Genomic DNA, 57671 nt, shown 5'->3' with positions numbered 1-57671 from the left:
GGCAAGCGCATGAGCGGCGCGGTCGTTCACGGCAATACCGTCTATCTCGCCGGCCAGGTGGGTGAGGGCTCGACTGTCACCGAACAGTCGAAGTCGGCGCTTGCAGAAGTCGACCGCCTGCTGGCCGCTGCCGGTTCGGACAAGTCGAAGATCCTGCAGACGATCATCTATCTCTCCGACATGTCGACCTTCGCCGAGATGAACGCCGTCTGGGAAGGCTGGGTCGACCCGGCCAACCCGCCGGCCCGTGCCACCAGTGGCGCGCCGCTCGCGACGCCTGACTATCTGGTCGAGTTCATCGTCACGGCTGCTCTCTGATCTTCAGCGCAAATCATAATACGAAAAGGCCGGGAGCGATCCCGGCCTTTTCTCTTTGCAGTTCAATGGTCTGTCACGCCCTGTTGCGAATTTGAGTCAAGGTGCGCGTCGGCGTGATCGCTTCCGGATCAAGTTTGATCTCAATGATCGCAGGCTTTCCGCTCGCCCGGGCGCGCAGGAAGGCGGGGGCGAAGTCTTCCGTTTTCTCGACGGTTTCGCCGTGGCCGCCATAGGCCCTGGCAAGGGCCGCGAAGTCGGGATTGGTCAGGTCGGTGGCGCTGACCCGACCGGGATATTCACGCTCCTGGTGCATGCGGATCGTGCCATAGATGCCGTTGTTGATCACGAGCGTGATGATCGGCAGGTTGTAGCGCATGGCGGTCGCAAATTCCTGGCCATGCATCATGAAGCAGCCGTCACCGGCAAAGCAGACGACTTCGCGCTCGGGAAAGAGCTGCTTGGCAGCGACGGCCGCCGGCAGGCCGTAGCCCATCGAGCCTGAGGTGGGGGCGGCCTGGGTGTTGAAGGCCTGGAAGCGGTGGAAACGGTGCAGCCAGGTGGCATAGTTGCCAGCGCCATTGGTGAAGACTGTGTCCTTCGCCGTGTTGTCCTCGATCCACTCCATGATCTCGCCCATCTGCACCGTGCCAGGACTCGCCTTCGGCGGGGTCGACCAGGCGAGGTATGCGGCATGCATGGCCTCGGTGCGGTCGGCCCAGACCGGAGCCGTGGGCGCATCAAGGCTGGCGAGGGCTGAGACGAACTCGTCGGGTGCGGCACAGATGGCAAGATCGGCGCGGTAGACGCGGCCGAGTTCGGACGGGTCCGGGTGCACGTGAACGAGTTTTTGCGCCGGGTAGGGGATGTCCATCAGCGTGTAGGAGGAGGAGGGCATTTCGGAGAAGCGGCTGCCGAGCAGGATCAGCAGGTCGGCTTCCTTCACTTCTTTCGCCAGCGCCGGGTTGATGCCGATGCCGACATCGCCGGCATATGACGGATGCAGGTGGTCGAAGAGCATCTGGCGACGGAAGGAGCAGCCGACCGGCAGCTTGAACTTTTCCGCAAAGGCCTGGATGCCGGCGACGGAGGCCTCGCTCCAGCGGGTGCCGCCGAGCACGACCATGGGGCGCTTGGCGGTTTTCAGCATCTCGCCGAGGGCGGCGATCTGGCTGGGACCGGGATGCGCCTCGACCGGGGTGTAAGCCTTGGCCTGCGGGGCATCGACCTCGTCGAGCAGCATGTCCTCGGGCAGTGTCAGGACGACCGGGCCGGGGCGACCTGAGGTTGCGACGGCAAAGGCCCGGGTGACGAATTCCGGGATGCGGCGGGCATCATCGATCTCGCCGACCCATTTGGCGAATTCGGTAAAGGCACGGCGATACTCGACTTCCTGGAAGGCTTCTCGCTCCTTCATGTCACGACCGATCTGACCGATGAAGAGGATCATCGGGATCGAATCCTGTTTTGCGACATGCAGGCCGGCAGAAGCGTTGGTGGCGCCCGGACCGCGCGTCACCATACAGATCCCGGGCTTGCCGGTGAGGCGGCCCCAGGTGTCCGCCATCATTGCGGCGCCGCCTTCCTGGCGGCAGACCAGCGTCTCGATGCCGCTGTCTTTCAGCGCGTCGAGCACGGCGAGATAACTTTCGCCGGGAACGCAGGAAACGCGCTCGACGCCATTTGCCTTGAGTGCTTCGACGATCAGCGCTCCGCCGGTTCTCTTCATTGCGTCTTCCTTTCCAGCTCGGCCAGTTCGGCCAGGATTTCTTCGCCGTGCTCGCCGATACGCGGGCTCGGGCGCTCGTAGCGCAGGGGGGTCTCGGAGAGCACGATCGGCGTGCGCACGCTCGGGATCGCAGTGCCCTTGTCGTCGGCGAGGTCGATCTTTAGGCCGCGCGCCTGTATCTGAGGATCGGCGAACATTTCCTCGATCGAGTTGATCGGCCCGGCCGGCACCGCATTCGCCTCACAGGCGGTAAGCAAGTCGCGCTTCTGCCACTTTACTGTCTCGGCGGTGACGGTCGCGCGGACATCGACCTTGTGGGCGACGCGGGCCTTGTTGGTGGCAAAGCGCTCGTCTTCGGCGATCGCCGGGATGCCCAGAATCGTGCAGAGACGCCTGAACTGCCCGTCATTCCCGACGGCGAGGATCAGGTGACCGTCGGCGGTGGGGACCACTTCATAGGGGCTGATATTGGGATGGGCATTGCCGAGCCGCGTCGGCGGCTTGCCCGAGATCAGATAATTCATGTTCTGGTTGGCGAGTACGGCCGACATCACGTCGAGCAGCGCCATATCGACGAATTGGCCTTGGCCTGATTTCATCACGTGAATGATGGCGGCCTGGATCGCGGTTACGGCATAGATACCGGTGAAGATGTCGGCGATGGCAACGCCCGCCTTCATCGGTTCTCCGTCCTTTTCGCCCGTAATCGACATGAAGCCGGACATGCCCTGGACGATGTAGTCATAGCCGGCGAAATCGGCATAGGGGCCGTTCTGGCCGAAGCCTGTGATCGAGCAATAGACGAGCTTCGGGTTGACGGCTTTCAGGCTCTCGTAGTCGAGGCCATATTTCTCAAGACCGCCGCGCTTGAAGTTCTCGATGACGACATCAGCGGAAGCGCAGAGACGGCGGACGATGTCCTGGCCTTCCGGCGTTTTCAGATCGATGGCTATCGAGCGCTTGTTGCGGTTGGTCGAATGGTAATAAGCGGCCGAAAGGTTTTCGCCATCGTCGCCCGTCACGAAGGGGGGACCCCAGGCGCGGGTGTCATCGCCGCCGTCTGGGTTTTCCACCTTGATCACGTCGGCCCCGAGATCGGCCAGCATCTGGCCCGCCCAGGGGCCGGCGAGCACACGGGCGAGTTCGATCACGCGGATGCCGGCAAGCGGTGACGGGGCGGAGGGTTTGGCGGTCATGCGCGATCCTGTGAGCTGTCGTCAAGCCTGCGGATCCGACGCTCTCGGATCGTTTGCCATGACAAGAACTGCTGTCAGTTGAGCTATAGTGCCGGTTTTTAGTCTCCGCACCTGATATTCTCTCATGGCATCATTCCGTTTCGGCAAGAGATCGCCTGTCAGGGGGAGAGACTGCCGAGCCATGTCAGAAAATCGCCAACAGCTTTTTCACGGCCGATCTCGTTCAGCGTCTCGTGGCGCATGCCTTCATAGACAGTGGCATCGACATCCGTCATGCCGGCATCCAGCATGCGCTGGCCGAGCCAGCGGATCTCGCGGCCCTTGTTGGTCGCAGGATCCTCGGCGCCACCGACGAGATAGACCGGAAGCCGCTGTGGCAGTCGGGCAAGGCGTTCCGCGTCGGCTCCGGCAAAGGTGAAGCGGAAAATGTCGCGCCACATCGAGACACTGGCGTCGAAGCCGCAGAGGGGGTCGGCAATATAGGCGTCCACCTCTTTCGGATCATGCGACAGCCAGTCGAAGGCCGTGCGGTGACCCGGGATGGCGCGGCCCCAGGCAGCAAAGGTTGCCTTCGGCAGGACCAGCGACGGGACATCCGAGCCCTTCAGCATCTGTTCGAGATAAAGGACGCCCTGGGCGAAGCGCCCCGCAAGGCCGGGATTGAAATTGGAGTTCCAGATCGACAGCGCGTGGAAGGCCTGAGGGTTCTCAATCGCCACATTCAGCGCGATCAGGCCACCCATGGAATGGCCGAATAGTATGATCGGCAGCCCGGGATGCGCGCTGCTCGCGAGATCTCGCATCGCAACCACGTCGTCGATGGCCTTGGCATAGCCGTTCTTGCGCGCAAAAAGCCCAAGGCTTGCGTCCGCAGCCGTGGTCTCGCCATGGCCGCGATGGTCATGGGCGTAGACGTGATAGCCGTGCGCAGCCAGCGCTTCGGCAAATGCCCGGTAGCGGCGGGAATGTTCTGCAAGGCCATGACAGACGATGACGATGCCACGCGGGGCAGTCTCAGACTGTTGATGATGATAGGCGAGACGGGCGCCGGTCGGTGACTGGTGAAAATTCAGGTCTGAAAACATTCGGTTCTCCCTTGGCGCGATAGGAGGATATCTCGACCCCTTGTGCAAGACTGGTGTTCTCCGGCTTCCTCAAATGGTGGAGATGCATCTTGTTCGTTGCGCGTCGGTTGACTGAAGGTGCGGTCGATCCGTCAGAAGGGGGCAGAGGCCAGATCTCCGGTATTTTCCGTCGATTGCCGCCTCCCTGCATTGCTCCCTCGGCGCAATTCGCCTACATAGCGGCAAATTCCCATTTCCGCCGGAGCAAGACCCCATGGCACGCCAGTTCATCTATCACATGTCGGGACTCAGCAAGTCCTACGGCGCCAAGAAGATTCTCGAGAACATCCATCTCTCGTTCTATCCCGATGCCAAGATCGGCATTCTCGGCCCGAACGGGGCCGGTAAGTCCACCGTGCTGCGTATCATCGCCGGGCAGGACAAGGAATATACGGGCGAAGCCTGGCTCGCCGAAGGTGCGACTGTGGGTTACCTGGAGCAGGAACCTCATCTCGATCCGGCGAAGAATGCTTTCGAAAACGTCATGGAAGGTGTGGCCGACAAGCAGGCCGTGCTCGACCGCTACAACGAACTGATGATGAACTATTCCGACGAGACGGCGGAAGAGGGCTCCAAGCTCCAGGACATCATCGACAGCCAGAACCTCTGGGATCTGGAACAGCAGGTCGAAATGGCGATGGAAGCTCTGCGATGCCCGCCGAAGGATGCCGACGTCACGCTGCTGTCGGGTGGTGAACGCCGCCGTATCGCGCTCTGCCGCCTGCTGCTCTCGCAGCCGGACCTGCTGCTGCTCGACGAACCGACCAACCATCTGGATGCCGAGACGATCGCCTGGCTCGAAAAGCACCTGCGCGACTATCCCGGCGCCGTCATGATGATCACCCACGATCGCTACTTCCTCGACAACGTCACGGGCTGGATCCTCGAGCTCGACCGCGGCCGCGGCATTCCCTACGAGGGCAACTACTCGGCTTACCTGCAGGCGAAGGCCAAGCGCATGCAGCAGGAATCCCGAGAAGATGCCGGCCGCCAGAAGGCCATTTCACGCGAGCAGGAATGGATCGCCTCCAGCCCGAAGGCCCGCCAGGCAAAGTCCAAGGCGCGTATCAAGGCCTATGAACAGCTGGTGGATGCCGCCGAAGGCATCCGTCCGGGCGATGCGCAGATCATCATCCCGGTCTCCGAACGTCTCGGCCAGGTGGTCATCGAGCTCGACGGAATCACCAAGGGCTTTGAAGGCCGCACGCTGATCAACGATCTCTCGATCAAGCTGCCGCCGGGTGGCATCGTCGGCATCATCGGCCCGAACGGTGCCGGCAAGTCGACGCTGTTCAAAATGATCACCGGCCAGGAAAAGCCTGATGCCGGCTCGATCCGCGTTGGTGAGACTGTGCATCTCGGCTATGTCGACCAGAGTCGCGATGCGCTGGACGGTTCGAAGACCGTCTGGGAGGAAATCTCGGGCGGTGCCGAAGTCATCAAGCTTGGCAAGTTCGACATGAACTCCCGCGCCTATTGCGGCGCCTTCAACTTCAAGGGCGGCGACCAGCAACAGAAGGTCGGCAATCTCTCCGGTGGTCAGCGCAACCGCGTGCATTTGGCCAAGATGCTGAAGGCCGGCGGCAATGTGTTGCTGCTCGACGAACCGACCAACGACCTGGATACCGAAACGCTCGGCGCGCTCGAAACGGCGCTCGAGAATTTTGCCGGCTGCGCCATCATCATCAGCCATGATCGCATGTTCCTCGACCGTCTGGCGACGCATATCCTCGCCTTCGAAGGTGACGGCCATGTCGAATGGTTCGAGGGCAACTTCGAGGATTACGAGCAGGACAAGATCCGTCGGCTTGGCCCCGATGCGCTTAATCCGGGCAGCCAGTCCTACAAGCGCCTGACGCGCTGAGGCATAAGCTTCAATACCCAAAGAGGGCCGGGCCGAAAGGTGCCGGCCCTTTTTGCTGACCGCAATCCACGTTGCCGACAAGTTTTGACTTGCATCCGGCGCCAATGAGACATAAAGATATCTTTATGTCGTTATTGCGGTGGTGCTGATGAGATTGGGCGTTGATACTCTTGTGGATGTGCTGAAGGCGGCCGGGGAGCCGACGCGGCTTCGTTTGCTGATGCTTCTGTCGTCCGGCGATCTCACGGTGACCGATCTTACCGAAATTCTCGGGCAATCGCAGCCCCGAATCTCCCGGCACCTGAAACTGCTGGCTGAAGCGGATCTGATCGACCGCTATCAGGAAGGGGCCTGGGCCTATTTTCGCCTGAAGCAGGACGGCGCCGGGGCCGCACTCATACGCATCCTTCTCGACGCTGCCGAAGACAGCGATCCCGTCTTGCAGCGCGACCGTGACCGGCTTACCGCCGTCAAGCGGGCGAGAGCCGAAAAGGCGCAGGCCTATTTCAGCCGCAACGCCTCGGAATGGGACGAGCTGCGCCGTCTGCATGTGAACGACGCCGATGTCGAGGCCGCACTGTTGCAGATCGTCGGCACGGAACCGGTCGAAGCCATGCTGGATCTCGGCACGGGGACCGGCCGCATTCTACAGCTGTTGGCGCCGCGCTTTCGTCGAGCGATCGGTATTGATGCCAGCCGGGACATGCTGGCCGTCGCCCGCTCCAACCTCGACAAGGAAGGTATTCTGTCGGCGAGCGTCCGTCATGGCGACATCCTGAACCTGCCGCTCGATGCCGGGGATTATGATCTCGTCACCATCCACCAGGTATTGCACTTCCTTGAAGAACCGGAGCTGGCGCTTGCCGAAGCCGCGCGCATGCTCAAGGTCGGCGGCCGCCTCGCAATCATCGATCTCGCGGCCCATGTGCACGAATATCTGCGCGATGAACATGCCCATGTGCGTCTCGGCTTCTCGCATGCCGTCATGGCCGAGTGGCTCGGACGGCAGGGCCTGTCCGTCGAAAACGTGATCGACCTGCCGCCGGAGAGTGCTGCCGGACGCGGGCTGACCGTGACGATCTGGCTCGCCCGGCGCATGGCCGCCGTCGCAGACACACCCCAGGACCAACCACTTGCCTTGACCGGGAGCAGATAGATGACGAAGACCGAGCGGCCGATCGCCAAGACCTCTGACCTCAGGATCTCCTTCGAGTTCTTCCCGCCCAAATCTCCTGATATGGACGCGCAGCTCTGGCAGACGGTAGAAGCACTGCAGGCCTACCAGCCGGATTTCGTCTCCGTGACCTATGGGGCAGGCGGCACCACGCGGGAGCCGACGCTTGCGACCGTCAAGCGCCTCATTGCCGATACGCCGCTTTCCACCGCGTCGCACCTGACTTGCGTCGCTGCGACGCGCGAGGAAGTGCGGGCAGTCGTCGAGGAATTCCAGGCGGCCGGAGTTCGCCATTTCGTGGCGCTTCGCGGCGACCCGCAGGGCGGTGTCGGCAGTCGATATGCGCCGCATCCGGGAGGCTTCGCCAATGCCGCCGATCTCGTGGCAGGCCTTCGCGATATGGGCGACTTCGAGATTTCCGTCTCGGCCTATCCGGAACGGCATCCCGAGAGCGAGAATGATGTAGTCGATCTCGACATGCTGAAGCAGAAGGTCGATGCCGGGGCAACGCGTGCGCTGACGCAGTTTTTCTTCGACAACGACATTTTCGAACGCTACCTCGAACGGGTCCGCGCGGCCGGAATCACCATACCGATCGTGCCCGGCATCATGCCGATCCAGAACCTGACCCAGCTCAAGCGTTTTGCGGCGATGTGTGGTGCAAGCATTCCCTCCTTCCTGGATGCCCGCTTTGAGGGCTCGGACGGAGATCCGCGGGCACGGGCCGCAATTGCCGCCGACATTGCGGCCGAGCAGATCGCGGACCTTTCGCGGCGCGGCTTGCAGGACTTCCATATCTACACGATGAACAGGGCTCCGCTCACGATTGCGACCCTCGACCGTCTCGGCTTCTCGGCAAAGGCAGAAAACGTATCGGGCGCTGCCGCCTGAGCTGTGTTGTCGCTTCCTGCAGAAAAGGCGCATGACGGTAACCGTCATGCGCCTTTTGATGTTTTGAATTTATGAATTCTGGAGAGGCCTGGTTCGGCCAAGCCATGGGCGTTGGTTCATTCGACCTGTGTCAGATGAACAGCATCGTGGCTACGAAAACAAACGCTGCACCTACGATCAGGACATTGATAGAATTGGTCAGTCCCATGTGTGCCTCCTCGCGTTGACTGTTAGATATTATGTCTGATTTGTGTCTATGCAAGGGCTAATCGGTGTTGCGCTGCGGAAAGCGACGAGTATCTGAATATGAGACTAGTTTGATAAGCATTCTGGATCAAATGTTTGGCGTCGATCTCGGGGTGTTAATGAAGTTTAATATCCGTGAGGCTTCGGGGCTGTGCAAAAGTGATCTTGCCGGGTGTCTTTCGCGTGTCGCGCTCGCTACCGCCAAAGAAAAGGCCGGGGCAGCAGTGCCACCCCGGCCAAAAACCATGCTGACCCTGTGATTCAGAGTGCGTTGAGGAGTGCCGGCGTCGGCCAGCCGTCGGCGGGAATGCCAACCCGCTGCTGCTCCTTTTGCACCGCGACCCGGGTTCCGGCTCCGAGGATGCCGTCGATCTTTCCCACGTCGTGGCCGAGCCCCTGCAGCTTCGTCTGCAATGCTGCCATCTGATCGACGTCGAGGCCCGGTTCAGGGTTGCCCTTCTGATAGGCCGGCGCACCGCCGAAGCGGGTGGCAAAATAGGCGGCCGAGGTCGTGTAGATGAAGGATTGGTTCCATTCGAGGTAGATGTTGAAGTTCGGATAGGTGATGAAGGCCGGACCCTTGCGGCCTTGCGGCAGCACCAGCGACGCGGGGAGGGCGGAGAAGCCGGTGTCGCCGTCGCGTGGCTGAACGCCCAGTGCAAACCATTCACCTGCGGTCATCGCGCCGCCGAGGCCGGATTTATCGAAGGGAAGGGTCTCCGGGATCGTAACTTCCTGGATCCAGGGCTCGCCGCGCTTGAAGCCGAGATGCTGAATGAACTTGGCGGCCGTCAGGATCGCGTCTGGGCTGCTCTGCTTGACGTTCACGTGGCCGTCGCCATCGCCATCTATGCCGAATTCGATGATGTCCTTGGGCAGCATCTGCACCTGGCCGATCTCACCGGCCCAGGCACCGGTATTGCTGGCGGGGTCAAGGTCGCCGTGCTCGACCATCTTGATCAGGGAGAGGAGCTGCGGCCGGAAGAGTTCTGGCCGGCGGCAGTCATGGGCGAGAGTGACGAGGGCATTGCGGGTGTTGAAATCACCCTGGACGGCGCCAAAGTCGGTCTCCATGGCCCAGAAGGCCGCGATCACTCCAGCCGGGACGCCGTATTCCTGTTCGGCGCGGGCGAAAACATCGGCAAACTGCTTGATCTTCTGACGACCGATGTCGAGCCGGGCCTGGCTGACAGTGCGACCGGAGAATTCGAGAAAGGTCTGGCGGAAGACGCCCTGCGAGCGGTCGCGGGAGAGAACCTTCTGGTCGATGGCGGCGCCGGCCAGTGCTCTTGCGGCAATCTCCGGCGGGGTGCCCGCTGCGATCGCTTCCGTCTGGACGCCTTCCAGAAAAGTCGCGAGGTCACCGCCGCATTGCTGCTGGGCCTGCACGAGGCCGGTCGAAGCGAGCAGGAGGGCGAGGGGGAGCGTATGACGCAGGGCTTTATTCATCAATCGGTCCTTCGAGGGTTTGCGCGCGCCGGCCTTTCAGCCCCGCGCCGTCATGCCGGCCACGGATGGCAGGTTCTGCGGAGCCTCTACAGATCGTTTGCGATCATTTCGAGACGGTTGCGACCCAATTCTGCCAGTTCTTCTGGCTTCCCGCAAAGACGTTGATATCGGTTCCGCCGCGAATGCCCGGAACGACGCCGGTCGAGGTGTATTGCCAGAAGGCCCAGCGGCGGTCGGGATAGATCTCGGTCGGATGCTGGGCGACGGCCCGGACCCAGAAATGGTGATCCTTGAAGGCGCCTTCGAGATTTTCCCGGTGGAAGTCGACCGAGGTGTAGATGATGGGGCGCTTGCCGTAATGCGCTTCGATGCGCTGCATGAAGCGCTGCATTTCGCTGCGCACGGTGGCGGCATCCGGCCGCAGGCGGCATGTCGGGGAACTCGGGTTCCATTCGACATCCAGCACGGGCGGCAGCAGATTCGCTTCGCGCGGCACATTGCGGATGAACCAGTCCGCTTGGTCGTCAGCCGTGGAGCAGAAATAATAAAAATGGTAGGGCGCATGCGGAATACCGGCGGCACGAGCGCCCTGCCAGTAGTCGTGGAAGCGCGGATCGAGCCTGTCACCGCCCTCCGTCGCCTTGATGAAGACGAAGGAAACGCCAGACTTCTTGACCTGCCGCCAGTCGATGTCGCCGTTCCACTTCGACACGTCGATGCCGTGCACTTCGTGGCGGTGCGGTGTCTTGCCATCAAAATGCTGGGGATCGGTGTCGTGGAAGCGCGGGGAGACGGACGCCGTCTCCATCAGGTCATAGGACCCTGAGGTACAGGCCGTGACAGCCATGCAGAGGGGAAGAAGAAGTGCAGAGAGCCACCGCATGCAGGGTCCGTCGGCTGAGAATTGAAATTACATGCCCCCAGGCGGTGCAACGAAGACGAGACGTGGGAGATCGTCCACCACCCTGCGTCCATCATGGTTAATATCGCGTTATATGCAATCTTGCGCGTGCAGGGAAACTTCAGCGCTTCAAGACGGCGCGCCAGGCATAACCGCGCCAAAGGGGCTCGAAGCTGAGCTGCAGGCCATGAGCGGCCGCGCGCTGTTCCAGGACATCCCGAAGGTTCGGGCGTGGCGTCACGTGAAAGCGGGTGAGCCAAGCCTGCAGCGTCGTGCGGAACCATCCGGGCAGCCGTTCCTGCTGGCCGAAGTCGACAATGTGCAGCGACCCATCCGGGGCCAGCGCCTCGATCGCGCGATCGATGGCTGCCTGCCAGTCGGGGATCATCGACAGGGCATAGGAGATGATCACACGGTCGAAACCGTCGCGCCGGAAGTCGCTGGCGCAGAAGGCCGTGGCATCGGCGACCTGCAATTCTGGTGGATGGATATCGGCTGAGAATTTCGCTCTGGCGGTCGCCAGCATCTCTGCCGAGATGTCGAGGCCGAAGAGCAGGGCAGTCGGGTAATGGTGCCGCGCAAGCACGAGATTGCGGCCCGTGCCGCAGCCGATTTCAAGCAGTGAAGCCTTGGGCGGCATGTCGAGGCCGGCAATCATGCGGTCGCGACCGAGCAGGTAGTACTTGCGGGTCAGGTCGTAGATGTGCCGTTGGTAACGGTACAACCGGTCCATGCTTTCTGCATGCTCCCGCGATCCGGCCTGGTTGAGAACTACAGGTCCGTCGTTCATGCCGGGCGCTTCTCGTAGAGATGGAAGCCGCCATAGATCGCGGAACGATCCTGCCGGTTAAGCGCCTGCGAGCGGTCAGCCTGATAGTTCCACTGGTCGAGGAGGGCTGGTGCGAGCTTGCCGGTCAGGATGGAGTCTTCGGCGGCCGTGCGGAAGATCACACGGGCGCCGTCCGAGGCCGTTCGGGTGATCTCCGTCCAAAGTGCGTTCAGTTGTTGCTCGGTCATCCAGTCCTGGGCATCCAGCAGGACATAGCGATCGACACTGCCTGCCGGCTTGTTCGCCAGCAATTCGGTGAAGTTCGCATGATGGACCGTCACACGATCAACCGATTGGCGGATCGCCGGATAGTGGCTCTCGTGCAAATAGGTCGGGAGAATGCCTTCCTCCGGCTTCGGATAGCGGCGCATGAAGGCTTGCCAGGCAAAATAATTGTCGCGGAGCAGGAAGTGGCAACACAGCTTTTCGAGGCGATGGCGCAAGACGGGCGCGATCGTGCCGTCGTCTGCCAGCGAGGCAAGCTCGTCATATTGCTGTGGCGGGATCCCGAGGCCGAAGAGCGAGCTCTTGCGGCGGGTCAGCCAGCGGATCAACGTCTTGTCGAAGAGGGGTGCGATGCGGCTGTCGAAGAACAGGCGCTGTTCGCGCAGCGAACGGGTCTCTGCCAGCTCTTCCAGACGCACGCCATGGATGCGGGCGATCAGGTGGCCAATGGCAATGAATCGGCCGAGCAGGCCAGTGCGGTAGATATTGCGGTTGAAGACGGAGATGCGCCGACGTCCGCTCAGGCCCCTCGTCTCCCAGTAGTTTCGTGTCGCCGTGTCAAGATTGGGTGCAACATGACGGTCGTACATGCGAACGTTGGTCGCTGTGCCCTGTTCTGCGAGCAGGCGGCGGACCGAGGCGTGATCCGGCAGGTGGCGAAAGGCCGCGAGCTTGAGACGGTTGAGGGCCACGTGGTTCGGATTGAGATCGACCACATCGATCGAGGCCGGACGTCGGCTCAGATAGGCAAGCATGTTGCAGCCGCCCGAGCCGATGGTGACGATGCGGTCCCCTTCGTGCAGATCCATGGCCTCCATGTCGACGTCAGGATCCTCCCAGATCTGGGCGTAGACGAGTCCGGAGAACAGAAGACCGAAGAGGCGCTCGGAAAGGCCTGCCGCCGACAAGGGCGCATGCTGCAGCAGGGCGTCCTTCAGCTTCTCGTTTCCATGAAATCCGGCATCAGGTGCAATGTCTGTCATGTCGATCCGCCGTCCTTTGCGTTTCACGGCGTGTAGCTATCGCGTGCTACAGTTTGATGACGTGCGGAGCCGTCGGCGGTAACCGAATATCAATGCATTTCACACAAATTGTCCTCAGTTATTTTAGGGGTGTTTAACATGATGTTAAGTGAAATCCCGCTCGGCAGACGGCTGCGTTACAGTCTTGCCGGGCTTGTGGGCGGAGCCGTGGCGATTGCATTGCCTGACGTTTCCGAGAGCGGATTCACCGCCCTATCCACAGTTTTGCTCGGTGATTGGTCAATTCTCGCAGCGTCCAGCCTGCCGCTGGTGGGCGCTGCGGTTGGCTGGCGACTAGCGGCCTGGGATGCACTCCTGCGTGAGCGTATCCGCCGGCTCGAGGGCGGAGCATCGGAGCTTGCCGTCGCCTCGCAAGTCGATCGATTGACCGGACTTGGTACACGGCAGGCGCTCGCTTCCTTGGGGCGTCCGTCTCGCGGTGCGCTGCTGCTGATCGATCTCGACCGCTTCAAATATGTGAACGACACGCTCGGTCATGCGGCAGGGGATGCCTTGCTCGTCGCGGTCGCCGAGCGCCTGCGCCGGGCAGCCGGTGAGGAGGCGCAACTCTTCCGGCATGGCGCCGACGAGTTTGCCGTGGTGTTGCCAAAGGTGACGCAGCGGGCCGTTGCGGAGTTCGTCTGTCTGGAGATCGAACATGCATTGGCGCAGCCGTTCGAACTCGCCCACGGGCGGGTGCTGGCGGGCGTCAGCATCGGTGCGACGCTGATGACGGCACAGGACAAGGATATTTCATCCGCCCTGCACCGTGCCGACCTCGCCCTCTATGGCGCGAAGGAAGTCTTCGGGCCGAGCCACGCCTTCCATGACGAGAAGCTCGCATGCGAGGTGATGGAGGCGTTGGAACTGGAACGCGATCTGTCGCGTGGCTTCGTGGACGGCGAATTCTATCTCGAATACCAGCCGATCGTAGCGGTCGAGAATGGTGATGTCCGGTCGCTCGAGGCGCTATTGCGCTGGCATCATCCGCGGCGCGGCCTAATCACGCCGGACGTGTTCATTCCATTGGCGGAAAAGACCGGCATCATACAGGTCATTGGAAAATGGGTCGTGCAACAGGCATGTGCCGCAGCTGCAACCTGGCCGGCCCCGACGGGGGTCAGCGTCAATGTCTCCGGTGATCAGTTCAAGGATCCGTATTTCGTCACGCATATCCTCGATTGCCTGGTCGAGACCGGGCTTGCACCCGAACGCCTGACGATCGAGGTCACGGAAGCCGTGTTTTCCATCGATATCGACCTTGTCTGCCGGTGTCTCGCCGAACTCCGGTCGGGTGGTGTGCGCATTGCGCTCGACGATTTCGGCACCGGCTTCTCCTCGATCAACAATCTGAGGCTGTTCCCGCTCGACGAGCTCAAGATCGACCGTTCCTTCGCCTGCCAGATGCTGGAGACGAGCCAGGGTGCCAAGCTGGTCGACCTGATGCACAAGCTGTCCGAAACCTTCCAGATCAGCACGACGATCGAGGGCATCGAGACGAAGAACCAGCTCGACTTCATCAAACTGCTCGGCATTGGTGAGGCACAGGGTTTCCTCTTCTCCAAGCCTTTTGCCGCCGCAGAGGCTCTGGGCTATCTGCAGGCGCGGCTGCCTCGGCCCGTCGCGTCCGCCACTCCTTGAAAGGGCATGGGAAAACCTCCCCTGCCTGCCATCCGTCTCTTTCGCCTGTCATCCTTTCCTGCTTGGGTAGCCGGAATGTGAGGAGACGGGCGGATGCAACGAGCGATCAAATGGGGCCTTAGACTGACGGTGGCGCTGGTTGCCCTCGTGGCGGTCGGTATCGGTGTTGTCCTCGTCTCTCCTCCGGATCTTCTAAGGGTCGGAACCGGTTACGCTGCCAAGATCGTCTGCTCCAACGTCTTCATCGCCGGCCGCGATGCTGACGAGGTGCTGCGTGACGATGTCCAGGCGCCGGGGCATCCCCTGTTGAAGCTGGTCGGTGTAGACGTGGATCTGGAAGGCGGCCTGGTGCGTGCGGCCATGCTCGGGATCGTCGCGCCGGCCCATGCAGTCTACCGCACCGGCCTCGGCTGCGCAGTTGTGGCAGAAGCGGATATCGGCCTGGCGCGTCGTTTGGCTGCCCCGGTCTCGGAGGCTGTGCCGGCCGACGAGGCCCTTGCCTGGCCGGAAGGTGAGGCCGTTCCTACCCCGGATCCGGATCTCGCGGACGTTCTGGGTGATGCCGATCTGCTCGGCGCTTCCGCCCGCGCCGTCGTGGTCGTGAAAGACGGGCAAATCGTTGGCGAGGCTTATGGCCCTGGCTTCAACGAGCGGACGCCGCTGCTCGGCTGGTCGATGACGAAGACGGTCACAGCGGCCTTGCTGGGGCTGCTGCAGGGGGAAGGGCGCATCGACCTTGAGGCGCGCGCACTTTTCCCCGAATGGTCCGGGGATGCTCGCCGCGAGATCGCGCTTGCTGATCTGCTCGCCATGCAAAGCGGCCTGCGCTTCAACGAAAACTATGGCGATGTGACCGACGTTACCCGCATGCTCTATCTCGAGCCGGACATGGGCGCCTATGTCGCGTCGCTGCCCTCGGAGGCGCCCCCAGGGACGCGCTTCAACTATTCCTCGGGAGAAACCGTGCTCATCTCCCGCTACTGGATGTCGCGCTTTGCGGACCAGGCAGAGGCGCTGGCGTTTCCGCGACGGGCACTCTTCGATGCCCTCGGGATGCGCAGCGCCGTGCTGGAGCCGGATCAGGCGGGAACCTTCGTTGGCAGTTCCTACCTCTATGCGACAGCACGGGATTGGGCGCGGTTCGGCCTGCTGATCGCCGAGAGCGGCAATTGGGCAGGCCGGCAGCTTCTCGATCCTGCCTTTGTGGCGCGTATCACCGAACCCAGCGAGACGTCTGACGGCGCCTACACGAGGGCGCAGGCCTGGCAGAACGGTCCGCAAGGCGCGGATAACGATTTTGGCTTGCCGGAGGACACTGTCTGGATGCTCGGACATGACGGCCAGTCGATCGCCGTCATCCCGTCGGAGCGGTTGGTCGTCGTGAGACTGGGGCTGACGCCGCGGCGGTTGGAATACAGGCCCCAAAGACTGGTCGAGGCTGTAAGGGCGGCCCTGCGCTGACGCGGGCCGGTGCCGTTACTGCACGAGGTGCAGGAGGCCCTTTCGCTTCGCATCGTAATAATAGCCGCGAGCGTAGAGGCGGACAGCCTGATCGTGGTCATTGTCTGCGACGACCCAGGCGCCCTTCAAATACTTCACCGCATACTTGATGTTGGTTTCCGCGTCGAAAAGACCGTCTGCCGGACCGCTGTATCCCATGGCCTTGGCCGTGTTGTAACGGATCTGCATCAGGCCGTAATTGCCCTTGCTGTAGGCGGCGGGGTTATAGCGGCTTTCGCGGTGCACGACCCGGTGCACGAGATCGACAGGAATCTCGTAAACCCGCGAATACTTCTCGATCAGTGCATTCAGTCGCGTCGGTCCGACGGTTTCCGGCTTGCGCTGGGGATCGAGCACAGGCGGTTCGCCGGGTGGGGTCGTGTCGAAGGGGTCGCCGAAGCTGGTCAGGGCCGTCGTGCGCAGTGGTGCGGCATAGGCCAGAACCAACGGCTTTTGTTCCGTGGTCGCGGTCGTGGATGCGGCGGTCGCAGCTGGTGTAACGCCGGGTGGTGCGAGTGTCGCTTCGGTGGAGGCTGCCGCAGCGGTCATCTGCTGGGCGCCGTTCGCAGACTGTTCGGGCGTGGTCATCATGGCCAGGGCATCGGTCGCAGCCGTCTGGGGTGCTGCCGGCGACAGGGCGGATGCCTTGAGCGAAGGGATCGGCGCGGCAGTCTCGGTGCCCGGGATGACTGGCGCGGGGCCGGGATTTGCCGCTGCAAGTTCGTCAGGTGTCATCGCCGTGGCGGCTGTGCCGTTCATCGCGGCTTCGGCCGCGGTCGCAGCGAGCATTTCCGGCGATTTTGGATTGGCGACCGGTGCGGCGGCGAGATCCGCCTTCACGCTTTCGTCGATCGCGGTGCATCCGCCCAGCCCAGCCAGGATTGAAGCAGCCATGCAAAGAGCGATGCTGCGGTCTGTTCTGACGATCATGCCACTATCCATTACGAGACGCACTCGACGTCACCGGCAAATCAGCCGGCGGTCCGTTTCCAATTCTTAGTCTATGCCCGACATTGCGGCAAGCTTACGCCAGCGCGTGTCCCGGATGTGGGCAATTCCTCAAGCCGCGATCTTCCGATAGCCAGCCGTGACCGCCTTGGCCGCGATCAGGACGGTGCCGCCCGAGCGGTTTACCGTTCTGCGAACTGCATGTTTTTTGATGGTTTTCCGGAGGCGCTCGGCGAACAGCGCATAGGGCAGGCAGGTCAGGGCCGAAAGAAGGACGAAGATGCTTCCAAGGGTAACCGCCTGGGCCAAAAAGGGGCTCGCAGGCGTCAGGAATTGCGGCAGAAGTGCGGCCACCACCAGGCTGGCACGCGGGTCGCGGGACTCGCTCTGGAAACAATGCGCGATGACTCGCAGCGGCTTTTCTTCCGGCAGATTATCGTTGTCGGCGATCGGTTCGCTGCCAGCAGGGGCGCGGGAGAGGCCGAGGCTGAAAAGCAGGAGGCAGGCGAGCCCGATCCATTGCAGGACGGTGAAAGCCGTCTGAGACACGGAAATCACGGCCCAGCACAGTGCCAGTGTCGAGGCTGCCGCGAACATGGAGCCGAGGGCCACGCCGGGTATGGTGGCGAAGGCACTCTTCTTGCCATGGGCGAGGGCATAGGACAGGACCTTGCGCTTCGACCGGCCAGGCACAACCAGAAAGGTCGTCGCAACGACCGCGAACAGGATCCAGGTAAGTTGGGGCATCGCACTCACTCCTCCAACAAGAGGAAGCCAGCTTTCGGCGATCAGGTCAATGGATCGGGCGGTACTTCTGGCCCAGATAGTCCATCACTTCTGCAAACCAGGGTGTGCCGAGGTCGAACGGCTTGCCACCCTTGATGCGGGGGAACTCGATAATGCGCAGGCGGCCGCCCTGGTCCTCGTCGTGGCCGGTGACGCCGGAGACCTTGCCGAGTGCGCCTTCGACAGCGAGATCGACCATGCTCTGGATCAGACGCAGGTCTTCGTAATTGGCCGGGGCGGAACGCGCGTAGTAGCCCGATTTCTGGACCATAGAGCGGTCGGCATCGAGCAGCTTGGAAAAGTGTTTCTGGAACCAGTTGCCGACATTGATCGTGTCGAGCTTCACATGGCCGAAGGCGTCGCGCTTGACCTCTTCGCCGGCAGCCTCGCGGTCGGCGACGATCTCTTCCATGCAGGCACCTTCGGAGACAAAGAGGGTGACGAAGCCCGTGCGATCCATGATCCGCTTCAAGCGGGTGGCTTCGCCGTCCATGTCGAAATTGGTCTCCGGCAGATAGAGCCCGTCAATGTTCTTCAGCTCCTCGTTCATCAGGAAGCCTTCGACATATTCGTTGTGCTGTGTGCGCTGCATATAGGCGCGGGCGGTTGCTGCGGTCAGCCAGCCGCAGTGGCGGCCCATGACCTCGTGAATGACGAGCGTGCGCGGCGAGGCGCTCTGCTCGTTCGAGACATGGTCGAAGAAGCGCGCGCCGACTTCCGCTGCAGTCCAGGCGCCCAGCGTCTGCTTGATCGGGTAGACGTCATTGTCGACCGTCTTCGGCAGGCCGACGACTGTCAGGTCGTAGCCGTTCGCGCCGAGATAGGCGGCAAGGTCGGCGGCCGTGGTGTTGGTGTCGTCTCCGCCGATCGTGTGCAATATGGTGACGCCGTCAGCCGCGAGGCGTTCGGCTGCAACGCGGAGCGGGTTCTCGCCTTCCTTGACCAGGCCGCGCTTCACGCAATCTGCCACATTGGTCAGCTTCACGCGGCTGTTGCCGATCGGCGAGCCGCCATAGCGATGCAGGAGGTAGGCCTTCTCGCGCATCTCCCTGGTGATCTCGATCTTGTAGTCCATGAGCAGGCCGCGGAAACCGGACTTGTAAGCGATAAGCTCGGCCTCGGGTGCGATGTCCGTATAGCGCTCGATCAAACCGCCGACTGCAGACGAGAGACAGGGCGCGAGGCCCCCGGCGGTCAACATCGCGACTTTCTGCTTGGCCATCATTCCTCCTCGGGCACCGTGATCGCCCGTCCGTCGTCTGGTTCAGGTGGCAAATGGATGCGACAGGCGAGACGCGCTGTAAAGCCAAAAAATCAAGGAAAACGGGTGTTTCGCCCGATTTCACGATGCGTGTCCGAATATAATCGTTTCAAATTGCGGTGCCGCTGCCGCCCCCTCCCGGGATGAGGTTTCGAGCTTCGCCAAGGCATGCAAATAGAGGTCTTCAGCGAAATGGATCCAAGATGAAGAAACTTTAATCCTCGGCAGAGGCCCCGCCTTCTTGCTTTTTCTGGTCTTTTTTGGTCAAGCTTGGCCATGATCTTCGATTTCGCCTGCGAACAATTATCGTCATTCTGGGACCGCCTGCTCGGGGCGATCGGTGACGCGGCCGGCAATGTGATCGGCAGCATCGTCGAGGCCGTTCGCACGGCGTTCGAAGGTGATCCCGAAACGCGTCGTCGCGTTTCCTTCTCCGTCGCCATCATCGCGCTCTCTGCCAAGATGGCCAAGGCAGACGGAGTTGTCTCCACTGCCGAGGTCGAGGCCTTCCGCAAGATCTTCGAGTTTCCGCCTGAAGAGGCTCGCAACGTCGCGCGGCTCTACAATCTCGCCCGCCAGGATGTGGCCGGTTTCGAGACCTATGCGAAGAACCTCGCCGGCATGTGCCGGACCTGCGACCAGTTCTGCCCGGTGCTCGAGGATATCATCGACGCGCTGTTTCACATCGCCAAGGCTGATGGCCTCGTGCACGAGAAGGAACTTGCCTTCCTTGCCCGCATTGCGGAGATCTTTGGTCTATCCGACGAGCGGTTCGCCTCGATTACCGAACGGCACATCCACTTAAATGGCGACCCCTATGGCGTTCTCGGCGTGAACCCGTCCGACGATTTCGCGACCATCCGCAAGCGCTACCGGGCGCTCGCCGCCGAACATCATCCCGACCGGCTGCATGCCCGCGGTGTGCCGACGGAGTTTCACGCCGTCGCCAATCACCGCATGGCCAAGTTCAACGAGGCTTATTCCGCAATCGAAAAGGCGCGCCGGGCGGCATGAGTTCGTTCACCGCGGATTTCAAGCGCGCGGAGGTCTGTCCGTCGCCCAATCACGGTGAACGGCTGGGCGTGGATCGGCCCGATATTCTTCTCCTCCACTATACGGGCATGCCGTCGGCCGAAGGCGCTCAAGCCTGGCTGTGCACGCCGGAAAGCCAGGTCTCCAGCCATTACCTCGTGCATGAGGACGGGGGCGTGGTGCAGATGGTTCCCGAGTCGCGTCGGGCCTGGCACGCGGGCAAAAGCGTCTGGGGGGGCGAGACGGATATCAATTCGCGGTCGATCGGCATCGAAATCGTCAATGCAGGACACCCGGCCGGACTTCCTGACTTTCCCGAAAAGCAGATCCAATCCGTCATCGAATTGTGTCGCGAATGCGTCAACCGGCATGAAATAGCCCCCGAACGGGTGCTGGCTCACTCCGATGTGGCTCCCATTCGCAAGCTCGATCCGGGTGAAAATTTCCCCTGGGCGGCGCTCCATGAAGGAGGTGTCGGCCATTGGGTGGAGCCGGCTCCGATCAGCGGCGGTCGCTTCTTCCAGCGTGGCGACCGGGGGCAGCCGATCGAGGCGCTGCAGTCGATGCTTTCGCTCTATGGTTACGGCATTGAGATCTCTGGTGAATTCTGCCTTCAGACGGAAGGCGTGGTTGCCGCATTCCAGCGCCATTTCCGGCAGGCCAAGGTTGACGGTGTCGCCGATAGCTCAACCATCGAGACACTGCATCGGCTGCTGACGAACCTGCCGCGTTTCACCTGATCCAGCGCCTCCGGCACCTTCCGCAAAGCCAATAGGATTAACGAATTCAGTGCCGTTTTGTTGCACTGCCACACGAATTCCTTATTGGGCGGCTCTAAAGGACGGGCTGAACGGCGCCAGCGGTTCTCTTTGAAACCCGGCGCGAACATCAACTTGAGAGAACCGAAACGGGCAGTCCGAACAGGGCTCGCAACGCTGAACTGCGTCCGCTTTGATGCGCGCCGATTCCGGTTCTCGACTGGAGACTGAACCTTCTCATGATACGACGTCTTTTCGCTGCCGCGGCATGCATCGCACTTCTTTTGACTCACACCCAGTCCGCGCTTGCCAATAGCGAGGAGCGAAGCTTCAAAAAGCCCTTGAAGACGATCGACCGCGATGCCGGCTATCCCGCAGCTCCGGCCTTCTCCAAGAGCCCCTACAGCGCCATCATCACCAAGTATGCCAAGACCTATGGCGTCCCTGTCGATCTCGCCCATGCTGTCGTTCGCGTCGAGAGCAACTTCAATCCCAAGGCGCGCGGCAGTGCCGGCGAGGTGGGGCTGATGCAGATCAAGCCGGCGACGGCACGGTCCATGGGGTATCGTGGCAAGACCAAGGGTCTCTATGATCCCGACACCAATATCCGCTACGGCATGAAGTATCTTTCCAAAGCCCATGAGCTCGGTGGCGGAGAAACCTGCGGAACCATCCTGCGTTATAATGCAGGGCACGGTGCCAAGCGCATGAACCCGGTTTCGAAGCGCTATTGCGGCAAGGTCATCGCCTTGATCGGCAACTGAGAAATCTCCACACGGTTGCAAACTGTCTGGACAGCCGGGTTCGTCATGCTATCACCGCACGCAATGTAAGGATGGTGACGCATGGTTCAGCGGTACAAGTCGATTGTCGTTGGTCGGGGCATGATGGGCGCTGCGGCTGCCCGCTATCTTGCCCTGCAGGGGGATGGGGTTGCCGTCATCGGCCCTGATGAGCCGAAGGACTGGGCGAATCATCACGGGGTCTTCTCCAGTCACTATGACGAAGCCCGGATCACCCGGACAATCGATTCCGATCCCATATGGGCCCGGATGGCCAATCGCTCGATCGCACGATATGGCGATATCGCAATCGAAAGCGGGGTCGAGTTCTACGCCGAGGTCGGTTGCCTGATCGTCGGGCCGAGGCGCGGCGGACGTGACCCCTATGTCGGACAGGTCGAGGCCGCCGCACAACAGCTCGGCGTATCGGTCGAGATCTTGTCGGACGCGGCGCTCACGTCGCGGTTCCGCTATTTCGATTTCGGATCCGATTTCGAGGGCGTTTTCGAGCAGGCGAATGCCGGCTATGTCAATCCGCGCAGGCTCGTCGAGGCGCAGAGCATCCTTGCGGAAAAAGCGGGCGCTACGGTGGTTCGGCGTACGGCTGTGTCGGTTCGGGAGGAAGGTGGTCTCGCCATCGTCACCACGGACGACGGCGCTGTCTATACCGCCGAGCGTGTCCTGATTGCGGCCGGCGGTTTTTCGATCAACGAGAACCTTGTTCCGCGCCCTCTCGATCTCAAGGTATACGGCCGAACGGTCGCCTTCTTCGAGATTGCAGACGAGAATCTGGCCGGCTATGCCGGCATGCCGTCGCTCATTCATCAGTCCGACAATCCCACCGATCACATTTATCTTCTGCCGCCGGTGCGCTATCCGGACGGCAAGACCTACCTGAAGATCGGTGGCGACCCCGACGATCTTCAGCTGGACGTCGAGCCGGAGATCCGTGCCTGGTTCCGACGCGGTGGTCGGCTCACCACGCGCGATCACCTGCACCGGATCATCACCGGCCTCGTGCCGACCTTGTCAGACGCCCCGATCTCCATGGCCGCCTGCGTGACCTCGTTCACGCCGAACAACTATCCGGCGATCGGCTTTGCCAGCGAGCGAATCGCGGTTCTGACCGGTGGCTGCGGCGCGGCCGCGAAGAGTTCGGACGAGATCGGGCGCCTCGGCGCCGAACTCATGCAGCATGGCCGGATTGTCGACGATGTCTATGGCGACATCTTCCGGCCGGTCTTCAGGGACTGATTCACCAAAAGCGTCCAAGTGGTCCCCCGTGCTCGCTTTTCGGTGGCAATCGGGCAGAGGGTCGGCTAAGGACCGCTTGCCAGTTGGCCGGGCAGCCGCGCTTTACCAATGCCGAAAGGCGGTAGGGTGAGGAAAGTCCGGGCTCCACGGAAACACGGTGCCGGATAACGTCCGGCGAGGGCGACCTCAGGGAAAGTGCCACAGAAAGCAAACCGCCTCGCATGCGAGGTCAGGGTGAAAGGGTGGGGTAAGAGCCCACCGCGTCGCTGGCAACAGGGACGGCACGGCAAACCCCACCGGGAGCAAGACCGAATAGGGATGACGCGGGCGGCGCGAAAGCATCGCTACAGCCTGTTTCTGGGCCAGTCATCCGGGTGGGTTGCGAGAGGCAGCGCGCAAGCGTTGTCCCAGATGAATGGCTGCCGCGTCCCGGGAAACCGGGGCCTTACAGAACCCGGCTTACAGGCCAACTGGCAAAATTCTCCTTTTTTGCACTTTCGTGCGAAGCGCCTGAAAACACAGGCGGAACGCGGGGCGTGGGCGCCTGTGAAGCCTGCGGTCCTGCCGGCCGAAAAAGCTTCGGAAAACAGCAGTTTCTAACCATTCGTTAAGCTTAACCGCCTATCAATATTTGAATCGTGGAGCTGGCTCATCCCGACCGTTCCCATTGACGCCCATATTGTCCCATGGTATCCCAATTGCATGCCGTTACGGGGATCGTTTCATCCTCGAAGTCCCGTGAATCAGGTGTTCCGTCCCGTTGTTCGGGCGGGCGCTTCGCGGGTTTGGCGGTTGGTGTATCCATGAGTCTCCGAGGGCCGTTTTCAGGTCCCTCGTTCAAGGGGAGGTCGGTTTTCATTGGTGAGCCGCTTCCTGTCCAATGCGACAAACAGGATCGATGCGAAGGGACGGGTTTCCGTCCCTGCGGCCTTTCGTGCCGTGCTGGTGCAGCGCGGAATTCAGGAGCTTTATTGTCTCCAGGATTTCGTCTATCCGGCAATCAACATAGGTGGTCCGGATCTGCTCGAGCGGTACGAGCGGAAGGTGGCTGCCGAGGATCCCTTCGCGTTGGAGGCAAACGAGATGTCGCTCTTGCTTCATGGTGGCGGCGTCTTCACGCGACTCGATGCCGAGGGACGATTGGCGGTGACGGATTTCATCCGGGATTTCACGGGGATTTCCTCGGAGGTCTGTTTCGTCGGTCGTTCGGATCATTTTCAGGTGTGGCAACCGCAGGCGTTTCACGAGGCGCAGGCGAGAGCCAGAGAGGTGGTCAGGCAACGAGGTCTGCGCACCTAGAAGGACGGGGAAACGGAATGGCGGCGACACTTGGCGAAGGTATTCCTGAAGCCGATGGCGGACCGGCTCGCCACATTCCGGTTCTTCTCTCGGAAGTCCTGAGGGCTCTCGAGGCCGAGGCTGGAAAGGTCATCCTCGATGGTACCTTTGGCGCCGGTGGCTATACCTCGGCGATCCTTTCCGAGGGTGCGCACGTGATCGCGCTGGATCGGGATCCGAACGCCATTTCCGGCGGGCAGGCCCTCGTGGAAGCCAGCGGTGGCCGACTCACGCTGCATCACACGGAATTCTCCAATCTTGCCGATTTCGCGCCGAAAGGTGGTCTCGATGGCGTCGTGCTCGACATCGGCGTATCCTCGATGCAGATCGATGAGGCGGAGCGCGGCTTTTCTTTCCAGAGGAACGGGCCGCTTGACATGCGCATGGCGGTTTCCGGCGTTTCTGCTGCTGATGTGGTCAATCGTGCAAAGGTGTCCGATCTCATTCGCATCTTCGGCTTTCTCGGCGAAGAGAAGCATTCCGGCCGAATCGCACGGGCAATCGAAAAGCGACGGGCAATCGAGCCGTTCCAGACGACACGCGATCTCGCCAACCTCATCGAGACGGTCAATCCGCGCAAGGCCAAGGACAAGATCCATCCCGCGACACGCGTCTTCCAGGCGCTGCGCATCTATGTGAATGACGAGCTCGGCGAGCTTGCCCAGGCGCTCTTCGCTGCCGAGCGGGCGCTGAAGCCGGGCGGACGCCTCGTTGTCGTGACCTTCCATTCGCTGGAGGATCGCATCGTCAAGAAATTCTTCTCCGAGCGTTCCGGTAAGGCGTCAGGTTCGCGCCATCTTCCGATGGTCGAAGCGCGGCCGGCAACCTTTGATCCGGTCGGCAAGGGCATGGTCGCAGCCACGGAGGAAGAGGCCGAGATCAATCCGCGCGCTCGTTCCGCAAAGCTGCGTGCCGGTATCCGAAGCTCGGCGCCCGCCGAGCGCGCCGACATGTCGATCTTCGATCTGCCTGACCTTGCCACTCTCGAAAAGATCGGAGGCTGACCCATGCTGAGACCCTTCGATTTCCTGATGGTCGGCGCCATGCTGGCGGCCGCCACGGTGACCTACCAGATCAAGCACGACACGGATAACAAGGCGGCAGAGGTGCGGCGCCTCGAAGCCGAGATCAAGCTGGAAAACGACACGATCGAACTGCTGAAGGCCGACGAGGCGTTGCTGACCCAGCCAAACCGGCTCGAGCGTCTGGTGCAGACCTATGCCGCCGAGCTGCAGCTCGTTCCGACCGAGCCCACACAGCTCGCACGGCCGATGGAATTGCCGATGCCGAAGGACCAACTTCCCGTTCCGGAGGGCGAAGAGGGTGCGGTAAGTGCCAGCGCGCCCTCCGACCCCATCAAGGATCTCATCACGACAGGATCGGTGGACCGCTGATGACCTTTCTCTCGCGAATCATGCTGTTGAAGAGCCAGGCGCATTTCTCGACGGATGTGCAGCGTGGCGGAGCGGTGGTGAACAGTGCATCCTTCAAGGGTGCCGGCAAGCGCAAGTCTGAAATGGCGAAAACCCGCGTTGGGCTCATGTTCGCAACCTTCTGCGTCGCTTATGCCGTCATCGGCGGACGTTTGATCCAGTATGGTCATGCGCAGCCTGAGACGGTTTCCAGTATTTTCCCGGCGGACCGTCTGATGGCGTCGCGTCCTGATATTCTCGATCGCAATGGCGAACTTCTCGCCACCGATATTCGGACGGTTTCGCTGTTTGCAGAGCCGCACAAGATCGTGGACACGGACGAAGCCGTCGAGCGTCTCTCGACCGTCCTCGACGATCTCGATGCCAAGGACACCTATCGCAAGCTGTCGTCCAATTCGCGCTTCCAGTGGCTGCGCCGCCAGTTGACGCCGAAGCAGCAGAGCCAGATCCTGGCGCTGGGCATTCCCGGCATCGGTTTCCGTCCCGAAAAGCGTCGCTTCTATCCGGGCGGCCCCACCGCCTCGCATATCGTCGGTTTCGTCAATATCGACAATCGCGGCATGGCCGGGATGGAGCGCTACATCGACAATCAGGGCATGGCGGACCTGCGTGCGCTCGGCATGACCAGTGACGCGCCGCTTGAGCCCGTGCGCCTGTCGATCGACATTCGTGTTCAGAACATCCTTCGCGACACGCTTGTTCAAAGTGTCCAGAAATATGGAGCGATCGGTGCCGGCGCCGTCGTTCTCGACGTGCATACGGGAGAAGTGATCGCCATGGCTTCCGTGCCGGACTTCGATCCGAACAAACCCACGGAAGGGGCCCAGGAGGGCTGGCTGAACCGGATGTCCAACGGGACATTCGAAATGGGCTCGACTTTCAAGGCCTTCACGACCGCCATGGCTCTCGATTCCGGAAAGGTCAGGCTCAGCGACAGTTTCGATGCGCGCTATCCAATCCGCATTGGCGGTTTCACGATCAAGGATTTCCACGGCAAGCACCGGATCCTCACAGTGCCTGAGATATTCCAGTATTCGTCCAACATCGGCACGGCGCGAATGGCAGAAGCGGTCGGGATTACCGGGCATCAGGAATTCCTGACACGCATGGGCTTGCTGTCCAAGATCGAGACCGAGCTTCCAGAAGTTGCCACGCCAACGCAGCCGCGCGTTTGGAAGCAGATCAATTCGGTGACCATTTCGTTCGGCCATGGCGTGTCGACAACGCCCTTGCAGACGGCTGTTGCGGTGTCGGCGCTGGTCAACGGCGGACGGCTGATCCCGCCAACCTTCCTGCCGCGCACGAAGGAGGAGGCGGACGCGCTCGCGCAGGTCGTCATCAAGGAAAAGACCAGTGAAGACATGCGCTTCCTGTTTGAATGGAACGGCACCAAAGGATCCGGGCGACGCGCGCGCGTCGACGGTTTCGATGTCGGCGGCAAGACCGGAACGGCAGAAAAAGTCGTCAATGGCCGCTATTCGGACGACAAGAACTTTAACGCCTTCATTGCCGCGTTTCCGATTTCCAATCCGCAATATGCGGTGCTGACCTTCATAGACGAGCCGCAGTCGGGCGATGACAATGGCGGGCCGACGGCCGGTTATACGGCTGCACCGATGATGAAGGAGATCATCCGCAGAAGCGCCGCAATTCTTGGTGTAGAACCCACATTCGGGGAAGACGGCTCGGCATTGCTCGTCTCTTATTGATCAGATCGACGACAGGAGGGGCGATTCGCGGAACTTGCCCCCGGAAGGATGGACTGCAAATGCTTTTGGGCGCACTGGCTGGCGAGGATTTTGGGGATCAGGTGGCAGCCGGCGGCGCTCTCTCCGTCGAGGTTCGGGGCCTCTCTGCCGATAGCCGCAAGGTCGCACCGGGCACGGTTTTCTTCGCTCTCTCCGGGAGCAAGGCCGATGGTTCCGCCTTTGTTGCCCAGGCGATCGACAAGGGCGCTGTTGCCATCATTGCCTCGCATCCTGTCGATGCGTCTGTCCCCGTCGTGACTGTCGACAATCCGCGCCGCTTCCTGGCGCTGGCTGCAGCCCGTTTTGTCGGACATCAACCGAAGACCATGGTCGCTGTCACAGGCACCGCCGGCAAGACGTCTGTCGCTTCCTTCACACGCCAGATCTGGGCCGAAGCCGGCCATGCCGCTGCACAGATCGGCACCACCGGCGTCATTTCTCCCACACGCAACGACTATGGTTCTCTGACCACGCCCGATCCGCTGGCGCTGCACACGCTGCTCGGTGAGCTTGCCGACGAGGGTGTGACGCATGCCGCGATGGAGGCCTCCAGCCACGGCCTCGACCAGAGCCGCCTGGATGGTGTGGTCCTGTCGGCCGCCGGCTTTACCAATCTCGGCCGTGACCACATGGACTACCATCCGACCATGGAAGACTACATGGCCGCCAAGATGCGTCTGTTCGACACGCTGCTGCCGAAGGGTGCGCCGGCCGTGATCTTTGCCGATGACGCCTGGTCCGACGAGGCCATCCGTGTGGCGAAGGCCTCCGGTCACGATGTGCGCACGGTCGGGCGCCGCGGGGCGTTCCTGAGCCTCAAGCGCGTCGAGCATTTCCGCCACAAGCAGGTGGCCGAGGTCCATCACGGCGGCGAGATCTTCGAAGTTCACATCCCGCTGGCCGGTGATTTCCAGATCGCCAATGCGCTGGTGTCGGCCGGCCTCGCCATTTCGACCGGCGTCGCACCTGCCGTCGCGCTCAAGGCGCTGGAGCATCTGAAGGGGGCCTCAGGGCGCCTGGAACTGGTTGGCCAGACCAAGGCTGGCGCGCTCGCCTATGTCGATTATGCTCACAAGCCGGAAGCGCTGGAGAACGTGCTGACCTCAGTCCGTCCCTTCACCACGGGCCGTGTCATCGTCGTCTTCGGCTGTGGCGGCGACCGCGACAAGGGCAAGCGACCGATCATGGGTGAGATTGCCTCGCGCCTGGCCGATATCGCCATCGTCACCGACGACAATCCGCGCTCGGAAGTGCCGGCTGCGATCCGTTCGGAAATCATGGCGGCGACGCCTGATGGCATTGAGATCGGGGACCGGGCGCAGGCCATCCGCGCCGGTGTCGCCATGATGTCGGCCGGGGATACGCTCATCGTGGCCGGCAAGGGACATGAGGAAGGGCAGACGGTTGGATCCCAGACCTTGCCGTTCTCAGACCATCACGAAGTCCGCAAAGCCTTGGAGGAGTTCGACCGTTGACCCTGCTCTGGACCGCGCGTGAAATGGTTGTCGCCATGGGTGGCAGGCCTTTCGGAAATCTGCCGGAAGGCATTACCGGCATTTCGATCGACAGCCGGACGATCACGTCTGGCGAAGCGTTCTTCGCCATCAAGGGCGACCGCGTCGATGGCCATGACTATGCCAGCATCGCGATTGCCAACGGCGCCTCGCTGCTCGTCGTCAGCGAAGCCAAACTGCCGGCTCTCGGGCGGTTGACGATCCCGATGATCGTCGTTGAGGATGTGCTGGTCGGCCTGCAGAAACTCGGCATGGCAGCACGCGATCGCACGCCTGCGACCGTGATTGCGGTCACCGGGTCCGTCGGCAAGACGACGACAAAGGAAATGCTGCGTTTGACGCTCGAGCCTTCGGGCAAGGTGCATGCCTCGGTCGCCTCGTTCAACAACCATTGGGGCGTGCCGCTGACGCTGGCCCGAATGCCGATCGACACGCGCTACGGCGTTTTCGAACTGGGCATGAACCACCCCGGTGAGATCGGTCCGCTGTCGCGCATGGTGCGGCCTGATGTGGCCATCATCACGACGGTTGCGCCGGCGCATCTCGGAAATTTCTCAAGCGTCGACGAGATCGCCGATGCCAAGGCCGAGATATTCGAGGGCGTCGTCAATGGCGGGGATGCGATCCTCAACCGGGACAATCCCTATTACGAGCGCCTCGAACAGGCGGCACTCGCCCGTGGCATCGAGAACATCCACAGCTTCGGACAGCATGCAAAGGCTGAGTTCCGCCTCGCTGAATTCGATGGTGCGGCCGAGGTTTCGACCGTCTGGGTCTCATTCGGTGGCGAAACGCGCGAAGTGATGATCGGTGCGCCCGGCCGGCATCTCGCCGAGAACGCAATGGCGGTTCTCGCGGCCGTGTCGCTTGTCGGCGCCGACGTCGATGCGGCGATCGAGGCGCTTGCCAACCTTACGGCAGTCAAGGGACGTGGTGCGCGCCACAAACTCATGATGCCTGAAGGCGTGCTGACACTCATCGACGACAGCTACAATGCGAACCCGGCCTCCATGCGGGCGGCGATCTCTGTGCTTGCATCGGCCCAGCCGACAGGCGAGGGGCGGCGCGTTGCGGTCCTCGGCGACATGCTGGAGATGGGCGAATTCGCCCCCAGCGTTCATGCCGAACTTGCCGGGCCCTTGCTCGCTGCCGGCATCGAACACGTCTGGCTCGCCGGACCGGAAATGGCGGCGCTGCGAGACGCGCTGCCGGAAACGGTCCATGTCGTCTATCTCGAGACCACGGAGGAGCTCGCGAATTTCGTCACCGCAGAGGTCCGCGCCGGCGATGTCGTGATGGTCAAGTCTTCTCTCGGCATCGGTTTCGGCAAGATCGTTTCGGCTCTGCTTGACAAGCATCCGGCATTCCCCGACACGGAGCGCCAATTTTAATCCAGGCTTTGGGAAAGGTCTCCAATGCTGATTTGGCTTGTGGAACTGTCGGACAACCTGCAGTTTTTCAATCTCTTCCGTTACATCACCTTCCGGACGGGGGCGGCTCTCTTCACCTCGGCGCTGGTGGTCTTCCTCTTCGGTCCGGCGATGATCGCATCGCTGCGGGTGCGTCAGGGCAAGGGGCAACCGATCCGGGCTGACGGACCGCAGACCCATTTCAAGAAGGCGGGAACGCCGACCATGGGCGGTCTGATGATCCTGGCCGGTATCGTCGTGTCATCGCTGCTGTGGGCGGATTTGTCCAACGTCTATGTCGTGGCGACATTGCTGGTCACCCTCGGCTTCGGCGCGATCGGTTTTTACGACGACTATCTGAAGGTGACGAAGCAGACGGAGAAGGGCTTCTCCGGCAAGGCGCGCCTGGGCATCGAATTCCTGATCGCGGGCATTGCTGTCTATTTCATGATGTCGACGGCGTTGAGCTCCGGGCCGCAAGGCTCGACTTTCGGCACCTCGATCGCCTTTCCCTTCTTCAAGGACTTCCTGATCGATCTCGGGATCTTCTTCGTGCTGTTCGGCGGCTTTGTCATCGTGGGGGCCGGCAATGCCGTCAACCTGACGGACGGTCTGGACGGGCTCGCCATCGTGCCAGTGATGATCGCCGCGGCCTCCTTCGGCGTGATCGCCTATCTCGCCGGCAATGCGGTGTTCTCCAACTATCTGCAGATCAATTTCACGCCGGGCACGGGCGAGCTCGCCGTGGTGCTGGGCGCCGTGATCGGGGCCGGCCTCGGCTTCCTCTGGTTCAACGCGCCGCCGGCTGCAATCTTCATGGGCGACACCGGGTCGCTGGCGCTTGGTGGCCTGATCGGCTCCGTCGCCGTCGCCACCAAGCACGAGATCGTCATGGCGATCATCGGCGGTCTTTTCGTCATGGAGACGCTGTCGGTCATCATCCAGGTCGGCTATTTCAAGATGACCGGCAAGCGCGTCTTCCTGATGGCGCCAATCCATCACCATTTCGAAAAGCTGGGCTGGACGGAAAGCCAGGTCGTCATCCGATTCTGGATCATTGCCGTTGGGCTTGCCATGCTCGGTCTTTCGACCCTGAAGTTGCGGTGAGGCGGCGATGATCGCGGCCACCACCTTCAAGGGGAAGACCGTTGCGCTGTTCGGGCTCGGCGGATCCGGCCTCGCCACGGCCAAGGCGCTTCAGGCTGGCGGCGCAACTATGATTGCCTGGGACGACAATCCCGACAGCGTCGCGCGGGCGCAGGCCGATGGCGTGCCGACCAGGGACCTGCGGGAGATCGAGTGGTCGTCGGTCGCATCCTTCGTGCTCTCACCCGGCGTGCCGCTCACCCATCCGAAGCCGCACTGGACGGTTGGCTTTGCCCGCAATGCCGGTGTCGAGATCATCGGCGATGTCGAGATCTTCGTGCGGGAGCGGAGAGCCCATGCGCCGGATTGCCCGTTCATCGCGATCACCGGGACAAACGGCAAATCGACCACCACAGCCCTGATTGCCCATATGCTCGAAGCAAGTGGTCGCGATACGCAGCTCGGTGGCAATATCGGCCGGGCCGTTCTGACGCTCGATCCGCCCAGGGACGTGCGGTTCTATGTGGTTGAATGCTCGTCCTACCAGATCGATCTTGCACCGACGCTCAATCCGACCGCCGGCATCCTGCTCAACCTGACGCCCGACCATCTCGACCGCCACGGCACCATGCAGCACTATGCCGATGTGAAGGAGCGTCTCGTCGCTGGTGCCAGGACCGCGATCGTCGGCACCGATGACAGCCATTGCGAACTGATCGGCGATCGTGTCGAGCGCGCCGGTACCAGGGTCACCCGGATCTCGAAGCGGCAGCCGCTCGCCGACGGGCTCTATGCAGAGGGCTCGCGCGTCATGCGGGCAGAGCAGGGAGCGACTTCGCTCGTGGTCGATCTCGACGGCATCCAGACGCTGCGCGGCAGCCACAACGCGCAGAATGCCTGTGCGGCGATTGCGGCCTGCCTCGCGGTTGGTCTGTCCGAGGACGAGATCCGCAAGGGGCTCCAGAGCTTCCCCGGGCTCAAACATCGCATGCAGCCGGTCGGTCAACGGCGCCAGGTCGTCTTTGTCAATGACAGCAAGGCGACCAATGCGGAGGCAGCAGCGCCTGCGCTTTCCAGCTATGAGCGGATCTACTGGATTGCCGGTGGTCTGCCCAAGGAAGGCGGCATCGCAAGCCTCGCACCACTTTTTCCGCGCATCGTAAAGGCCTATCTGATCGGCGAGGCTGCTTCTGCCTTTGCCGCGCAGCTCGGCGACCGTGTGCCTTATGAGATTTCGGATCGCCTCGAGCGTGCGGTGGCGCATGCCGCAGACGATGCCGATCGGGATGGCGAAACTTCAGCGGTGATGCTCTCACCGGCTTGCGCAAGCTTCGACCAGTACAAGAATTTCGAAGTCCGCGGTGATGCATTCGTGGCTGAAGTCGCGAACCTGGATGGAATGACGATGCTGATCGACCTGCCGACAGGAGGTAAATGAGATGGTAAGCCGCGTGGAGAGAGGGCCGGTCGCTGACTGGTTCTGGACGATCGACCGTCTGTTCCTGATCACCTTCGTTCTCCTGATGGGGATCGGGCTCATGCTCTCCTTCGCAGCGTCACCGGCGGTTGCCGAACGTCTCAATCTCGACAGCTTCCATTTCGTCAAGCGCCACGCCTTCTTCATGTTGCCGGCCCTCGGCGTGATGATCGGACTTTCCTTCCTGTCGCCTCGCCAGGTCAGGCGCATGGCCATGCTGATCCTGGCTGCCTCGCTGATCATGATGGTGCTGGTTCTTTTCATCGGCCTTGAGGTAAAGGGTGGCCGGCGCTGGCTGTCGATCGGGTCAATGTCGATCCAGCCGTCCGAATTCATGAAGCCGGCTTTCGTCGTCATCTGCGCCTGGCTGTTCGCGGAACATGCGCGCCAGCCCGAGATCCCGGGCAATCTCTTTGCCATCCTGCTCTTCGGCATCGCGGCTGCACTGCTGATTGCGCAGCCTGACCTTGGCCAGACCATCCTGATCGGCAGCGTCTGGGGTGCGATGTTCTTCATGGCCGGCATGCCTTGGCTGTGGATCGTCGTGCTCGGGGTTCTCGGCGGAGCGGGATTTTTCGGGGCCTATATGACGCTGCCGCATGTTGCCGGGCGAATAGACCGGTTTCTGACAGGTGAGGGTGATACCTTCCAGGTCGATACGGCACGCGAGGCGATCATTCGCGGCGACTGGTTCGGCCAGGGGCCGGGCGAAGGGATCGTCAAGCGCATCATTCCCGACAGCCATACCGACTTCATCTTCTCGGTCGCAGCGGAAGAGTTCGGCATCGTCTTTTGCATGGTGCTCGTGGCGATTTTCGGCTTCCTGGTGCTCCGGGGCCTGAGCCACGCCTACAAGGAGCGCAATGATTTCAACCGTCTCGCCGTCTCCGGTCTCGTGCTGCTGCTCGGTGTGCAGTCGATGATCAATATCGGCGTCAATCTCGAGCTTCTGCCGGCCAAGGGCATGACGCTGCCGCTGATTTCCTATGGCGGATCGTCGATGACCGCGATCTGCGTTACCGCCGGCTTCATCCTGGCGCTTACCCGCCGACGCCCGGAAAAGCGTGCGCAGGAGCGCAGCCTGTTCCGATCGGTCGCCGGTGTACCCGCGGAGTAAATGCGTATGACCAAAGGTATCGTCCTGCTCGCCGCCGGTGGCACCGGCGGACATCTCTTTCCGGCCGAGGCTCTGGCGCACGAGTTGAAGTCCCGTGGCTACGGCGTGCATCTGGTGACCGACAGGCGCGCCGAACGTTATGCGGGGAGCTTTCCGGCAGACGAAATCCATACCGTGTCCTCGGCCACAATCGCCTCCAGGAACCCGGTCGCCGTTCTGACGGCATTTCTGTCACTCTGGCGCGGATATCGCAAGGCCCGGAGCCTCGTGTCGCGACTGAAGCCGAAGGCTGTCATCGGCTTTGGGGGCTATCCGACCGTGCCGCCCCTGTTTGCGGCAGCCGGTCTCGGGGTCCCCACGGCCGTGCACGAACAGAACGCGGTCATGGGCCGCGCCAACAAGCTTCTCGCCTCTCGCGTCAGAGCGATCGCCGGTGGCTTCCTGTCGCCCGGCGGCGAACATTCGGCAAAGATGGTGCTGACCGGAAATCCGGTGCGGCCAGAGATGATTGCGGCTGCAGCGCATCCCTATGTTCCATCCGTTGATAGCGCGCCGTTCAATCTCGTCGTCTTCGGTGGAAGCCAGGGTGCGCAGTTCTTTTCCGACGCCATCCCCGGTGCTATCCGGTTGCTGTCCGATGACTTGCGTGCGCGTCTCGTGGTGACGCAGCAGGCGCGGCCCGAAGACCGGCAAAAGGTGATCGACAGCTATGCGACGCTCGGCATCCGTGCCGATGTTGCGCCATTCTTCACCGATATGGCTAATCGGTTGGCAGCTGCCCATCTGGTGATCTGCCGCTCTGGAGCATCGACAGTTTCGGAACTTGCGGTGATTGGTCGGCCGAGCCTGCTCGTGCCCTATCCTCATGCGCTCGACCACGATCAGGCGGCAAATGCTGCGGCACTTGCGGCGCAAGGGGGAGCGCAGGTCATTTCGCAGGCGGAGCTTTCCACCGACAGGATTGCAGGCCTTCTCAAGGAGGCGATGGAGGGGCCTGATCGGCTCGCCGCCATGGCGGCTGCTGCGAAAAGCACGGGCAAGCCTGATGCGGCTGGCTTGCTCGCAGAGCTCGTAGAGGCTATTGCCGCCGGCAAGGGTATTGCCCAGTCGAAGGGAGCCACACAATGAAAATGCCGAAATCCATCGGCCTGGTCCATTTCATCGGGATCGGCGGCATCGGAATGAGCGGGATCGCAGAGGTCCTGCACAATCTCGGACACAAGGTCCAAGGCTCCGATCAATCGGAGAGTGCCAATGTCCAGCGGTTGCGGGCCAAGGGTATCGAGGTCTTTGTCGGCCATACGGCGGAAAATCTCGGTGAGTCCGAAGTCGTCGTCGTTTCGACCGCGATCAAGAAGAACAATCCGGAACTGATTGCGGCGCGTGAAAAGCTGTTGCCGATCGTCCGTCGCGCCGAGATGCTTGCCGAACTGATGCGCTTTCGCAATGCGATTGCGGTGGGCGGCACGCATGGCAAGACGACGACCACGTCGATGGTTGCGGCCCTTCTCGATGCCGGCGGGCGCGACCCGACGGTCATCAATGGCGGTATCATCAACGCTTACGGCACGAATGCCCGCATGGGGGAGGGTGAGTGGATGGTGGTCGAGGCGGACGAGTCCGACGGTACCTTCCTGAAGCTGCCGGCCGATGTGGCGATCGTCACCAATATCGATCCGGAACATCTCGACCATTACGGAACTTTCGACAATGCGCGTGCGGCGTTCCGCCAGTTTGTCGAAAACGTGCCGTTCTACGGCTTCGGTGTGATGTGCCTCGACCATCCGGAAGTGCAGGCGCTCGTCAGCCGCATTGAGGATCGCAAGGTGATCACCTATGGGGAAAATCCGCAGGCCGACGTGCGATACTCCAATGTGCGCCTGGATGGCATACGCTCGATCTTCGACGTCGAGATCCGACGTCGCCGCACCGGGCGGGTGTTCACCTTCAAGGACCTGGTGCTGCCAATGCCGGGGCGGCACAACATTTCCAATGCCTGTGCTGCAATCACGGTTGCGAACCGCCTCGATATTCCGGAAGAGGCGATCCGCAAGGGGCTTGCCGGTTTTGGTGGCGTCAAGCGTCGCTTCACGCTGACGGGCGCTTCGAACGGCGTGCAGGTCTTCGACGACTATGGCCACCATCCTGTTGAAATCAAGGCTGTGCTGAGAGCCGCACGGGAAGCGTGCCAGGGACGCATCATCGCCGTTCACCAGCCGCACCGCTTCAGCCGGCTTGCGAGCCTGTTCGATGACTTTGCCAATTGCTTCAACGATGCCGATACGATCTTCCTGTCCCCGGTCTATGCTGCGGGCGAAGAGCCGATCGAGGGGATCGATTCGGAGGCGCTGGTATCGCGGATCAAGTCCGGTGGTCATCGCGATGCGCGCTACTTGGCGGCGCCCGAGCAATTGTCCTCGCTCGTCGCGGGCATTGCACAACCGGGTGATTTTGTGGTCCTGTTGGGGGCGGGCAACATCACCCAGTGGGCGGCTGCCCTGCCGACGGAACTAGATGCGATTTCGGGAAAGTCTTAAATGAAACAGGTGGATGGGGAAAAGCTTCTGGCGTCACTCGGCCCTGAAGTCAACGATCTCAAGGGGCGGCTGACGACGGACGCGCCGATGGATCGGGTCACATGGTTCCAGGCCGGCGGCCTGGCCGAACTCATGTTCCAGCCGCATGATGTCGAGGATCTGACGGCCTTCCTCAAGCTTCTGCCGGAAGAGGTGCCGCTGACGGTGGTCGGCGTCGGTTCAAACCTGCTCGTGCGTGACGGAGGGATCCCCGGTGTGGTGATCCGCCTGTCCGCCAAGGGCTTCGGCCAGGTGGAGCTTGCGGGCGAAAACCGTATCCGGGCGGGTGCGATCTGCCCGGACAAGCACATTGCTGCGATGGCGATGGACAACAATATCGGCGGCTTCCATTTCTACTATGGCATTCCCGGCTCGATCGGCGGCGCAATCCGCATGAATGCCGGCGCGAATGGCGGCGACACGGCGGGTCGGCTGATCGATGTCGAAGCTGTCGACCGCAAGGGCAATATCCATGTCCTGTCAAATGCAGACATGGGCTACACCTATCGCCATTCGGCAGCGTCAGAGGGGCTCATCTTCACCAGCGCGCTTTTCGAGGGCTATCCGGAGGAGAAGGCGAAGATCCGCGCCGATATGGACGCGGTTCGCCATCACCGGGAGACCGTGCAACCGGTCAAGGAAAAGACCGGCGGCTCGACCTTCAAGAATCCGGAGGGGCATTCAGCCTGGGAGCTGATCGACGAGGCGGGTTGCCGTGGTCTGATGATCGGCGGGGCGCAGATGTCGTCGCTGCACTGCAACTTCATGATCAATGTCGGTCATGCCACGGGCTACGATCTCGAATATCTTGGCGAGACCGTGCGCCAGCGGGTCTTCGAAACCTCCGGTGTCAAGCTCGAATGGGAAATCAAGCGTCTCGGTATCTTCATGCCGGGCCGCGAGGTCAAGGCGTTCATGGGCGTCGTTGCCGTATAGACCCCTCCTATGACCCGACGAGTTTGAACCTTGCTGATCTTGGCTCCCCGCGCTTGCGGGGAGTTTCGGGTTCAATCCGGCCCGCCTGCGGATGATCCCGACAGCTAGCGCCTGGCGGAACTTACGTGTGTAACGCGCGGTCGTGATCAGATCAGCCTTCGCGGCGGCCATGACAGCCATCTCCGCCCATCTGCCCACCATCCTCTGACATCTGATCCTCGTGGTGCTCGGGCTTCTGCCTTGCGCGTTCAGTCGGGTGTGGATCGCGCTCTTCAGCTCGCAAAATCGAGCGGGCGGAATCGAATCGTGCATGCGAAATAGCCCGTCGAAGCGCTGCTCGATACCTCCTGTCCGGCGCATGGACACGCAGAGGTGCGTGCCTCAGGTCGGGCGGTGCGGACGTCTCGTTCCTGAGTTTACTTTCGTAAATCCAATTGTTTATAAACAAGTTCTAAAGTCGTGTGGGAGCTTCGGCCGCGCCGGTTCCGTCGTGCTGGTTAACGAAAGTAAACGGTTCATTAACCTTAATGTAGTTGAACTGATCATACAGAGCCGATGCGGTGACGCGATGATCGGCCGGTTCAGGGATTTGCGAGGCGTAAATGAGTGGCGAGCATGTCGCGGTTTTGATGGGTGGATTGTCCTCCGAGCGGCCCGTGAGCTTGTCGTCGGGTAATGCCTGCGCTGATGCCCTCGAAGGCGAGGGGTTCCGGGTCACACGCGTCGATGTCGGTCGCGACATCGGTCGTGTCCTTGGAGATCTGAAGCCGGATGTCGCCTTCAATGCGCTGCATGGTCCCTTCGGTGAGGATGGTACGATCCAGGGCGTGCTTGAATATCTCGAAATCCCCTATACCCATTCCGGTGTGCTGGCATCGGCGCTCGCCATGGACAAGAAGCAGGCGAAGATCGTTGCCGCGCAGGCTGGTATTCCGGTTGCTGAAGCGCTCGTGATGAACCGCCTGGATATCGGCAATGAGCATCCGATGAAGCCGCCCTACGTGGTGAAGCCGGTCCGCGAGGGCTCCAGCTTCGGTGTTGTCATCGTGCGCGAAGACATGGCTCATCCGCCGCAGATCCTGACCTCCAGCGAGTGGCGCTACGGCGACATCGTCATGGTCGAGCGCTATGTGGCGGGTCGCGAACTCACCTGCGGCGTCATGGATGGCAAGGTGCTCGGCGTGACCGAAATCGTGCCGCTCGGGCACAGCTTCTACGATTACGACTCCAAGTATGCGGCGGGCGGTTCGCAACACGTACTTCCTGCGCAAATTTCACCGATAATTTACCAAAAAATACAATCATTGGCGCTGAAGGCACATCAGGCGCTCGGGTGTCGCGGAGTGAGTCGGTCCGACTTCCGCTACGACGACCGCTTCGCTGAGGATGGTGATCTGATCTGGCTGGAACTCAACAACCAGCCCGGCATGACCCCCACCTCGTTGCTGCCGGAAATGGCTGCCCATGCGGGCTATGGCTTTGGTGAATTCGTACGTTGGATGGTGGAGGACGCCTCTTGTTCTCGTTGAGCGGCAAAAAACTGGCTGATGCATCCCGGGTCTGTCCGGCTGCTCCGCGTGCCTCGACGGAGGCCAAGGTGCTTCCGCGCCCGCTTCGTCGTCTCGTTCGTTTCGTGATCAGTCTGTTTTCCGGTCGGATTGCGCTGCCTCGTCATCTCGGCAAGGTGAGCCTTGGTGCATTTTACGGTGTTGTCTGCCTGCATGGCGTCGTCGTTGGTGGCCATGGTCCAGTCGTCATGCAATCCGTCACGGCTTCCGCCGGTTTCGCCGTCGAGGATATCAGTGTCTCCGGCAATCAGCACACGTCGGAAATCGACATCCTTCAGCTTCTCGGTCTCGATGGATCGACCAGCCTGCTCGGTCTCGACATTGCGAGCGCCCGCAAGGCGCTGGCCGATCTGCCCTGGGTTGAATCGGCCGATGTGCGGAAGGTTTATCCGTCGACGGTCGAGGTTGTTCTGCGTGAACGTCAGGCTTTTGGCATCTGGCAACATGGCACGGACCTCTCCCTGATCGAGCGCTCGGGTTCGGTGATCGCGCCGCTGCGCGACAACAAGTTTGCCTCGCTTCCGCTTTTCGTCGGTCGTGACGCCGAAACGGCTGCTGCTGCCATCGACGAGGAATTCTCCAAGTGGCCGGCGATCGCATCGCGCGTAAAGGCTTTCGTTCGTGTCGGCGGTCGTCGGTGGGATGTCCATCTCGACAATGGCGTCATCGTGCGTTTGCCGGAGGTGAATGTCGCCGGTGCGCTCGCGCTGCTGACCCGTTTCGACGAGGAGCAGCAGGTTCTTTCGCGCGATATTGCCGTCGTCGATCTGCGCTTGCCTGATCGTGTTGCCGTGCGCCTGACGCCCGGGGCGCAGGAGCGCCGCACGGCCGCTCTTGAAGAGCGTAGCAAGGCCCTCAAGAAACTGGAGCAGAAGATATGAGCATCTTTGGCGGCTCCTCCTTCGGTCTCCCGCGCACGAAGCCTCTCTCCTCGAAGCGTGCACATGTCGTTTCGGTGCTCGACATCGGCTCGACCAAGGTTGTCTGCATCATCGCCCGGCTCACGCCGCGCCGCGAATCCGCAGTCCTTCCGGGGCGCACCCACAATGTCGAGGTCATCGGCCTCGGGCACCAGCGCTCGCATGGCATCAAGTCCGGCGTGATCGCCGATCTCGATGCGGTTGAAAACGTCGTGCGCCTCGCCGTCGATGCGGCCGAGCGCATGGCAGGCCTCACGGTTGAGAGCCTGATTGTCAACGTATCTGCTGGCCGTATCGGTTCGGACGTCTATACGGCCTCCATCGATCTCGGTGGTCAGGAAGTGGAAGCGGGCGACCTGCGCAAGGTGCTCATTGCTGCCGGTCAGCAGTCCCAGGGCAACGATCGTGCGGTCCTGCATTCGCTCCCGACCGGCTTTTCACTTGACGGAGAGCGGGGAATCCGTGATCCCCTTGGAATGTATGGCGATGTTCTCGGCGTCGACATGCACGTGGTCACGGCCGAACGCGCAGCGCTCCGCAATCTGGAGCTCTGCATCAACAGGGCCCATCTGACCGTCGAGGGCGTGGTTGCCACGCCTTATGCCAGCGGCCTTGCGGCCCTGGTCGACGACGAGGTGGAGCTGGGTTGCGCGGCGATCGACATGGGGGGTGGCATGACCACCATCTCTGTCTTCGCCGAAGGCAAGTTGATCCATACGGACGCCATCGGGATCGGCGGTCACCATGTGACGACCGATCTGGCGCGCGGGCTTTCCACCCGTATCGAGGATGCAGAACGTCTGAAGGTCGTTCACGGTTCGGCTGTCGCCAACGGCGCCGACGATCGCGAAGTCGTGTCCGTCCCGCCCATCGGCGAGGATGATCGCGACCAGCCGACCCAGGTGTCGAAGGCGCTTCTGACCCGGATCATCAGTGCGCGCATCGAGGAGACCCTCGAAATGCTGCGCGACCGGATCCAGAGGTCCGGCTTCTCGCCTGTCGTCGGAAAGCGCGTGGTTCTGACGGGTGGTGCGTGCCAGCTGACAGGGATGCCGGAGGCGGCCCGCCGTATTCTGGCCCGGAACGTGCGTATCGGTCGTCCGATGGGCGTGTCGGGTCTGCCGGCCGCGGCCAAGGGACCGGCCTTCTCGACGGCCGTCGGCCTGACGATCTATCCGCAGATGGCGGATCAGGAAACACATGCCGGACAGGGCGGGCTCTTCTCGCCCTTCGGCAACGGAAACAGCCGGTTCGCCCGCATGGGTCAGTGGCTGAAAGAGAGTTTTTGAGTTCACCCTCCGACCACAAGGTTCGGCCAAGGGAAATCTGTTGAAATGACATGGCCGGCTTGGCGATGCGGCCGGAAAAAGAAGGAACGGGTACCATGACCATCAAGCTGCAGAAGCCAGATATCACTGAGCTGAAGCCCCGCATCACCGTTTTCGGTGTCGGTGGCGGCGGCGGCAATGCCGTCAATAACATGATCACCGCTGGTCTGCAGGGCGTCGATTTCGTCGTTGCCAATACGGATGCCCAGGCGCTGACCATGACCAAGGCCGAGCGTATCATCCAGCTCGGCGTGAATGTCACCGAGGGTCTCGGCGCCGGCTCGCAGCCGGAAGTCGGTCGCGCGGCCGCTGAGGAGTGCATCGACGAGATCATCGACCATCTCAACGGTACCCACATGTGCTTCGTCACCGCCGGCATGGGTGGCGGTACCGGTACCGGTGCAGCTCCGGTCGTCGCCCAGGCCGCCCGCAACAAGGGCATCCTGACCGTCGGCGTCGTCACGAAGCCGTTCCACTTCGAAGGCGCTCGCCGCATGCGGCTTGCCGAATCCGGCATCGAGGAATTGCAGAAGTCGGTCGACACCCTGATCGTCATTCCGAACCAGAACCTCTTCCGCATCGCCAACGACCGCACCACCTTTGCCGATGCCTTCGCGATGGCCGACCAGGTGCTCTATTCCGGCGTTGCCTGCATCACGGACCTCATGGTCAAGGAAGGCCTGATCAACCTCGACTTCGCGGACGTTCGCTCCGTGATGCGCGAGATGGGGCGCGCCATGATGGGTACCGGCGAAGCATCGGGCGAAGGCCGCGCCATGCAGGCTGCCGAAGCTGCAATCGCCAACCCGTTGCTCGACGAAACCTCGATGAAGGGTGCCCAGGGCCTCCTGATCTCGATCACCGGCGGTCGTGACCTGACCCTGTTCGAAGTCGATGAAGCAGCGACCCGTATCCGCGAAGAAGTCGATCCGGATGCGAACATCATCCTCGGCGCGACCTTCGACGAAGCACTCGAAGGCATCATCCGTGTCTCGGTCGTCGCTACCGGCATCGACCGTGCGGCACTTGCATCCAAGGGCTTCGAAGCCACGCCGCTGGCAAAGCCTGCTATGCGTTCCTCCGCGGCCGTTGCTCCGGCACCGGCCGCATTTCAGCCTGCAATGGCGCAGGCCCCCAAGTCGACCATGGATCCGGTCGCAGACACCATCCGTTCCGCTGAAGCAGCCATGGAACGCGAACTCGAAATCGCAGCTGCCCGTCAGCCGCTGAACCAGCCGCAGGCTGCTCCGTCGCAGGACTTCCGCCCGGCAAGCCGCCTGTTCGCTTCGCCGGCTCCGGAAGCCGCTCCGGCCCCGCAGATGATCCAGCCGGCCGCTCCGGCCCCGGTCATGAGCCAGCCAGCTCCGGTGATGCCGCAGCCTGCGCCGGTCATGCAGGCGCCTGCCGCGCCGGCTCCTGTTGCGGCCGAGTCCCGCATGGCGCCCGAACCGGTCCGCATGCCCAAGGTCGAGGACTTCCCGCCCGTGCTGCGCGCCGAAATCGATCACCGCGCCCAGCCGGCGGCTCCCGCCGGCCAGGACGAACGCGGCCCGATGGGTCTGCTGAAGCGCATCACCAACTCGCTTGGCCGTCAGGCCGACGAGGAGCCTGTGATGGGTGACATGACCGGTTCGGCCCCTGTTGCTCCTTCGCAGCAGCGCCGCCCGCTCTCGGCCGAAGCCAGCCTTTACGCACCGCGTCGTGGCCAGCTCGATGACCAGGGCCGCGCAACGCCCGCCCGGGCAGCCAGCGAAGATGACCAGCTGGAGATCCCGGCCTTCCTGCGCCGCCAGACGAGCTGAGTTCGGACAACGACTCATGAACGAAACCCGGGCCGCCACGGCCCGGGTTTCTTGCGTTTTGCCATCCGTTTCGGCGTGTGAAATTATTGATTTTAATCAATGGCCTGGCTTCGTTACAAAGCGAAAGAATGAGTGATTTGGCTGGAAGGGCGGGGCCACGTATGTATGTGATCGGAACAGGGCTTCGAGCCCCTTCGACACAAGTTTACGACGAGAATTCAGATCCACCGCCTCGTCGCTTCATATTAAGGCTATCGGAATGGCAATTGCTTTGCTCGGATTTCAAACCACGATCGCAGCACCGCTTTCGCTGACGGGGATCGGGGTCCATTCGGGACGAGACGTGACGATCACCTTCCAGCCGGCCGAGGCCGGGACCGGTATCGTGTTTCAGCGCCAGCATGACGACGGCTCGACCAGCGAATACCGCGCAGTCTCAGCCCATGTCGGCAATACCGATCTCTGCACAGTGCTCGGCACCAATCCGGCACGTTCTGTTGCGACCATCGAACATGTGATGGCCGCACTCTACGCGCTTGGCCTCGACAACGTCATCGTTGAAGTCGACGGTGCGGAGATGCCGATCATGGACGGCAGTTCGGAAGTCTTTATCGATGCGATCGAGCAGGTCGGCATCACCAATCTGGGCGTGAAGCGCCGCTACATTCGCGTCACCAAGCCGGTGCGCATCGAGTCGGGTGCGTCCTGGTCGGAATTTCGCCCCTATGACGGCACTCGCTTCGAGGTCGAGATCGATTTCGACAGCAAGCTGATCGGCCGACAGAAGTGGGAAGGCGACCTGACGGCCGAGACCTTCAAGACCCAATTGTCGCGGGCGCGTACATTCGGTTTCATGCGCGATGTCGAACGCCTCTGGGCTGCCGGTTTCGCGCTCGGCTCCTCGCTGGAAAACTCCGTGGTCATCTCGGACGACGACACTGTCATCAATGTCGAGGGGTTGCGTTACGAGAAGGACGAGTTCGTCCGTCACAAGACGCTGGATGCCGTTGGCGACCTGGCTCTGGCCGGCGCCCAGTTCATCGGTTGCTACCGCTCCTATCGTGGCGGTCACAAGATGAATGCCAATGCGCTGAAGGCGCTGCTCAGCGATCCCTCGGCCTATGAAGTCGTGGAGGCCCCGAGCCGTAGCTATCAGGTCCGCGCACGTGAATTCGTTCCGGTCCAGGTGCCGGAATTTGCCCCCTGGTCGGCCTGACCTCGGAACGGGCAATTGAAAGATTGCGCGCCGGCTTCCACGCGGAGGCCGGCGTTTTTGCTGGGCGGTGGAAGATACTGAACGAACGGCACTTTCTGGGCGCCCTGCCACAAAAATGCGTTAAAGTCACATCACTGCGTTGCCCTAGTGCCGCTTTTGTGGCTAGAAACGCCAGTTGAAGGCGACGGTTTTCAAGCGGCGCTGCAATCGGGATCATTTCGAATGAATCATGTGGGATCGGTCGTTGTGAAGAAAGCCGCGCGTATTGCAGGCCTGTGCGTGATGATGTCGGTCGGGGCCGTGCTGGCCGGCTGCCAGAGCGACCCGGATATCGACATCAGCAAGCTCGCTGCCGAGACCGAACCGCCGGAAGTGCTCTACAATCAGGGCCTCGCCAATATCAAGGCGGGCAATATGAGCGAAGCATCGCGCAAGTTCGACGCCGTCGATGCGCAGCATCCGTTCTCAGAGTGGTCGCAGAAGTCGCTGGTCATGAGCACCTTCACCAAATACCGGCTCGGCCGCTATGCGGATGCGATCGCCACCGGCAACCGCTACATGAACCTCTATCCGAAGTCCGAGGATGCTGCTTACGCGCAGTATCTCGTCGGTCTTTCCTACTGGAAGCAGATCTCCAGCGTCACGCAGGACCAGCGCAATTCGGTGAAGACCATCGAGGCCATGCAGCGGGTCGTCAACGAATTCCCCGACTCGGAATATGTCGATGATGCGCAGGCGAAGATGCGTTTCGCCCGCGACCAGCTGGCCGGCAAGGAAATGCAGGTCGGGCGCTACTATCTGGAGCGCAAGGAATATCTTGCTGCGATTTCGCGATTCCGCGTCGTGGTTGAGCAGTATCCGAACACGAATCAGATCGAGGAAGCTCTGGCGCGTCTGGTCGAGTCCTACTACGCCATGGGCGTCGTGTCGGAAGCGCAGGCGGCGGCAGCCGTTCTCGGACACAATTATCCGGACAGTCAGTGGTATTCCGACAGCTATGCGCTGCTGCAGAAGGGTGGCCTCGAGCCGCGCGAGAATTCCGGGTCGTGGATCACCCGCGCCGGTCGCAGGCTGCTGACCGGGGCCTGACCGTTCACCGTCACGAAGTGAGAAACTGAGCCCATGCTGGTCCAGCTGTCGATCCGCGATATCGTTCTGATCGAGCGGCTGGACCTTGCCTTCGAAACCGGTCTTTCCGTGCTGACCGGCGAAACGGGTGCCGGTAAATCCATCCTTCTCGACAGCCTCTCGCTCGCGCTCGGCGGGCGTGGCGACGGCTCGCTCGTGCGCCATGGAGAGGACAAGGGGCAGGTGACTGCCGTCTTCGACGTGGATAACAGCCACCCTGCACGCACCTTGCTCAAGGGCAACGGGGTCGACGATGACGGAGATCTGATCTTCCGGCGCATTCAGTCCGCTGATGGCCGTACGCGCGCCTATATCAACGACCAGCCTGTCAGCGTGCAGCTCATGCGGCAGATCGGTCAGGTACTGGTCGAGATCCACGGTCAGCACGACGACCGCGCCCTGATCGACACCAATGCACATCGCATGCTGCTCGACGCTTTTGCGGGGCTGACCGACGAGGCCGTCGATCTTGGCGAGAGCTACCGCCGTTGGCGCGATGCCGAGCGCAGCTTCAAGACTCACAAGGCGAAGGTAGAAGCCGCCGCGCGCGAGGCAGACTATCTGCGCGCCTCGGTCGAGGAGCTTGAGACGCTGTCGCCGCTCGATGGCGAAGAGGACGACCTCGCCGATCGGCGCTCTGCCATGCAGAAGTCGGAGCGCATCGCGGGCGACATCGCCGAAGCATCGGAATTCCTGAACGGCAATGCGTCCCCCGTGCCGCATATCGCCTCGCTGATGCGTCGGCTCGAGCGCAAGAGCCACGAGGCTCCGGGACTGCTCGAAGAGACAGTGCAACTGCTCGGCGCCGCTCTGGACACGCTTTCTGCCGCCCAGATGGAAGTGGAAGCGGCGCTGCGCCGTACCGAGTTCGATCCCCGCGAACTTGAACGGGTCGAGGAGCGTCTCTTCGCGCTCAGGGCCGCTGGTCGCAAATATTCCGTAGCTGTTGTCGATCTGCCGGCAATGGCTGAAAAAATGGTGGCGGATCTGGCGGATCTCGATGCCGGCGAGGAGCGTCTTGGCCAGCTGGAGGCCGCCGTGCACGAGACCAGGGCGCATTACGACCATCTGGCGCACCAGTTGTCCGCCAAGCGCCGGAACGCGGCCCAGTCGCTGGCTGATGCCGTCATGCAGGAACTTCCGGCGCTGAAGCTGGAGCGGGCAAGCTTCATGGTCGAGGTGGCTACTGATCCCGAGAATGCGACAGCGGACGGCATCGATACCGTGGAATTCCATGTGCAGACCAATCCCGGCACGCGCCCCGGTCCGATCATGAAGGTTGCCTCCGGGGGCGAGCTTTCGCGCTTCCTGCTGGCGCTCAAGGTCGCGCTCGCGGACCGCGGGTCGGCGCCGACACTGGTCTTCGACGAGATCGACACCGGTGTGGGTGGTGCTGTGGCCGATGCCATCGGCCAGCGATTGAAGCGACTTTCCGCCAAGGTGCAGGTACTTTCGGTCACCCATGCACCGCAGGTCGCCGCACGCGCCTCGACGCATTTCCTGATTTCCAAGGGCCCGACCGGGGATGCAGGCGACAAAATTGCAACGCGGGTGGCAATCATGGAGCCGGACCATCGCAAGGAAGAGATCGCGCGCATGCTCGCGGGTGCCTCGGTGACCGACGAAGCGCGGGCGGCGGCGGCCAAACTGCTCGCGGCTGGCGAGTGATACTCGTCTGCCCAGTGTCGGTTGCGATTTCCACCAAAACCTGTTTCGCTGGTCTGCCATGCTTGAACTGATCCAGATCTACTGGGCCGAGACCCTTGCCGTGCTATCCGTGGTCTTCGGCACGCTCGCCGCGACGCATGCGGCGATGACCAAGCGTGAGGTTCGCTCTGCCCTCGGATGGGTCGGGGTGATCATTCTCTCGCCGCTTGTGGGGGCAATGATCTATGCGATTGCGGGAATCAACCGTATCCGTCGTGCGAACCTGATCTCTCGCCGTGCCCTGGAACTCGACCATATCTCGCGCAGCCTTTCGCTTTATGGCGTCAGCCGTGAAACGGTGGCTGCGCAGTTCGGCACCCGGTTCGGACAGATGAAGCTGCTCGGGGACAAGGTGACCCTTCGTCCGCTTTCGTCCGGCAACCACATTGCGATGCTCACCACCGGTGAAGAGACGTTTGACGGCATGTGCCAAGCGATCGAGGCCGCTGAACAGAGCATCATCCTCGAAACCTATATCTTCGATCGAGATGTCGCCGGTCGGCGCGTGGCCGACTGCCTGATCGCCGCGCACAAGCGCGGCGTGGCGGTGCGCGTGCTCGTCGATGCCGTCGGTGCCCGTTACAGCGTACCCAGCATCATCGGCTATCTGGAGCAGGGCGGCGTTCCCGTGGCGGTCTTCAACGGTCAGGTGATCATGGGGCTCCGGCTCCCTTACGCCAATCTGCGCACCCACCGGAAAATCATGGTGGTGGATGGTGCAACGGCCTTCGTCGGTGGCATGAACATTCGCGCCGGCTTTGCCGGGCCTGATGGTGCGCGTGATACGCATTTCAGGGTGACCGGTCCCGTCGTCGCCGACATCCTCGCGGTTGCGGCGGAAGACTGGCATTTCGAGACGGGCGAGGTCCTGCTGGGGCCGGAGTGGCGAGTGCGCCTCGACGATGCGGTATCCGGGACGGGGACCGCGATCCGGGCCGTGGTGTCGGGGCCGGACGCCCATTTCGAGACGAATCACCGGCTTCTGCTCGGCGCCTTCTCCGTCGCCGAGCGGTCGATCCGGATCGTCTCGCCGTATTTCCTGCCTGATACCACCTTCATCGCGGCGCTGAATACGGCGGCGCGGCGTGGGGTGAAGGTTGATGTGATCGTGCCTTCGCAGAACAATCTTGCCATCGTCGCCCGTGCAATGATGGGACAGTTCGACCAGATCCTGCAGGAAGGCTGCAGCGTTCATCTGTCGAGCGGCACCTTCGATCATTCGAAGCTGATGGTCGTCGACCGGCAATGGTGTTTCGTCGGATCGTCCAACCTCGATTCGCGTTCGCTCAGGCTCAATTTCGAGATCGATCTCGAAGTCTATGACCGGCGCCTGGCCGAGCAGATCGAAGACGGGATCGACGAGAGACTGGCGACGGCGGAGCAGGTGACCCTCGAAAGCCTGAGGGCTCGTTCCTTGCCGAACCGATTGATTGACCGTTTCTTCTGGCTTGGTTCGCCCTATCTTTGACAAACGAACCACCATTCGTGGCCGTCAGGGCCGGAACGGTCGGCGCCTCAAGAGACGACGGATGCATCTGGTGTGATGAAGAAGATTAAGCCCAGCCTCGCACGCACGATGGTGACCTCGCTGCGCAATCGCAAATCGCGGCCCGGCGAGGGTGCCGTATACGGGGTCACCGAGGGAGGGATGACGGTCGCCTCCTACAACGTGCACAAATGCGTTGGAACAGACGGGCGCTTCGATCCTGAGCGGATCATCGACGTCATTCGCGAAATTGGCCCCGACGTGATCGCACTCCAGGAGGCGGATCAGCGTTTCGGCGAGCGTTCCGGTCTGCTCGACCTCAACCGGCTCAGGCTCGAGACCGGCTTGCTGCCGGTTCCCGTCATCTCCGGTCCGAAGTCGCATGGCTGGCGCGGCAATGTACTCCTGTTTCGCGAGGGCATTGTGCGCGACGTGCACCAGGTCGCCCTGCCGGGGCTGGAGCCGCGCGGCGCGCTGGTCGCGGAGATCGATCTCGAAAGCAGGTCAGGGCTCCGCGTCATCGCCGCGCATCTGGGCCTCCTGCGCTGGGCCCGGCGCCAGCAGGCCGACGTCATTCTCGACCTCCTGCAGAGCCGTGACGAGCGGCCGACGCTTTTGATGGGCGACTTCAACGAGTGGCGGCTGGGGCCGGGCTCGGCTCTGACCCGGCTCGAGCCCATCTTCGGACCGCTACCGACACCGATCCCAAGCTTCCCGGCAGGGCTTCCGGTCCTGTCGCTCGACCGGATCATGGCGAACAGGGCCGGGTTGATCGCCGATCTCACGGTGCATGACACGCCGCTTGCCCGCGTTGCCTCAGACCACCTGCCGCTGACCGCGCGTCTTGATCTCGCCAAGGTGGAGGACTGAGGACCGGGCCTTTTCATTCGCCGATTTTCCGCTAAACCCGACGGGAGAATTCCGGAGGTTGCCATGGCCGTTCACACCATTCCCGTCGAAACCCTGAACGAGGAGCAGGCGAAGGCCGAGCTGCAGCAGCTCGCAGCCGAAATCGCCCATCACGACGCGCTCTACCATGGCAAGGACCAGCCAGAGATCTCGGATGCTGATTATGATGCGCTCAAGGCGCGCAATGATGCAATCGAGGCGCAGTTTCCGCAGTTGGTGCGGACCGACAGTCCATCGCAACGTGTCGGCGCTGCACCTGCCGGGATCTTTGCCCAGGTCGTGCATGCCCGGCCGATGCTGTCGCTCGACAACTCGTTTTCCGACGAGGACGTGCAGGATTTCGTGTCTTCCGTCTATCGCTTCCTCGGCCAGATGCCCGACAAATCCATCGCGTTTACCGCTGAGCCAAAGATCGACGGCCTCTCCATGTCGCTGCGCTACGAGAAGCGCAGGCTGGTGACGGCTGCCACGCGTGGTGACGGGACGACCGGCGAAAACGTCACGGCCAATATCCGCACGATCCGCGAAATCCCGGAGGAACTGCCGGCCGATGCGCCCGATGTCGTCGAAGTGCGCGGCGAGGTCTATATGGCGAAATCCGATTTCATGGCGCTCAATGCGCAGATGGAGGCCGAGGGCAAGCAGACCTATGTCAACCCGCGCAACACCGCGTCGGGTTCGCTGCGCCAGCTCGATCCAAAAGTGACGGCGAGCCGCAATTTGCGCTTCTTCGCCTATGCCTGGGGTGAGATGAGCGACATGCCCGAAGACACGCAGTGGGGCATGGTGCAGGTGTTCGAGCGTTGGGGCTTCCCCGTCAATCCACTGACGCGCCGGCTGAACTCCGTCGAGGAGATCATCGGGCACTACAGCGATATCGGGCTCAAGCGCGCCGATCTGGATTACGATATCGATGGCGTGGTCTACAAGGTCGACCGGCTGGATCTGCAGGCGCGCCTGGGCTTCCGCTCGCGTTCGCCGCGCTGGGCAACGGCCCACAAGTTCCCGGCCGAGCAGGCCTTCACCACTGTCGAGGCCATCGACATTCAGGTTGGGCGCACCGGCGCGTTGACACCCGTCGCCCGTCTCACGCCTGTGACGGTCGGCGGCGTGGTCGTGACCAATGCCACCCTGCACAATGCCGACTATATCGAGGGCATCGGCAATTCCGGTCAGCGTATCCGCGAAGAGGAGCATGATATCCGGATCGGCGACACGGTTATCGTCCAGCGCGCCGGCGATGTCATTCCGCAGGTCCTCGATGTCGTGCTGGAGAAGCGGCCAGAGGATGCTGCAAAATATGTCTTCCCGACGAAATGCCCGGTCTGCGGCAGCCATGCGGTGCGGGAGAAGAACGAGAAAACCGGCAAGCTGGATTCCGTCACCCGCTGCACGGGCGGCTTCGTCTGCCGCGCCCAGGCGGTCGAGCACATCAAGCATTTCGTCTCGCGCAATGCCTTCGACATCGAGGGGCTCGGTACCAAGCAGGTCGATTTCTTCTTCGAGAGCGAGGATCCGGCGCTGCTGATCCGCACAGCGCCGGATATTTTCACGCTCAAGGCGCGGCAGGATCAATCGCTCACCAAGCTGGAGAACATTGAGGGCTTCGGCCGCGTAAGTGTTCGAAAACTGTTCGAGGCAATCGACGCACGGCGCGAGATTGCGCTCAATCGCTTCATCTTCGCACTGGGGATCCGCCATGTCGGTGAGACCACGGCGAAGCTGCTGGCGCGTTCCTATGGCAGCTACGAGGTCTTTTCGCAGGCGATGCAGGCCGCCGCTCCCAAGTTTGGTGAGGCTTGGAACGAACTCAACAATATCGAAGGGATCGGCGAGGTCGTCGCAGCCTCGATCGTCGAGTTCTTCAAGGAACCGCGGAACCTGGAGGTCGTGCAGCGTCTGCTCGACGAGGTTCGACCACTCGATGCGGAAGTGGCCGTCACCAGCGGCAGCCCTGTTGTCGGAAAGACCGTCGTCTTCACCGGATCGCTTGAGCGGTTCACGCGTGACGAGGCAAAGGCGCGTGCCGAATCGCTTGGCGCCAAGGTGGCCGGTTCGGTGTCCAAGAAGACCGACTACGTGGTCGCAGGCCCCGGGGCCGGGTCGAAGCTCGACAAGGCGCGGGAACTGGGTGTCCAGGTGATGACCGAAGACGAGTGGCTGGACCTGATCGCCGGGTGATCACGCGACGCTGAAGGCGGCGTCGCTCAGGTCGATGGCCGGACTGTCGAGATGCGCGGTGCGCGGCAGGTCGCGTTCGAGCACGATGCGGTTGCGGCCGGCGGATTTGGCGATGTAGAGCGCCCGGTCAGCGGCGGCGTAGACCGCAGAAAAGTCCCGGATCGGCGTGATGTCGGCCAGCCCGCCGGAGATGGTAACTGCGATTGTATGTTGCACGGCGTCGATCTTGTGGTTGGCGACGGTCCGGCGAAGCTTTTCTGCGAGCGACACGACCTCGGCGAAATCGGTGTCGCGGAAAAGGATGGCAAATTCCTCGCCTCCGATGCGTGCGACGAGATGCGGCGGTCCGGCAATCTCCTTCAACGTCCCGGCGATGGAAACGATCACGTCGTCACCCGCCAGATGTCCGTACCGATCATTGATCTGCTTGAATCGGTCTATGTCGATGACCAGCAAGTGCCCCCGTTCCACCTGGGAAAGGTCCTCAATGAAGGCGCGGCGGTTGAGCAGGCCCGAAAGCATGTCTGTGCGGCTCATCTGGCGAAATTCGAGCCGCGTGCGGGCAAGATGAATCACGGCATAGCCCATGTAAAGGGAGCAGAGCATCGTCAGGGTGAAGGACACGATGAAGGCGATACCGCAGCCAATCGCGAGATCTCGGAGCAGCGGATTGAGAAGAACACCCAGAGCGTGCAGGACGACCAGGATCAGCGCGACCATCACACAGGCAAGGATGGTGGTGCGGATCGACAACCGCGTCGCGAAACGCATCACGGGATCCCAATTGTCGAACTCGGTCAGTCCAATGTCACGTATCACCCAGGCTTCTATCTGTTTTTTCAACATTACCACCGCCTATTCAATATAACTTGAAACCACGGATGCCCGTGAACCGCCACATTGACTTCGGTGGCGTACTCATTCTGAAATATCGGTGACCCGGTAAGACTGGGTGGCCACCTTCGGTCAAGGTGAACAGAGCTGTCCCGACAGTAAAGCCGTCTCCAGCACTTATACCAAATTTAATCCATCACCAATTAAATTAAGATGAATTTGAAACTCTGGATTGCATGTTCTGTCGTTCCGATACGGAACGATCACGGCTCTGTGAAGCCGGCAGGCAATATGGTCAGGCGGTAGCGAGAAGGGTCGTTGGCGAAGAGCAAGCCGCCTTTGCTGGTGGAGCCGGCGGCCACATAATCGAAGGTCACGCTCGTCTCTTCGACCGGTGTTGCGCCATCCATGAGGGTGCCTTTGACCTCGACTGCGGCCGCCGTCGCGTCCGATGCGTTACGCACCTGGATCATGACGCGCCAGCCTGCGGGGAGGGGCTTGATGTCGAGCACATGCGCCGACAGTACCGGCGGATTGTCGTCGGTCGTCCAGGCTTCCCAAAAGATCCATCCGGTCATTGCAAGAACGATCACGGTGGCCAAGAGACCGGTCAGCCATTCGATCCAGTGGGGACTGATCTGCTCCGCATTCTTGCTTACACTGGAACGGGTCACGGAATTGCTCCTCACAGGATTAGACGGGCAGCAGCGGCGCCGATGGCTGCCGGGAAGGAGAGGACAACCACTGCCAGGATCGCCTGGGCCGAGCCGAGGTCATCCAGCCGGCCGAACGTCCAAAGGGCATAGAGGCTGACGACAAGTGCGACGACGTAGCCGGGCAGGGTGAAACGGACAAAGGCGTGCCATCCGGGTGTGTCCTCCTGCAGGCTGTGGCCACCGCGAAAGGCGAGTGCGTAGACAAAACCGTGCATGAGAAAGATCGACAGGGACAGAAGTCCCAGCGCATGCCAGGCCGTCATCTTGTGGGCGAGCAGGATCATCTCCTCCGTCGGGGCGAGATTGAGGGAGAGGAAGAGCGCGCCGACCGCCATCATGAAGAGCTCCGTGGCGTAGCTCGTTTCCACCGCATCACCGGTCTTGTCTTCCTCTTCGTCGTCCTCGTCTCGCATGCTCAGCTGGCTGCGGCCGAGCAGGGCGCCGATGCTGGCGGGCACTGCCTGGAGTGCCACCATTCCCACCCATTCGCGCGGCGCCATGTCCAGTGTGATGACGCCGAACAGCACGAGGATCAACGCACTGGCCGCCACCCCCATCCCATACGCGACGATGGCGTCGCGGGTGGATTCGCGCCAGGTGGCGGTGTGTTCGAAGCCGATTCGATGGGAGAGCCCGATCAGGAGCGGAAAATTGAGGGCGAGCAGCAGAAACAGGCGCTCGCGCTCCATGTAGAAGCCGAGAAACCACATCTCCATGGTCATCAGCATGGGGATGGAAAAGAGCAGGGCGCCTGCGACACCGCGCGCGATGCCGATCAAGAAGCGGTTTACGCGGTCCGGCTCGTGCCGGTCCGTATTGTCGCGTTGCTGTCCATCCACTGCCGCCATTGTTCCACCGTCGCTTGCCGCGCAGGGAATGCGCGAGTGACGATGGTTGTTCCACCATGCGGAAATGAAGACGCCAGCCCGAAGGCTGGCGTCAGTCGTTCATCGATTTTCAAGCCGAAGTGCATTGTGGCTGGTGAAGCTCAAACCTTCGGCTTGTAGGGCTTCTTCTTTGCGCCGGCGGCGGCGCCCCGGTCTTCGAACTTGCCTTTTGGCTTGCCAGCAAAGGCAGGCTTGCCACCATAGGCCGGTTTGTCACCCTTTGGCTTGCCAGCCCAATCAGGCTTTGCGGACTTGTCCCAGGCGTTGGAGGCGCCCTTCGGCTTCTTGAAGGCGGGCTTGGCCGGGGCGTCGCCCCAGACTTCGGCATCGGCAGCAGCCATGGCGTCACGGGGCGGACGAGGGGCTGCATCGTCCTTGCGGGGATAGGGCTTCTTGTCCCCGAACGGCTTCTTCTCGCCAAAGGGAGCCTTGTCGCCAGAGGGCTTGCGGTCACTGAAGGACTTCCGGTCGTCCGACTTGCGGTCGCCATAGGCCTTCTTCTCTCCGTAAGGCTTGCGGTTGCCCTCCTCGCGCGGCGGACGCGGCGCCCGTTCCTTCGGCGGTGCGCCAAAGTCCGGCATTCCAGGAAGCTGCGAGAGTGTGATACCGCGTTCGAGTGCCTTATTGGGGCCAAGGGCACCGAGGAACGTATCGAGGGCGCTCGCGGCGATCTCGACGAAGGTTTCCTCCGGCTGCATCTTGATCGCGCCGATCTCGTTCTTGGTGATGTTGCCATTGCGGCAGAGCATCGGGATCAGCCAGCGGGGCTCGGCATTCTGGCGGCGGCCGACAGAGACGGAGAACCAGACGCTCGCACCGAAATCGCCGCGCGGCTTTGTCGCCGAATTCGCCGGGTTGGCGTAGTCAGGTTCCTTGCGGGCCTTGCCAGCTTCGAGGCTGACGGGGATCAAGTCTTCCGGTGCCGAGCGATGGCCGCGCTGCAGGCGCAGGAAAGCGGCCGCGATCTGTTCGGCGCCATGGGTCGCAATCAGTGCCTCGATCATCGGTACTTCGTCTTCGCCGATGACCTGGGTCAACGACGGATCTGCCATCAGGCGTTCATCGTCGCGGGCCTGGACTTCGTCGGCGGACGGCGGCAGGGCCCAGGTCGGGCGAACATTGGCACCGCCGAGCAGGCGTTCGGCCTTCCGGCGCGCGCTGTTCGGCACGATGAGCGCAGACACACCCTTGTTGCCGGCGCGGCCGGTGCGGCCCGAGCGGTGCAGCAAGGTCTCGGAATTGGTCGGCAGATCGGCATGGATGACGAGTTCGAGGCCGGGAAGATCGATGCCGCGGGCAGCGACATCGGTCGCGACGCAGACGCGCGCACGGCCGTCGCGCATGGCCTGCAGCGCATGGGTGCGTTCGTTCTGCGAGAGCTCGCCCGACAGCGCGACGACGGAGAAACCACGATTGTGAAGGCGCGCGGTCAGATGGTTCACGGCGGCGCGGGTCGAGCAGAAGACGATGGCGTTCTTCGCCTCGTAGTAGCGCAACACGTTGATGATGGCGTTCTCGCGGTCGGGATTGGCGACTGCCAGCGCACGGTATTCGATGTCGATATGCTGCTTCTGCTCCGAGACCGTCTCGATGCGGCGGGCATCGCGCTGGTAGCTCTTGGCGAGATCGGCGATCGAGCGCGGCACGGTGGCCGAGAACATCAGCGTGCGGCGCTCATCGGGCGATTGCTCCAAGATGAATTCGAGATCCTCGCGGAAGCCGAGATCGAGCATTTCATCGGCCTCGTCGAGCACGACGACGCGCATCTGCGACAGGTCGAGCGCGCGGCGCGTGATATGGTCGCGCAGGCGGCCGGGAGTGCCGACGATGATGTGGGCGCCGCGTTCAAGGGCGCGGCGCTCGTTGCGGATGTCCATGCCACCGACACAGGAGCCGATAATCGCGCCGGTCTCGGCATAGAGCCATTCGAGTTCGCGCATGACCTGCATGGCGAGTTCGCGGGTCGGTGCAATGGCGAGTGCCAGCGGTGCGCCGGCGCGATCGAAGCGACCACCTTCCGGCAACAGTGTCGGCGCCATGGCAAGGCCGAAGGCGACAGTCTTGCCGGATCCGGTCTGGGCCGAGACGAGCGCATCGCGACCTTGAAGGTCGGGGTCGATCATTGCCTGCTGCACGGGGGTAAGTGTCTCGTACCCGCGCTTGCGCAAGGCCTCAGCGATCGCCGGGACGATGGCGTCATAATCAGTCATGAATTGGTCTTTCGAATGTGATGGATGGTGCGGGCCAAAGCACCGCGCCCGCCGATTGCGGGTATGTTTGCGCCGTTCCTACTCGCAAGGACCCGGAAAGTCGAGAGGGAGCCGGTGAAAAGGCGTCTTATGGTGAAGGGGCAGGGTGGCAGGGTGCCTTGAACGAATCCCTCTCAGCGCCTAAGGCTTGCGCATGTCTATCTCCGATTTCTCCGGCAGAACCATTGCCATCGACTTCGAGACCGCAACGGAAGCGCGGGCGAGTGCCTGTTCGATCGGGCTCGCCTTCATCGAAAAAGGGCGGGTGGTCCGGGTCGAGGAGCGGCTGATACGGCCGCCGCAAAACCGCTACTCTCCCTTCAACATCGCCATTCACGGCATCCGGCCGGAGCATACGGCTCATGCGCCGGATTTTGTCGAGGTCATGGCCGAGTTCGCGGGTGAGTTCGAAGGTGCGCGGATGATCGCGCACAATGCTTCCTTCGATTTTTCCGTGCTGCGGGCCTGTCTCGATCTCTGTGGGCTGGAATATCCCGAGCTCTCCTATCTGTGCAGCGTCAAACTTGCCCAGCGCCACTGGCCGGACCTCGGCTCGCATCGCTTGAACGTGCTTGCAGCACATCTGGGACTGACTTTTGCGCATCACAATGCGGCGGAAGATGCACGCATTTGTGCGGAAGCCTGCCTTGCAATGGCGACCGAGGCCGAGGCGGAGGATCTGTTTGAATTGGCGCTGAAACTCGGGCTCAATCCTGGCCGTCTCAGTCGGCGGAGCTATGATCCCTGTTCCTTTGCCCGCAAGCCAAAGACGAGATCGGTCGCCTTGCAAGCGTGACGGCAGATCCTATCTTCATTGTAATCACGAAGGAGTGAACTCAATGCTGATCCGTCAAACCACCGCCGCTGCCCTGATGCTTGCTGCCACGGCGATCCCCGCATCGTCCGAGGTCGTTGGCAAAGTCGGAGTCGACTGGGTCGGGAACGACATTGTCGTTGAAGCCGTGACGGATCCCGATGTGAAGGGGGTGACGTGCCATGTCACCTATTTCGACCGCTCGCTCATCGACCGTCTGTCCAAGGGCAACTGGTTCGAGGATCCGTCCAACAACTCAATCGCGTGCCGCCAGACCGGGCCGATCGAGATCGGCGACATCGACCTGTCGGATGATGGAGAGGAAGTGTTCAGGGAGGGGCTTTCGATCATCTGGAAGTCGCTCG

At 61.9% G+C, this 57671-nt stretch carries 48 protein-coding genes and 1 other RNA gene (2 of these 49 only partly in view); 35 read left to right on the top strand and 14 right to left on the bottom strand.

What is annotated here, in order from left to right:
- Positions 1-318: the 3' portion of a RidA family protein gene (locus tag LJE98_RS19075; RefSeq protein ID WP_229576850.1), read on the top strand. 24 nt of this gene lie to the left of the window's left edge; only the last 318 of its 342 coding nucleotides appear in the window; the start codon falls outside the window, past its left edge; the stop codon is at positions 316-318.
- A 73-nt stretch (positions 319-391) separates the two neighbouring features.
- Here the strand turns inward: LJE98_RS19075 and LJE98_RS19070 are convergent, their stop codons facing one another.
- The 3 genes from LJE98_RS19070 to LJE98_RS19060 form a co-directional block, all read right to left on the bottom strand.
- Positions 392-2044 carry a thiamine pyrophosphate-binding protein gene (locus tag LJE98_RS19070; RefSeq protein WP_229576849.1) on the bottom strand — a complete coding sequence of 551 codons (1653 nt, stop codon included), beginning with the start codon at positions 2042-2044 and terminating at the stop codon, positions 392-394.
- Entirely contained in the window at positions 2041-3240 is a 1200-nt protein-coding gene (locus LJE98_RS19065; protein WP_229576848.1) for a CaiB/BaiF CoA transferase family protein, read from the bottom strand. Before LJE98_RS19065 ends, LJE98_RS19070 begins: the two co-directional genes overlap by 4 nt.
- 158 nt (positions 3241-3398) lie before the next feature.
- Positions 3399-4325 carry an alpha/beta hydrolase gene (locus LJE98_RS19060; RefSeq protein WP_229576847.1) on the bottom strand — a complete coding sequence of 309 codons (927 nt, stop codon included), beginning with the start codon at positions 4323-4325 and terminating at the stop codon, positions 3399-3401.
- Positions 4326-4578: 253 nt separating this feature from the next.
- On the opposite strand from LJE98_RS19060, the gene ettA reads away from it, so the two are divergent.
- The 3 genes from ettA (at position 4579) to metF (ending at position 8293) form a co-directional block, all read left to right on the top strand.
- Entirely contained in the window at positions 4579-6228 is a 1650-nt protein-coding gene (gene ettA / locus LJE98_RS19055) for an energy-dependent translational throttle protein EttA (RefSeq protein WP_229576846.1), read from the top strand.
- Positions 6229-6376: 148 nt separating this feature from the next.
- Positions 6377-7384, top strand: coding sequence for an ArsR/SmtB family transcription factor (locus LJE98_RS19050; protein ID WP_229576845.1), 1008 nt, complete (start codon positions 6377-6379; stop codon positions 7382-7384).
- On the top strand, positions 7385-8293 hold the full coding sequence (gene metF, locus LJE98_RS19045; RefSeq protein ID WP_229576844.1) for a methylenetetrahydrofolate reductase [NAD(P)H]: 909 nt from the start codon (positions 7385-7387) through the stop codon (positions 8291-8293).
- 507 nt (positions 8294-8800) lie between these two features.
- Here the strand turns inward: metF and LJE98_RS19040 are convergent.
- From LJE98_RS19040 to LJE98_RS19025, 4 genes are all read right to left on the bottom strand, one after another.
- Positions 8801-9988, bottom strand: a complete 1188-nt coding sequence (locus LJE98_RS19040) for a lytic murein transglycosylase (RefSeq protein ID WP_229576843.1) — start codon at positions 9986-9988, stop codon at positions 8801-8803.
- Positions 9989-10091: 103 nt separating this feature from the next.
- Positions 10092-10871, bottom strand: a complete 780-nt coding sequence (locus tag LJE98_RS19035) for a glycoside hydrolase family 25 protein (protein WP_229576842.1) — start codon at positions 10869-10871, stop codon at positions 10092-10094.
- A gap of 139 nt (positions 10872-11010) precedes the next feature.
- Entirely contained in the window at positions 11011-11679 is a 669-nt protein-coding gene (locus tag LJE98_RS19030; protein WP_229576841.1) for a class I SAM-dependent methyltransferase, read from the bottom strand.
- A complete protein-coding gene (locus tag LJE98_RS19025; protein WP_229576840.1) occupies positions 11676-12926 on the bottom strand; it encodes a DUF3419 family protein in 1251 nt (416 codons plus the stop codon). The genes LJE98_RS19030 and LJE98_RS19025 overlap by 4 nt, the downstream gene beginning before the upstream one ends.
- A gap of 138 nt (positions 12927-13064) precedes the next feature.
- Here LJE98_RS19025 and LJE98_RS19020 point away from each other — a divergent pair, with 138 nt between their 5' ends.
- Together LJE98_RS19020 and LJE98_RS19015 are read left to right on the top strand one after the other, a co-directional pair.
- The gene (locus LJE98_RS19020) at positions 13065-14606 is read left to right on the top strand and encodes a putative bifunctional diguanylate cyclase/phosphodiesterase (RefSeq protein ID WP_229576839.1); all 1542 of its coding nucleotides are present in this window, start codon (positions 13065-13067) and stop codon (positions 14604-14606) included.
- A gap of 93 nt (positions 14607-14699) precedes the next feature.
- On the top strand, positions 14700-16067 hold the full coding sequence (locus tag LJE98_RS19015; protein WP_229576838.1) for a serine hydrolase domain-containing protein: 1368 nt from the start codon (positions 14700-14702) through the stop codon (positions 16065-16067).
- 15 nt (positions 16068-16082) lie between these two features.
- Here the strand turns inward: LJE98_RS19015 and LJE98_RS19010 are convergent, their stop codons facing one another.
- From LJE98_RS19010 to LJE98_RS19000, 3 genes are all read right to left on the bottom strand, one after another.
- A complete protein-coding gene (locus tag LJE98_RS19010) occupies positions 16083-17036 on the bottom strand; it encodes a transglycosylase SLT domain-containing protein (RefSeq protein WP_229576837.1) in 954 nt (317 codons plus the stop codon).
- Between the two features lie 129 nt (positions 17037-17165).
- Entirely contained in the window at positions 17166-17801 is a 636-nt protein-coding gene (locus LJE98_RS19005) for a LysE family translocator (protein WP_229576836.1), read from the bottom strand.
- A 46-nt stretch (positions 17802-17847) separates the two neighbouring features.
- Complete coding sequence (locus LJE98_RS19000; protein ID WP_229576835.1) at positions 17848-19062, bottom strand: pyrophosphate--fructose-6-phosphate 1-phosphotransferase; 1215 nt, start codon at positions 19060-19062, stop codon at positions 17848-17850.
- 315 nt (positions 19063-19377) lie between these two features.
- Here LJE98_RS19000 and LJE98_RS18995 point away from each other — a divergent pair, with 315 nt between their 5' ends.
- From LJE98_RS18995 to ligA, 27 genes are all read left to right on the top strand, one after another.
- Positions 19378-20115 (top strand): J domain-containing protein, encoded by a 738-nt coding sequence (locus LJE98_RS18995; RefSeq protein WP_229576834.1) that lies wholly within the window; start codon positions 19378-19380, stop codon positions 20113-20115.
- On the top strand, positions 20112-20873 hold the full coding sequence (locus LJE98_RS18990; protein WP_229576833.1) for an N-acetylmuramoyl-L-alanine amidase: 762 nt from the start codon (positions 20112-20114) through the stop codon (positions 20871-20873). The genes LJE98_RS18995 and LJE98_RS18990 overlap by 4 nt, the downstream gene beginning before the upstream one ends.
- Positions 20874-21130: 257 nt before the next feature.
- Positions 21131-21655 carry a lytic transglycosylase domain-containing protein gene (locus LJE98_RS18985; protein WP_229576832.1) on the top strand — a complete coding sequence of 175 codons (525 nt, stop codon included), beginning with the start codon at positions 21131-21133 and terminating at the stop codon, positions 21653-21655.
- An 81-nt stretch (positions 21656-21736) separates the two neighbouring features.
- On the top strand, positions 21737-22927 hold the full coding sequence (locus LJE98_RS18980) for an FAD-dependent oxidoreductase (RefSeq protein ID WP_229576831.1): 1191 nt from the start codon (positions 21737-21739) through the stop codon (positions 22925-22927).
- Positions 22928-23006: 79 nt separating this feature from the next.
- Positions 23007-23405, top strand: an RNA gene (gene rnpB / locus LJE98_RS18975) — RNase P RNA component class A.
- Positions 23406-23788: 383 nt separating this feature from the next.
- Positions 23789-24226 (top strand): division/cell wall cluster transcriptional repressor MraZ, encoded by a 438-nt coding sequence (gene mraZ, locus LJE98_RS18970; protein ID WP_136542797.1) that lies wholly within the window; start codon positions 23789-23791, stop codon positions 24224-24226.
- A gap of 17 nt (positions 24227-24243) precedes the next feature.
- Complete coding sequence (gene rsmH, locus LJE98_RS18965) at positions 24244-25269, top strand: 16S rRNA (cytosine(1402)-N(4))-methyltransferase RsmH (protein ID WP_229576830.1); 1026 nt, start codon at positions 24244-24246, stop codon at positions 25267-25269.
- 3 nt (positions 25270-25272) lie between these two features.
- The gene (gene ftsL, locus LJE98_RS18960) at positions 25273-25659 is read left to right on the top strand and encodes a cell division protein FtsL (protein ID WP_229576829.1); all 387 of its coding nucleotides are present in this window, start codon (positions 25273-25275) and stop codon (positions 25657-25659) included.
- Positions 25659-27407 (top strand): peptidoglycan D,D-transpeptidase FtsI family protein, encoded by a 1749-nt coding sequence (locus LJE98_RS18955; RefSeq protein ID WP_229576828.1) that lies wholly within the window; start codon positions 25659-25661, stop codon positions 27405-27407. Before ftsL ends, LJE98_RS18955 begins: the two co-directional genes overlap by 1 nt.
- 59 nt (positions 27408-27466) lie before the next feature.
- The gene (locus LJE98_RS18950) at positions 27467-28921 is read left to right on the top strand and encodes a UDP-N-acetylmuramoyl-L-alanyl-D-glutamate--2,6-diaminopimelate ligase (protein WP_229576827.1); all 1455 of its coding nucleotides are present in this window, start codon (positions 27467-27469) and stop codon (positions 28919-28921) included.
- Positions 28918-30351, top strand: coding sequence for a UDP-N-acetylmuramoylalanyl-D-glutamyl-2,6-diaminopimelate--D-alanyl-D-alanine ligase (locus LJE98_RS18945; protein ID WP_229576826.1), 1434 nt, complete (start codon positions 28918-28920; stop codon positions 30349-30351). The genes LJE98_RS18950 and LJE98_RS18945 overlap by 4 nt, the downstream gene beginning before the upstream one ends.
- Before the next feature lie 24 nt (positions 30352-30375).
- A complete protein-coding gene (gene mraY, locus LJE98_RS18940; RefSeq protein WP_229576825.1) occupies positions 30376-31476 on the top strand; it encodes a phospho-N-acetylmuramoyl-pentapeptide-transferase in 1101 nt (366 codons plus the stop codon).
- A gap of 7 nt (positions 31477-31483) precedes the next feature.
- On the top strand, positions 31484-32893 hold the full coding sequence (gene murD / locus LJE98_RS18935; RefSeq protein WP_229576824.1) for a UDP-N-acetylmuramoyl-L-alanine--D-glutamate ligase: 1410 nt from the start codon (positions 31484-31486) through the stop codon (positions 32891-32893).
- 1 nt (position 32894) lies between these two features.
- Positions 32895-34049 (top strand): putative lipid II flippase FtsW, encoded by a 1155-nt coding sequence (gene ftsW, locus LJE98_RS18930; RefSeq protein ID WP_229576823.1) that lies wholly within the window; start codon positions 32895-32897, stop codon positions 34047-34049.
- Between the two features lie 6 nt (positions 34050-34055).
- Positions 34056-35177, top strand: coding sequence for an undecaprenyldiphospho-muramoylpentapeptide beta-N-acetylglucosaminyltransferase (murG, locus tag LJE98_RS18925; RefSeq protein ID WP_229576886.1), 1122 nt, complete (start codon positions 34056-34058; stop codon positions 35175-35177).
- Complete coding sequence (gene murC / locus LJE98_RS18920; RefSeq protein WP_229576822.1) at positions 35174-36586, top strand: UDP-N-acetylmuramate--L-alanine ligase; 1413 nt, start codon at positions 35174-35176, stop codon at positions 36584-36586. The genes murG and murC overlap by 4 nt, the downstream gene beginning before the upstream one ends.
- Positions 36587-37561, top strand: coding sequence for a UDP-N-acetylmuramate dehydrogenase (gene murB, locus LJE98_RS18915; protein WP_229576821.1), 975 nt, complete (start codon positions 36587-36589; stop codon positions 37559-37561). It begins immediately after the preceding gene.
- A 602-nt stretch (positions 37562-38163) separates the two neighbouring features.
- Positions 38164-39090 (top strand): D-alanine--D-alanine ligase, encoded by a 927-nt coding sequence (locus LJE98_RS18910; protein ID WP_229576820.1) that lies wholly within the window; start codon positions 38164-38166, stop codon positions 39088-39090.
- A complete protein-coding gene (locus tag LJE98_RS18905) occupies positions 39078-40010 on the top strand; it encodes a cell division protein FtsQ/DivIB (protein WP_420710173.1) in 933 nt (310 codons plus the stop codon). The genes LJE98_RS18910 and LJE98_RS18905 overlap by 13 nt, the downstream gene beginning before the upstream one ends.
- The gene (ftsA, locus tag LJE98_RS18900; RefSeq protein ID WP_229576819.1) at positions 40007-41338 is read left to right on the top strand and encodes a cell division protein FtsA; all 1332 of its coding nucleotides are present in this window, start codon (positions 40007-40009) and stop codon (positions 41336-41338) included. Before LJE98_RS18905 ends, ftsA begins: the two co-directional genes overlap by 4 nt.
- A 95-nt stretch (positions 41339-41433) precedes the next feature.
- Positions 41434-43179: a cell division protein FtsZ gene (gene ftsZ / locus LJE98_RS18895; RefSeq protein ID WP_229576818.1), complete on the top strand. Its 1746-nt coding sequence runs from the start codon at positions 41434-41436 to the stop codon at positions 43177-43179.
- Between the two features lie 259 nt (positions 43180-43438).
- Positions 43439-44395, top strand: coding sequence for a UDP-3-O-acyl-N-acetylglucosamine deacetylase (gene lpxC / locus LJE98_RS18890; protein WP_229576817.1), 957 nt, complete (start codon positions 43439-43441; stop codon positions 44393-44395).
- A gap of 282 nt (positions 44396-44677) precedes the next feature.
- On the top strand, positions 44678-45484 hold the full coding sequence (locus tag LJE98_RS18885) for an outer membrane protein assembly factor BamD (protein WP_370660351.1): 807 nt from the start codon (positions 44678-44680) through the stop codon (positions 45482-45484).
- 33 nt (positions 45485-45517) lie between these two features.
- On the top strand, positions 45518-47191 hold the full coding sequence (recN, locus tag LJE98_RS18880; protein WP_229576815.1) for a DNA repair protein RecN: 1674 nt from the start codon (positions 45518-45520) through the stop codon (positions 47189-47191).
- 58 nt (positions 47192-47249) lie between these two features.
- Complete coding sequence (cls, locus tag LJE98_RS18875; RefSeq protein WP_229576814.1) at positions 47250-48698, top strand: cardiolipin synthase; 1449 nt, start codon at positions 47250-47252, stop codon at positions 48696-48698.
- Positions 48699-48773: 75 nt separating this feature from the next.
- Positions 48774-49586: an endonuclease/exonuclease/phosphatase family protein gene (locus LJE98_RS18870; protein ID WP_229576884.1), complete on the top strand. Its 813-nt coding sequence runs from the start codon at positions 48774-48776 to the stop codon at positions 49584-49586.
- A 63-nt stretch (positions 49587-49649) separates the two neighbouring features.
- Positions 49650-51806: an NAD-dependent DNA ligase LigA gene (ligA, locus tag LJE98_RS18865; protein WP_229576813.1), complete on the top strand. Its 2157-nt coding sequence runs from the start codon at positions 49650-49652 to the stop codon at positions 51804-51806.
- Here ligA and LJE98_RS18860 read toward each other — a convergent pair whose 3' ends face one another.
- From LJE98_RS18860 to LJE98_RS18845, 4 genes are all read right to left on the bottom strand, one after another.
- The gene (locus LJE98_RS18860; protein WP_229576812.1) at positions 51807-52625 is read right to left on the bottom strand and encodes a GGDEF domain-containing protein; all 819 of its coding nucleotides are present in this window, start codon (positions 52623-52625) and stop codon (positions 51807-51809) included.
- A 278-nt stretch (positions 52626-52903) separates the two neighbouring features.
- Positions 52904-53314: a TIGR02588 family protein gene (locus LJE98_RS18855; RefSeq protein ID WP_229576811.1), complete on the bottom strand. Its 411-nt coding sequence runs from the start codon at positions 53312-53314 to the stop codon at positions 52904-52906.
- Between the two features lie 11 nt (positions 53315-53325).
- Positions 53326-54204 (bottom strand): TIGR02587 family membrane protein, encoded by an 879-nt coding sequence (locus LJE98_RS18850; protein ID WP_229576810.1) that lies wholly within the window; start codon positions 54202-54204, stop codon positions 53326-53328.
- A gap of 140 nt (positions 54205-54344) precedes the next feature.
- Positions 54345-56453 (bottom strand): DEAD/DEAH box helicase, encoded by a 2109-nt coding sequence (locus LJE98_RS18845; RefSeq protein WP_229576809.1) that lies wholly within the window; start codon positions 56451-56453, stop codon positions 54345-54347.
- Positions 56454-56646: 193 nt separating this feature from the next.
- Between LJE98_RS18845 and LJE98_RS18840 the strand changes: the two genes are divergently transcribed.
- Both LJE98_RS18840 and LJE98_RS18835 read left to right on the top strand, forming a co-directional pair.
- Positions 56647-57288: a 3'-5' exonuclease gene (locus tag LJE98_RS18840; RefSeq protein WP_229576808.1), complete on the top strand. Its 642-nt coding sequence runs from the start codon at positions 56647-56649 to the stop codon at positions 57286-57288.
- A 43-nt stretch (positions 57289-57331) separates the two neighbouring features.
- Positions 57332-57671, top strand: partial view of a CreA family protein gene (locus LJE98_RS18835; protein ID WP_229576807.1) — the 5' portion only. Its footprint extends 149 nt past the window's final position; the window shows 340 of its 489 coding nt (coding positions 1-340); it begins with the start codon at positions 57332-57334; its stop codon lies off the right edge, out of view.

Origin of the sequence: Rhizobium sp. 'Codium 1' (assembly GCF_020889605.1) — a bacterium.
GTDB classification, from domain to species: domain Bacteria; phylum Pseudomonadota; class Alphaproteobacteria; order Rhizobiales; family Rhizobiaceae; genus Allorhizobium; species Allorhizobium algae.
The sequence above is the reverse complement of the archived record's forward strand: the minus strand, read 5'-3'. Positions and strand labels throughout refer to the sequence as shown.

What these genes read in the sequence shown, in the direction of transcription:
- LJE98_RS19070 (WP_229576849.1), bottom strand. Translation starts at nt 2,044, where the DNA reads ATGAAGAGAACCGGCGGAGCGCTGATCGTCGAAGCACTCAAGGCAAAT.
- LJE98_RS19065 (WP_229576848.1), bottom strand. Translation starts at nt 3,240, where the DNA reads ATGACCGCCAAACCCTCCGCCCCGTCACCGCTTGCCGGCATCCGCGTG.
- LJE98_RS19060 (WP_229576847.1), bottom strand. Translation starts at nt 4,325, where the DNA reads ATGTTTTCAGACCTGAATTTTCACCAGTCACCGACCGGCGCCCGTCTC.
- ettA (WP_229576846.1), top strand. Translation starts at nt 4,579, where the DNA reads ATGGCACGCCAGTTCATCTATCACATGTCGGGACTCAGCAAGTCCTAC.
- LJE98_RS19050 (WP_229576845.1), top strand. Translation starts at nt 6,377, where the DNA reads ATGAGATTGGGCGTTGATACTCTTGTGGATGTGCTGAAGGCGGCCGGG.
- metF (WP_229576844.1), top strand. Translation starts at nt 7,385, where the DNA reads ATGACGAAGACCGAGCGGCCGATCGCCAAGACCTCTGACCTCAGGATC.
- LJE98_RS19040 (WP_229576843.1), bottom strand. Translation starts at nt 9,988, where the DNA reads ATGAATAAAGCCCTGCGTCATACGCTCCCCCTCGCCCTCCTGCTCGCT.
- LJE98_RS19035 (WP_229576842.1), bottom strand. Translation starts at nt 10,871, where the DNA reads ATGCGGTGGCTCTCTGCACTTCTTCTTCCCCTCTGCATGGCTGTCACG.
- LJE98_RS19030 (WP_229576841.1), bottom strand. Translation starts at nt 11,679, where the DNA reads ATGAACGACGGACCTGTAGTTCTCAACCAGGCCGGATCGCGGGAGCAT.
- LJE98_RS19025 (WP_229576840.1), bottom strand. Translation starts at nt 12,926, where the DNA reads ATGACAGACATTGCACCTGATGCCGGATTTCATGGAAACGAGAAGCTG.
- LJE98_RS19020 (WP_229576839.1), top strand. Translation starts at nt 13,065, where the DNA reads ATGATGTTAAGTGAAATCCCGCTCGGCAGACGGCTGCGTTACAGTCTT.
- LJE98_RS19015 (WP_229576838.1), top strand. Translation starts at nt 14,700, where the DNA reads ATGCAACGAGCGATCAAATGGGGCCTTAGACTGACGGTGGCGCTGGTT.
- LJE98_RS19010 (WP_229576837.1), bottom strand. Translation starts at nt 17,036, where the DNA reads ATGATCGTCAGAACAGACCGCAGCATCGCTCTTTGCATGGCTGCTTCA.
- LJE98_RS19005 (WP_229576836.1), bottom strand. Translation starts at nt 17,801, where the DNA reads ATGCCCCAACTTACCTGGATCCTGTTCGCGGTCGTTGCGACGACCTTT.
- LJE98_RS19000 (WP_229576835.1), bottom strand. Translation starts at nt 19,062, where the DNA reads ATGGCCAAGCAGAAAGTCGCGATGTTGACCGCCGGGGGCCTCGCGCCC.
- LJE98_RS18995 (WP_229576834.1), top strand. Translation starts at nt 19,378, where the DNA reads ATGATCTTCGATTTCGCCTGCGAACAATTATCGTCATTCTGGGACCGC.
- LJE98_RS18990 (WP_229576833.1), top strand. Translation starts at nt 20,112, where the DNA reads ATGAGTTCGTTCACCGCGGATTTCAAGCGCGCGGAGGTCTGTCCGTCG.
- LJE98_RS18985 (WP_229576832.1), top strand. Translation starts at nt 21,131, where the DNA reads ATGATACGACGTCTTTTCGCTGCCGCGGCATGCATCGCACTTCTTTTG.
- LJE98_RS18980 (WP_229576831.1), top strand. Translation starts at nt 21,737, where the DNA reads ATGGTTCAGCGGTACAAGTCGATTGTCGTTGGTCGGGGCATGATGGGC.
- rsmH (WP_229576830.1), top strand. Translation starts at nt 24,244, where the DNA reads ATGGCGGCGACACTTGGCGAAGGTATTCCTGAAGCCGATGGCGGACCG.
- ftsL (WP_229576829.1), top strand. Translation starts at nt 25,273, where the DNA reads ATGCTGAGACCCTTCGATTTCCTGATGGTCGGCGCCATGCTGGCGGCC.
- LJE98_RS18955 (WP_229576828.1), top strand. Translation starts at nt 25,659, where the DNA reads ATGACCTTTCTCTCGCGAATCATGCTGTTGAAGAGCCAGGCGCATTTC.
- LJE98_RS18950 (WP_229576827.1), top strand. Translation starts at nt 27,467, where the DNA reads ATGCTTTTGGGCGCACTGGCTGGCGAGGATTTTGGGGATCAGGTGGCA.
- mraY (WP_229576825.1), top strand. Translation starts at nt 30,376, where the DNA reads ATGCTGATTTGGCTTGTGGAACTGTCGGACAACCTGCAGTTTTTCAAT.
- murD (WP_229576824.1), top strand. Translation starts at nt 31,484, where the DNA reads ATGATCGCGGCCACCACCTTCAAGGGGAAGACCGTTGCGCTGTTCGGG.
- ftsW (WP_229576823.1), top strand. Translation starts at nt 32,895, where the DNA reads ATGGTAAGCCGCGTGGAGAGAGGGCCGGTCGCTGACTGGTTCTGGACG.
- murG (WP_229576886.1), top strand. Translation starts at nt 34,056, where the DNA reads ATGACCAAAGGTATCGTCCTGCTCGCCGCCGGTGGCACCGGCGGACAT.
- murC (WP_229576822.1), top strand. Translation starts at nt 35,174, where the DNA reads ATGAAAATGCCGAAATCCATCGGCCTGGTCCATTTCATCGGGATCGGC.
- murB (WP_229576821.1), top strand. Translation starts at nt 36,587, where the DNA reads ATGAAACAGGTGGATGGGGAAAAGCTTCTGGCGTCACTCGGCCCTGAA.
- LJE98_RS18910 (WP_229576820.1), top strand. Translation starts at nt 38,164, where the DNA reads ATGAGTGGCGAGCATGTCGCGGTTTTGATGGGTGGATTGTCCTCCGAG.
- ftsA (WP_229576819.1), top strand. Translation starts at nt 40,007, where the DNA reads ATGAGCATCTTTGGCGGCTCCTCCTTCGGTCTCCCGCGCACGAAGCCT.
- ftsZ (WP_229576818.1), top strand. Translation starts at nt 41,434, where the DNA reads ATGACCATCAAGCTGCAGAAGCCAGATATCACTGAGCTGAAGCCCCGC.
- lpxC (WP_229576817.1), top strand. Translation starts at nt 43,439, where the DNA reads ATGGCAATTGCTTTGCTCGGATTTCAAACCACGATCGCAGCACCGCTT.
- LJE98_RS18885 (WP_370660351.1), top strand. Translation starts at nt 44,678, where the DNA reads ATGATGTCGGTCGGGGCCGTGCTGGCCGGCTGCCAGAGCGACCCGGAT.
- recN (WP_229576815.1), top strand. Translation starts at nt 45,518, where the DNA reads ATGCTGGTCCAGCTGTCGATCCGCGATATCGTTCTGATCGAGCGGCTG.
- cls (WP_229576814.1), top strand. Translation starts at nt 47,250, where the DNA reads ATGCTTGAACTGATCCAGATCTACTGGGCCGAGACCCTTGCCGTGCTA.
- LJE98_RS18870 (WP_229576884.1), top strand. Translation starts at nt 48,774, where the DNA reads ATGAAGAAGATTAAGCCCAGCCTCGCACGCACGATGGTGACCTCGCTG.
- ligA (WP_229576813.1), top strand. Translation starts at nt 49,650, where the DNA reads ATGGCCGTTCACACCATTCCCGTCGAAACCCTGAACGAGGAGCAGGCG.
- LJE98_RS18850 (WP_229576810.1), bottom strand. Translation starts at nt 54,204, where the DNA reads ATGGCGGCAGTGGATGGACAGCAACGCGACAATACGGACCGGCACGAG.
- LJE98_RS18845 (WP_229576809.1), bottom strand. Translation starts at nt 56,453, where the DNA reads ATGACTGATTATGACGCCATCGTCCCGGCGATCGCTGAGGCCTTGCGC.
- LJE98_RS18840 (WP_229576808.1), top strand. Translation starts at nt 56,647, where the DNA reads ATGTCTATCTCCGATTTCTCCGGCAGAACCATTGCCATCGACTTCGAG.